This window comes from Collinsella sp. AM09-41 (assembly GCF_003473245.1).
In the GTDB taxonomy this organism is placed as follows: domain Bacteria; phylum Actinomycetota; class Coriobacteriia; order Coriobacteriales; family Coriobacteriaceae; genus Collinsella.
Window position 1 is genome coordinate 166,983 of the sequence record NZ_QRMJ01000004.1, and the last position, 57,671, is coordinate 224,653.

41 protein-coding genes and 1 tRNA gene (2 of these 42 cut by a window edge) are annotated in these 57,671 nt (G+C 60.0%); 10 read left to right on the forward strand and 32 right to left on the reverse strand.

The features are described 5' to 3' along the window. Both DW112_RS06525 and DW112_RS06530 read right to left on the reverse strand, forming a co-directional pair. Positions 1 to 1,111: the 5' portion of an ABC transporter permease gene (locus tag DW112_RS06525; protein WP_118328603.1), read on the reverse strand. It extends 77 nt beyond the left edge of the window; 1,111 of the gene's 1,188 nt are visible here — the first part of the coding sequence; the start codon lies at positions 1,109 to 1,111; its stop codon lies off the left edge, out of view. Positions 1,112 to 1,120: 9 nt separating this feature from the next. After that, positions 1,121 to 2,059 (reverse strand): ABC transporter ATP-binding protein, encoded by a 939-nt coding sequence (locus tag DW112_RS06530; RefSeq protein WP_118328604.1) that lies wholly within the window; start codon positions 2,057 to 2,059, stop codon positions 1,121 to 1,123. Between the two features lie 211 nt (positions 2,060 to 2,270). On the opposite strand from DW112_RS06530, the gene DW112_RS06535 reads away from it, so the two are divergent. Both DW112_RS06535 and DW112_RS06540 read left to right on the forward strand, forming a co-directional pair. Then, positions 2,271 to 3,416 (forward strand): sensor histidine kinase, encoded by a 1,146-nt coding sequence (locus DW112_RS06535; RefSeq protein ID WP_158567545.1) that lies wholly within the window; start codon positions 2,271 to 2,273, stop codon positions 3,414 to 3,416. Continuing rightward, positions 3,413 to 4,042 carry a response regulator transcription factor gene (locus tag DW112_RS06540; protein WP_117803505.1) on the forward strand — a complete coding sequence of 210 codons (630 nt, stop codon included), beginning with the start codon at positions 3,413 to 3,415 and terminating at the stop codon, positions 4,040 to 4,042. The genes DW112_RS06535 and DW112_RS06540 overlap by 4 nt, the downstream gene beginning before the upstream one ends. Positions 4,043 to 4,827: 785 nt before the next feature. Here the strand turns inward: DW112_RS06540 and DW112_RS06545 are convergent. The 12 genes from DW112_RS06545 to DW112_RS06600 form a co-directional block, all read right to left on the reverse strand. Beyond that, positions 4,828 to 5,169 carry a 4Fe-4S dicluster domain-containing protein gene (locus DW112_RS06545; protein WP_117637166.1) on the reverse strand — a complete coding sequence of 114 codons (342 nt, stop codon included), beginning with the start codon at positions 5,167 to 5,169 and terminating at the stop codon, positions 4,828 to 4,830. Between the two features lie 7 nt (positions 5,170 to 5,176). Next, the gene (locus DW112_RS06550; protein WP_117637165.1) at positions 5,177 to 6,265 is read right to left on the reverse strand and encodes a nickel-dependent hydrogenase large subunit; all 1,089 of its coding nucleotides are present in this window, start codon (positions 6,263 to 6,265) and stop codon (positions 5,177 to 5,179) included. Between the two features lie 5 nt (positions 6,266 to 6,270). After that, complete coding sequence (locus tag DW112_RS06555; RefSeq protein ID WP_117637164.1) at positions 6,271 to 6,987, reverse strand: NADH-quinone oxidoreductase subunit C; 717 nt, start codon at positions 6,985 to 6,987, stop codon at positions 6,271 to 6,273. Next, positions 6,987 to 7,604: an NADH-quinone oxidoreductase subunit B family protein gene (locus DW112_RS06560; RefSeq protein WP_117637163.1), complete on the reverse strand. Its 618-nt coding sequence runs from the start codon at positions 7,602 to 7,604 to the stop codon at positions 6,987 to 6,989. The genes DW112_RS06555 and DW112_RS06560 overlap by 1 nt, the downstream gene beginning before the upstream one ends. A gap of 12 nt (positions 7,605 to 7,616) precedes the next feature. Continuing rightward, positions 7,617 to 10,499 carry a proton-conducting transporter membrane subunit gene (locus DW112_RS06565; RefSeq protein ID WP_118328606.1) on the reverse strand — a complete coding sequence of 961 codons (2,883 nt, stop codon included), beginning with the start codon at positions 10,497 to 10,499 and terminating at the stop codon, positions 7,617 to 7,619. Positions 10,500 to 10,786: 287 nt separating this feature from the next. Next, the gene (locus DW112_RS06570) at positions 10,787 to 11,182 is read right to left on the reverse strand and encodes a helix-turn-helix domain-containing protein (RefSeq protein ID WP_118328607.1); all 396 of its coding nucleotides are present in this window, start codon (positions 11,180 to 11,182) and stop codon (positions 10,787 to 10,789) included. A 729-nt stretch (positions 11,183 to 11,911) separates the two neighbouring features. Next, positions 11,912 to 22,717: a hypothetical protein gene (locus DW112_RS06575; RefSeq protein ID WP_147351835.1), complete on the reverse strand. Its 10,806-nt coding sequence runs from the start codon at positions 22,715 to 22,717 to the stop codon at positions 11,912 to 11,914. A 121-nt stretch (positions 22,718 to 22,838) separates the two neighbouring features. Then, a complete protein-coding gene (locus tag DW112_RS06580) occupies positions 22,839 to 23,783 on the reverse strand; it encodes a hypothetical protein (protein WP_117637160.1) in 945 nt (314 codons plus the stop codon). A gap of 14 nt (positions 23,784 to 23,797) precedes the next feature. Continuing rightward, the gene (locus DW112_RS06585; protein ID WP_117803498.1) at positions 23,798 to 24,637 is read right to left on the reverse strand and encodes a hypothetical protein; all 840 of its coding nucleotides are present in this window, start codon (positions 24,635 to 24,637) and stop codon (positions 23,798 to 23,800) included. Further along, complete coding sequence (locus DW112_RS06590) at positions 24,638 to 25,687, reverse strand: hypothetical protein (protein ID WP_117637158.1); 1,050 nt, start codon at positions 25,685 to 25,687, stop codon at positions 24,638 to 24,640. It abuts the gene before it with no gap. Positions 25,688 to 26,049: 362 nt separating this feature from the next. Beyond that, positions 26,050 to 28,080, reverse strand: a complete 2,031-nt coding sequence (bilR, locus tag DW112_RS06595) for a bilirubin reductase, long form (RefSeq protein WP_118328608.1) — start codon at positions 28,078 to 28,080, stop codon at positions 26,050 to 26,052. Between the two features lie 689 nt (positions 28,081 to 28,769). Further along, positions 28,770 to 28,846 (reverse strand) — tRNA-Met (locus DW112_RS06600). Positions 28,847 to 29,042: 196 nt separating this feature from the next. Here DW112_RS06600 and DW112_RS06605 point away from each other — a divergent pair. Next, on the forward strand, positions 29,043 to 29,816 hold the full coding sequence (locus DW112_RS06605; protein ID WP_117637156.1) for a type III pantothenate kinase: 774 nt from the start codon (positions 29,043 to 29,045) through the stop codon (positions 29,814 to 29,816). An 85-nt stretch (positions 29,817 to 29,901) separates the two neighbouring features. Here DW112_RS06605 and DW112_RS06610 read toward each other — a convergent pair whose 3' ends face one another. The 4 genes from DW112_RS06610 to DW112_RS06625 form a co-directional block, all read right to left on the reverse strand. Continuing rightward, complete coding sequence (locus tag DW112_RS06610; RefSeq protein WP_117637155.1) at positions 29,902 to 31,098, reverse strand: ATP-binding protein; 1,197 nt, start codon at positions 31,096 to 31,098, stop codon at positions 29,902 to 29,904. A 251-nt stretch (positions 31,099 to 31,349) separates the two neighbouring features. After that, positions 31,350 to 32,051 (reverse strand): hypothetical protein, encoded by a 702-nt coding sequence (locus tag DW112_RS06615; RefSeq protein WP_117637154.1) that lies wholly within the window; start codon positions 32,049 to 32,051, stop codon positions 31,350 to 31,352. Next, positions 32,052 to 33,785: a 2-amino-4-hydroxy-6-hydroxymethyldihydropteridine diphosphokinase gene (folK, locus tag DW112_RS06620; protein ID WP_117640976.1), complete on the reverse strand. Its 1,734-nt coding sequence runs from the start codon at positions 33,783 to 33,785 to the stop codon at positions 32,052 to 32,054. It abuts the gene before it with no gap. Between the two features lie 94 nt (positions 33,786 to 33,879). Further along, a complete protein-coding gene (locus tag DW112_RS06625) occupies positions 33,880 to 34,632 on the reverse strand; it encodes an NAD-dependent protein deacylase (protein ID WP_117637152.1) in 753 nt (250 codons plus the stop codon). 114 nt (positions 34,633 to 34,746) lie between these two features. Between DW112_RS06625 and DW112_RS06630 the strand changes: the two genes are divergently transcribed. Then, the gene (locus DW112_RS06630) at positions 34,747 to 35,565 is read left to right on the forward strand and encodes an exodeoxyribonuclease III (protein WP_117637151.1); all 819 of its coding nucleotides are present in this window, start codon (positions 34,747 to 34,749) and stop codon (positions 35,563 to 35,565) included. Positions 35,566 to 36,101: 536 nt separating this feature from the next. On the opposite strand, the gene DW112_RS06635 is transcribed toward DW112_RS06630, so the two are convergent. From DW112_RS06635 to DW112_RS06645, 3 genes are read right to left on the reverse strand one after another with little or no spacing between them, the layout of a single operon-like run. Beyond that, on the reverse strand, positions 36,102 to 36,815 hold the full coding sequence (locus DW112_RS06635) for a DUF6580 family putative transport protein (protein ID WP_117637150.1): 714 nt from the start codon (positions 36,813 to 36,815) through the stop codon (positions 36,102 to 36,104). Positions 36,816 to 36,819: 4 nt separating this feature from the next. Next, entirely contained in the window at positions 36,820 to 38,463 is a 1,644-nt protein-coding gene (locus DW112_RS06640; protein WP_118065912.1) for an ABC transporter ATP-binding protein, read from the reverse strand. Next, a complete protein-coding gene (locus tag DW112_RS06645) occupies positions 38,463 to 39,350 on the reverse strand; it encodes an energy-coupling factor transporter transmembrane component T (RefSeq protein WP_233503128.1) in 888 nt (295 codons plus the stop codon). The genes DW112_RS06640 and DW112_RS06645 overlap by 1 nt, the downstream gene beginning before the upstream one ends. A 199-nt stretch (positions 39,351 to 39,549) precedes the next feature. On the opposite strand from DW112_RS06645, the gene glmU reads away from it, so the two are divergent. The 6 genes from glmU to gltA all read left to right on the forward strand — a co-directional run bounded on the left by glmU (position 39,550) and on the right by gltA (position 47,314). Continuing rightward, positions 39,550 to 40,962, forward strand: coding sequence for a bifunctional UDP-N-acetylglucosamine diphosphorylase/glucosamine-1-phosphate N-acetyltransferase GlmU (glmU, locus tag DW112_RS06650; protein WP_117637148.1), 1,413 nt, complete (start codon positions 39,550 to 39,552; stop codon positions 40,960 to 40,962). A 192-nt stretch (positions 40,963 to 41,154) separates the two neighbouring features. Next, entirely contained in the window at positions 41,155 to 42,141 is a 987-nt protein-coding gene (locus DW112_RS06655; protein WP_089573682.1) for a ribose-phosphate pyrophosphokinase, read from the forward strand. 563 nt (positions 42,142 to 42,704) lie between these two features. Beyond that, complete coding sequence (locus DW112_RS06665; RefSeq protein WP_233545878.1) at positions 42,705 to 43,721, forward strand: endonuclease domain-containing protein; 1,017 nt, start codon at positions 42,705 to 42,707, stop codon at positions 43,719 to 43,721. A gap of 351 nt (positions 43,722 to 44,072) precedes the next feature. After that, the gene (pth, locus tag DW112_RS06670; RefSeq protein WP_197032170.1) at positions 44,073 to 44,702 is read left to right on the forward strand and encodes an aminoacyl-tRNA hydrolase; all 630 of its coding nucleotides are present in this window, start codon (positions 44,073 to 44,075) and stop codon (positions 44,700 to 44,702) included. Between the two features lie 372 nt (positions 44,703 to 45,074). Continuing rightward, positions 45,075 to 45,914, forward strand: a complete 840-nt coding sequence (locus DW112_RS06675; protein ID WP_006235793.1) for a sulfide/dihydroorotate dehydrogenase-like FAD/NAD-binding protein — start codon at positions 45,075 to 45,077, stop codon at positions 45,912 to 45,914. Continuing rightward, entirely contained in the window at positions 45,905 to 47,314 is a 1,410-nt protein-coding gene (gltA, locus tag DW112_RS06680) for an NADPH-dependent glutamate synthase (protein ID WP_117734771.1), read from the forward strand. The genes DW112_RS06675 and gltA overlap by 10 nt, the downstream gene beginning before the upstream one ends. 460 nt (positions 47,315 to 47,774) lie before the next feature. Here the strand turns inward: gltA and DW112_RS06685 are convergent, their stop codons facing one another. From DW112_RS06685 to purF, 11 genes are all read right to left on the reverse strand, one after another. After that, positions 47,775 to 48,398, reverse strand: coding sequence for an AAA family ATPase (locus DW112_RS06685; RefSeq protein WP_055285378.1), 624 nt, complete (start codon positions 48,396 to 48,398; stop codon positions 47,775 to 47,777). A gap of 170 nt (positions 48,399 to 48,568) precedes the next feature. Further along, positions 48,569 to 49,207: an amino acid ABC transporter permease gene (locus DW112_RS06690; protein WP_055285379.1), complete on the reverse strand. Its 639-nt coding sequence runs from the start codon at positions 49,205 to 49,207 to the stop codon at positions 48,569 to 48,571. A 3-nt stretch (positions 49,208 to 49,210) separates the two neighbouring features. Continuing rightward, positions 49,211 to 49,957 carry an amino acid ABC transporter permease gene (locus DW112_RS06695; RefSeq protein ID WP_035136546.1) on the reverse strand — a complete coding sequence of 249 codons (747 nt, stop codon included), beginning with the start codon at positions 49,955 to 49,957 and terminating at the stop codon, positions 49,211 to 49,213. A gap of 25 nt (positions 49,958 to 49,982) precedes the next feature. Beyond that, entirely contained in the window at positions 49,983 to 50,852 is an 870-nt protein-coding gene (locus DW112_RS06700) for a transporter substrate-binding domain-containing protein (protein WP_233545879.1), read from the reverse strand. A 14-nt stretch (positions 50,853 to 50,866) separates the two neighbouring features. Continuing rightward, positions 50,867 to 51,598 (reverse strand): amino acid ABC transporter ATP-binding protein, encoded by a 732-nt coding sequence (locus tag DW112_RS06705; protein WP_055251548.1) that lies wholly within the window; start codon positions 51,596 to 51,598, stop codon positions 50,867 to 50,869. Positions 51,599 to 51,863: 265 nt separating this feature from the next. After that, the gene (locus tag DW112_RS06710; RefSeq protein WP_117756938.1) at positions 51,864 to 52,307 is read right to left on the reverse strand and encodes a GatB/YqeY domain-containing protein; all 444 of its coding nucleotides are present in this window, start codon (positions 52,305 to 52,307) and stop codon (positions 51,864 to 51,866) included. Positions 52,308 to 52,361: 54 nt separating this feature from the next. Next, positions 52,362 to 53,585, reverse strand: coding sequence for a peptidylprolyl isomerase (locus DW112_RS06715; protein WP_118328610.1), 1,224 nt, complete (start codon positions 53,583 to 53,585; stop codon positions 52,362 to 52,364). A gap of 135 nt (positions 53,586 to 53,720) precedes the next feature. Then, on the reverse strand, positions 53,721 to 54,185 hold the full coding sequence (locus DW112_RS06720; RefSeq protein ID WP_118328611.1) for a PTS sugar transporter subunit IIA: 465 nt from the start codon (positions 54,183 to 54,185) through the stop codon (positions 53,721 to 53,723). 152 nt (positions 54,186 to 54,337) lie between these two features. Beyond that, on the reverse strand, positions 54,338 to 55,039 hold the full coding sequence (gene purN, locus DW112_RS06725; protein WP_118328612.1) for a phosphoribosylglycinamide formyltransferase: 702 nt from the start codon (positions 55,037 to 55,039) through the stop codon (positions 54,338 to 54,340). Then, complete coding sequence (purM, locus tag DW112_RS06730; protein WP_055251557.1) at positions 55,029 to 56,132, reverse strand: phosphoribosylformylglycinamidine cyclo-ligase; 1,104 nt, start codon at positions 56,130 to 56,132, stop codon at positions 55,029 to 55,031. The genes purN and purM overlap by 11 nt, the downstream gene beginning before the upstream one ends. 157 nt (positions 56,133 to 56,289) lie before the next feature. Beyond that, positions 56,290 to 57,671: the 3' portion of an amidophosphoribosyltransferase gene (purF, locus tag DW112_RS06735; RefSeq protein WP_055251559.1), read on the reverse strand. The gene runs 289 nt beyond the window's last position; the window shows 1,382 of its 1,671 coding nt (coding positions 290-1,671); its start codon lies off the right edge, out of view; its stop codon occupies positions 56,290 to 56,292.

Here is a 57,671-nt window from a genome sequence, read left to right on the forward strand (position 1 = left end):
CGCCGGCGCGAACAGCGAAGGGCCCCAGGTCCTCAAAGAAATACAGGCGATTGAACATGTCGCAGATGAGCTTGACGGGGTTGAGCCAGCACTCGGCCGGGCAGGCGCGGGCGACATCGTCGGCAAGCGCCATCGCCGGCTCGCCGTAGAGTCCGGCGAACAGGGCGCACGTGGTAGCGAAGCCCGTGAGGATACCGGACTTGGACGCCTTGCCGCCCTTAACGGGAAGCGTGCCCACAAAGAGCCCCAGGCCCGTGGCGGCAAGCGCGGATGCAGCACCGCCCACCAGACACAGCCCCTCGCGCCCGCCAAAGTCGACGCCAACGACTAGGCGCACGTAGCCAATCGCGACCGCCATCGAGGCAAATGAGACCAGCCACGAGCCGACAAAGATGCCGGCCAGCGACGCTGTCTTGGAAAGGCCGCCCACGCAGCGGCGCGCACCAAGGCCCGACAGATTGGGCTGCAAATCGACGACGCTCAAGGCGGCAAACTCGGCAGACATCATCGCGACCAGACCAAAGAGCGCGTAGTAGTAAATGGTCGTGCCGTCGGGCGTGGTGCGCGTCAGGCTCACGCGGCGGGTTCCGCCCTCGAGCGACAGGGCGCGCGCAACCGCCTCCGGGTCGGCGAGCGCCGCCGGGTTGTCCTGGGCAATCTGGGACATGAGCTCGGCATTTTGTGTATACGAGCTTGCCACCGTCTCAAGGATGCTGCGGTCGGTGAGCACCGACGAGGCGCGCGAGCCGTCATAGCTCGAGAGCAGCGTGAGCTTGGGCGTGCCCGCAGCGTCGACCGTATAGATGCCCGCGACCTCGCCGGACTTGAGCGCACGGTTCGCGGCGTCCACATCCTCGCACTCGTGGATCTCGAGCAGCTGATCGTTGTCTTCCTTGGCAAGCGACGTCGCCACGCCCTTAAAGGTCGAAGCGTCCCAAGCCTCGTCCGCCACGACGGCAACCGGCACCGGGTCGATCTTGCCGCCGGAGCTGAGGTTAGCAAACATAAACATGAACATCGTGGAAAGTGCGACGGGAAAGAGAGCACCCCAGACCCACGTGCTCGGCCGGCGCAGCAGCGTCTTGACCGTAGTGATGATGGTGTTGAACATGGCTGCCCCCTAGTCGCGCAGCTCGCGGCCGGTGATCTCGAGGAACACGTCGTTGAGGGTCGGCGGTTCGGAATAAATGCGGCCGAGCGCCACGTCATGCGAACGCAGCACATCGAGAATGTCCGTCAGGTTATGCGGGCTCGCCTCGCACGAAAACGTGAGCTGGCCCGCCGTCGCCGACAGGTCCAGGACATGCGGCAGGCTCGCGACGGCACCGAGCGCCGCGCTCGGCACCTCGCCGACCTCGATCACGATCTTCTCGCCCATCTGAATCATGCGCTTGAGCTCGTCGTTGGTGCCCTGCGCCAGCACGCGCCCGCCGTCCATGATCATGATGCGGCTGCAGATCTGCTCGACTTCCTCCATGTAATGGCTGGTGTACACCACCGTGGCGCCCTCGTCGCGCAGGCGGCAGATGCCCTCCAGGATGGCGTTGCGGCTCTGCGGATCGACTGCCACCGTGGGCTCGTCAAAGAAGATGAGCTCGGGCTTGTGCGCGATGCCACAGGCAATGTTGAGGCGGCGTGCCAAGCCGCCCGAGAGCTTTCCGGGACGAAACTTGGTAAAGTCGCCCAGGCCGACAAAGTCGATCGCCTCGTCCACCAGCGCGCGGCGGCGCTTGCGGTCGTTGACGTAGAGGCTGCAGAAATAGTCGATGTTTTCGCGCACGGTGAGCTCGTCGAACACCGCCACCTGCTGTGGCACCACGCCGACGCGACGCTTAAGGTCGTAGCGGGTGGGCGTCATGGGCTCGCCGAACAGCTCAATGGTGCCTTTGTCGTAGGCAAGCAGCTGCAAGATACAGTTGATGGACGTGGTTTTGCCCGAGCCGTTGGGGCCCAGCAGGCCAAAGATCTCGCCGGGGGCGATGCTCAGGTTAAAGTGGTCGAGCGCAATAAGGTCATCGTAGCGCTTGACGAGGTTTTCGACGTGGACGATGTCTGTCATGAGGCGGCCCTTCTGTTGGTCGTGGCCCGGTACGATTGCATCATCGCAGGAGCGGACGGCGCGCACCAGTGAGCTTTGTCACGAGTGCGAGGGGGCGGAGGCGAAACCCCCGCTCGCGCGAGCGATCGACGCCGCTTTGCCGCGCGGGAGGAATGTCACGGTTGCCCCGGGCGGCGCCTCCCCCGCGCGCGGCTTCGCGTACAATACCCGTATGAACAGGCTTTTCGACAAATCGATCGTGCTGGCGTGCTGCATTGCGGCCGCCACGGGCCTTGCTGTGGACGCTCGCCTGGTCGCGGCGTTTTGCCTTGGCGTTATTGCCACCTCGCTGGCCGAGCTCGCACAGAAGGAACGCACGAGCCGCACAAGCGAGGCCGCGAGCTACGCTTACATCATCGCGGCTGTCTTCGTGCCGCCGTTTGTGCCGTTTGCGCCCCTCGCCCTCTATGACATCGCGCGGCGCGTGCGCCGTGAACGCGTTTGGGTCGCGCTGGGCATTGGCGTCGCCTTTGTCTTTGCACTCGTCGCGGACCTTCGCGCCGACGCGCTTGCCGCTCGAACGCTCCTGCTGACCGCCATCCTTTCAGTCGCCGCCACCCTACTGTCACTGCGTACCGCCCAGTTGGAGCGCGAGCAGCAGCGCATGCGCCGCATCCGCGACGAGCTGCAGGAACGAGCCCTCGCGCTCGAAGCGCGCAACCGTGACCTTGCCGACCGCCAGGACTACGAAGTCGAGCTCGCGACACTCGCCGAACGCGCCCGCATCGCGCGCGAGATCCACGATAGCGTTGGCCACCAACTTACACGTGCCTCGCTGCAGACCGAGGCCCTGCGCGTCGTGCACGCCGACGAGCCCAGGGTTGCCGCCGATTTCGCCGACGTCAAGCACACCGTTGACGAGGCGCTCCAACTTGTGCGCGCCAGCGTCCACGCGCTCAATGACACTGCCGCCGACCTCTCCGTACAGCTCGAGTGCATCGTGGAAGGCGCGTGCTCAGATGGCGGCCCGCAGATTGAGCTTGAGGTTTTGGCCGAGCATGCGCCCGCCAACATCACCAACTGCTTTGCGGCGGTCCTGCGCGAGGCGCTCTCCAACACCATGCGCCACGCCCGCGCGCAAAACGTTGTTGTGCGATGCTTGGAGCATCCATCGTTTTACCAGCTCATCGTTACCGACGATGGCACGGGCGGGACCCAGACGGGCGGTCGCGGCATCGCCGAGGGCATGGGGCTCGGCTCCATGCGCGAGCGCGTCGAGGCGCTTGGCGGCACCTTCACCGCCGGCCCGCGCGCCGGCGCCGGCGGCTGGCGTGTGTTTGCCACCGTTCCCAAACAGCAAGGAGATGAGGCCCGATGAGGCTCATAGTTGTCGACGACGACCGTTTGGTGGTCGATTCGCTCAAGATTATCCTGGGCGCACAGCCGCAGATCGAGGTGGTGGGTACCGGCGCCAATGGCGACGACGCGGTCGCGCTCTACGCCGAGCACGCGCCCGATATCGCGCTACTCGACATCCAGATGCCGGGGCGCGACGGCCTTTCGGCGGCACGCGAGATCCTCGAGCGCGACCCTGCGGCGCGCGTGGTGTTTCTGACAACATTCTCGGATGACGAGTACATTGTGTCGGCGCTCAAACTGGGCGCCCGCGGCTACCTGATCAAAACCGATGTCGCCGCCATTCCACCGGCACTGGCGCAGGTCATGGACGGCAAACGCGTGCTCGAGGGCAAGGCGATCGAGGACATCGATTTTGACGGGACAGGCGCCGATGCCAGCACGCCTCGCCGACCCGCCGCCTTTGCCAGCCTGACCGACCGTGAGTTCGAAGTCGCCGAGCTCATCGCCCGCGGCCTCGATAACAAGGAGATTGCCGCCGCCGCTTACATGGGCGAAGGCACCGTACGCAACCACATCAGCTCGATCCTTGCCAAAATGGGCCTACGCAACCGCACGCAGATCGCCATCGCCTACCTGCGAGGGTAATTGCCCAACAACCGACCACCCCGGCATAGCAAAATGGCTGCTATCGATTTAATGCCATTTCAAAACTATGCCGGTTTACTACGATGAATCGCCCACCTTCGACCACGGCAAATTGCACGCTTCCAAAACCGCAGGTAGAACGCTTGCGATATTTAGAAAAATGCAGTCATGGTCGGGAATGTCGAGTTCATCGTAGTAAACCGGCATAGTTTTGTTCGGGCGGCCCTGCGCGAGTGCCTCCGCAAGCCTTGCGAGACCAAAATGATCTGCTTTCTTCCGCCCGCGGAGATCGGCTGACGGCGCCCGCCACGAAATGGGCCCATCTACTACGTTTGACCCGATACCCCTGACCATAGCCGCGTTTCATGAAAAACCGCAGGCGTTCTACCTGCGGTTTTCATTTCGCATTGCTTGCCGTGGTCGAGGGCTGCCGCCTAAACATAGTAGATGGGCCCATTTCGTGGCAGACGGATCACGCGGCAGCCTTCGCAAGGCAAAAATGATCCGCTTTCCTCCGTCCATGGGAGATCAAGAGCTGTCACGGATATGGTGCCATTTCAAAACTATGCCGGATTACGGAGCTAAAGTCGGGGCCCTCATCCATACCTTCATTTTTTGAAAAACGGCAGGCTATCTACCTGCGGTTTTGTTTTTGCGATTTTCTATATGGTCGGAGGTTCGCCATCCAGCCCCGTAATCCGGCATGGTTTTGTTAGCGGCGGCCCAGCCGCGCGTTCAAGCGCGGGGCCGGCGGGGCAATTTTGCCCCGCCGGCCCGTCTACGCGTTATTCCGGCTTAGTTTCTACCGTGGGAGTCTTGTCCGCCGCAACCGGAGTACGGGCGGTGTCCATAGTCAGGCAGTGCTTGGGGCAGCTCTCGATGCACTCGCCGCACACCACGCAGGCGTACGGATCAATCGACCACGTTCCGCCCTTGCGATCGACCGCAAGCGCACCCGCCGGGCAGCGGCGAGCACACATGCCGCAGCAAATGCACACGTCCATGTCGTTGACGATGTGCCCGCGCAAGCGCTCGGGCGCCGTCAGCCCCTCCTGCGGATAGCACACCGTGACCGGCTGCTTGACCATAGAGCCCAAGGCCGTCTTGGCAAATGTCAGCAAACTCATGCCGCGCCTACCTTTCCGTGCAGCTAATGCAGGGGTCGATGGTCAGGATGATCATGGGCACGTTGGCAAGGAGCACGCCCTGCAGCGCATGCGTCAGACCCGCCAGGTTCTGCGACGTCGGCGTGCGCACGCGGAAGCGGTCCAGGTTCTTGGTGCCGTTGCCGCGCACATAGTAGTACGCCTCGCCGCGCGGCTGCTCAATCACAACCTCGCCGCGCGCGCCGTCGGCCGGCGTAAGCTTGGTGCGCCCACCGATACCGTCGTGCGGAATCTTGCCCGCAAGCTCCTTAATGATGTCCATGGCCTGCGTGACCTCGGCACAACGCACTTGGCAGCGGGCATAGCAGTCGCCATCGGTAGCGACGATCGGCTCAAACGCGGCCAGATCTGCATAGGCGCCGTCGCCGAACATGCGCACGTCGTAGTCCACGCCCGAGGCGCGGCCGAACGGGCCGACCATCGACAGATCCAGCGCGTCCTTCTTGCTGATCGCGCCCACGCCATGCAGGCGCTCGCCGCAGCTGTCGTCGTCCAAAAACGTATGCACCAGGGCCTCGTAGTCGGGACGCATGGCATCGAGCGTCTGGACAATGCCCGCTAGCTCGGAGTCCTCAATGTCGTGCTTAAGGCCGCCGATCTCGTTAATCGAAAGGATCACGCGGCCACCGCAAGTGCTCTCGAAGATCTTGAGAATCTGCTCGCGCAGCGTCCACGAACGATAGAACAGCGCCTCGAAGCCAAAGGCATCGGCGAGCAGGCCCAGCCACAGCAGGTGCGAGTGAATGCGCGAAAGCTCGTGCAAAATGGTGCGGATATACTGCACGCGGCCGGGCACCTCGATGCCGAGCATGCGCTCGCAGGCGCTGGCATAGCCGCAGCTGTGGCCCACGGCGCAGATGCCGCAAATGCGCTCGGCGATGTAGCCAAACTGATGCATGTCGCGCTTTTCGGTGAGCTTCTCGAGCCCGCGGTGCACAAAGCCGATCTGCGGAATTGCCTCGATGACGCGGTCGTCCTCGATCACCAGGTCCAGATGAAGCGGCTCGGGCAGCACCGGGTGCTGCGGGCCAAACGGAATAACGGAGCGATGTGCCATGGACCTTACGCCTCCTTTTTCTGCTTGTCACGGGCGGCCTTGGCGGCAAGCGCCGCGCGGACCTTGGCCGCTTTCTCGGGATCCATGGCGGCGAGCTTTGCCTCCAGCTCGGCAGCCTTAAGTGCGGCCTTGGCAGCAGCTTCATCGTGCTGAGCATCGGAGCCGGTAGCCGCAGCGGACTGGGCGACGGCAGTGCCCGCAGCATCGCCGGCACCCGCAGCGCCCTCCCCCGCAGCAGCAGCGGCAGCGGCCTTCTCGGCTGCGGCCTTGCGCGCCTTGGCCTCGGCGGCGGCACGGACCTTCATGGCCTTCTCGCGCGCGGCCTTCACCTCGGGCGTGATGACGCTCATGGGTTCGGCAGTCGAAACCTGGTAGAAAAAACCCTTAAAGTCGATCTGCATGTCGGTGATGGCAAGACCAAACAGGTCGTGGGCCTCATTTTCAAACGGGAACACCGCGGGGTAATACGAGCTGATGGACGGAATCTCCTGGTACTGGTCGATGCCCTCGACCACCAGGTTCTCGATCGCATAGCTGCCGTCCTGCGCAATATGCTCCTGAGCAGCACGGACGTTGATAAACGTATAGACCAAGCGATACGAGCCGTCGTCGACGTTGCGCTCGGCATGCATTTGCACAAAGCGCGCGCCGACGCCCTTGAGCGCCTGGACATGCGGCAGGAGCTTGTCGATCCCGACGGTGATATAGATAGCCTTTTGCATTACTCGACCTCCTTTGCAGCGGCGGGCGTCTCAGCAGGTGCGTCGCCAGCGGCGGGCGCAGCAGGCTTCCCGGCAGGCGCGTCACCGGCACCGTCAGTCCCGGCCCCCGCAGCCACAAACCCGTCCTCGCCCAGCTCAACGCCACCATCCCAAGTAGCAGCGCCGCCCACGGTGAGCGGATCGCCGCCGGCGCGCATCACGGCCTCCTTCTGGTCCAAGATGCCGCACGCCTCCACAATGGCATCGATCACGGTCTCGGGGCGAATGGCGCACCCGGGCGCGTACACGTCCACGGGAATCGCGCGGCCCACGCCGCCGATCACGTTATAGGCATCGCGGAACACGCCGCCCGAACACGCGCAGATGCCGCACGCCACCACGCACTTGGGCTCGAGCATCTGGTTGTAGATCTGGCGCACGACGGGCAGGTTCTGGGCATTGACCGACCCCGTCACCAAAAAGATATCCGCATGCTTGGGGTTGCCGGTGTTGACCACGCCAAAGCGCTCCGCATCGAACAGCGGCGTGAGCGAGGCCAGCACCTCGATATCGCATCCGTTGCAGCTCGAGCCGTCGTAATGAATAACCCACGGCGAGCGCGACATTTTATGATCCATGGATGCCGCCTCCTAAATAAACACGTCGACGAGGATGGGCATAAGGTTGAGCAGGCCAAACACCAGCGCCACGCCCCAGCCGAGCTTAAAGCAGCTGCGCCAGGTGCTGCGCGCGAAGGTGTTGTCGATCAGCACCTCGACAAAGTACGTCGCGGCCATCACGACCAGGGCAACCACCCAGCTCACCGGGTTGTCCCAAACAAAGAACATGCCCACCCACATCAAAAACAGCACGGTCTCGCACCAGTGCATAAGGGTCATCTTGGCCAGCGTGCCGCCGCTCATCTCGGTGGCGACGCCTTGGACAATCTCCTGATGCGCGTGATGCGAGTACGAAAGGTCAAACGGCGACTTGCGCAGCTTGATGGTAAGTACCGCGAGCAGCGCGAGGAAAATGGGCGCGCTGTACACGATGATGGGGGCCGACTGCCCCGTCACGGCGATGGAATCAAAGCTGTCGGTGGCAAGGTACAGGCCCACGCTCATCAGCAGAACGGCGGGCTCGTAGCTCATAACCTGCAGCAACTCGCGGTCGGCGCCAACCTGGGCAAACGGGCTTTGCGTCGAGGCGGACGCCAACACCACAAAGATCGCGGCGAGCGTAACCATAAAGGCGCACAACAGCGTGTTGGAACCCGACACAAAGATACCGCCGCCCACCACGGTAAAGATGAGCGCGCACGCCATGTAGGTATCGTCCATGGTGTTTACGCTGGCGGGGGCCTTGCGCAGCAGCTTGGCAACGTCGTAGAAGGGCTGCAGCAGGCGCGGGCCCACGCGGCCCTGCATGCGGGCGGACAGCTTGCGGTCAACGCCGTCGATCAGGCCGCCCACAAGCGGCGCCAGCAGGGCAAACACCACGGTGCCAATAAATATGCCCACGACGCCCGCACCTTCAAAATACTTGCCGCGCAGCACCGAGGGCGCGCTCATGGCAAGCCGCTCGGGCCCAATCCATGCGCAGCATAGCAGCGCGAACAGGATGATACTGCAGCACACGACGCTGCCCGCGGGGCCAATGCGCTTCTCGCCAAGGGCGTCCTCCGAGTACCAATTGCGCTTTTCGGCCTTCACCTCGCGTCCCATCGAGCCGCGGAAATGGCGATATTTGTCGGTTCCCACGCCCGAAAGATATACGTTTACGTGCGGTTTGTTGCTCACGCGGAATGAAGTCAGCAGCACCACGGCGATAAACGCCACGATAACGACCATCAGATACATGGAGTCCTTGCCAATAACGTACGGCACGCGGCCAAACACCATAGCCAAGTAAGGCGACACCAGACCGCTCGAGATAACCGGAAACGCCACGCAGCACAGAATCAGCAGCGCGGCGATGGTGTTGAGGGCCATCCATTCGGTCTTATGGACATTGACCTCAACGTTTTGAGCCGTGGGGTCGACGCCCGAAAGCTTGGCAAGCCACTTGCCCCAGAAGTAAAACGTCGCGGCCGAGCCAAAGGCAAGCACCATGATCATGAGCACGTTGCCGGTCTGCGCAAACGCCACCAGGGCGCCCCACTTGGACACGAGCATGCCAAACGGCGCCACAAACATGCCCATAATGCCCAGCATCATCAGACGCGTCAGGTGCGGCATGCGGCTGAACATGCCGTCCATGTCCTCGATATTGCGGCTGCCGATATGATGCTCGGCCGTGCCCACGCACAGGAACAGCAGCGACTTGGCCACCGTGTGGAACAAGATCAGGAAGATGGCCGCCCATACGGCCTCGGGCGCGCCGACACCCAAGCAGGCACTGATGAGGCCCAAGTTGGAAATGGTGGAGTACGCGAGCACGCGTTTGGCGTTGCTCTGCGAGATGGCCATGAGTGCAGCGAGCAAAAACGTGATGGCACCCACACTCGTGACCATAAAGCCGGTCACGGGGTAGATGGCATAGAGTGGGCTCAGCTTGACCATCAGGAACACGCCGGCTTTGACCATGGTTGACGAGTGCAGCAGGGCGCTCGTGGGAGTGGGTGCAACCATGGCACCCAACAGCCAAGTGTGGAACGGCATCTGTGCGGCCTTGGTGAGCGCGGCGAGCGACAACAGGATGACCGGCATCACCAGCAGCGCGGACTGCGCGGTTCCGGTGCCGGAAAGCTCGATCATGCCCGAGATGGTCAGCGGCATGCCGTTAACGTGCAGATACATAAGTCCGGCCAAAAACGCGATGCCGCCCAGCATGTTGAGGATGATTTGGGTAAAGGCGTTCTTGATGGCCTCGGGCGTACGCGTGTAGCCAATCATAAGGAACGAACACACGGTGGTGATTTCCCAGCCGCAGAACAGCCACTCAAGGTTGTCGCTCGTCACGATGACGAACATGGCCGAGAGGAACAGGAACATGAGCGCCAGGAACTGCGGGCGACGGTCGGGCGCGGTCTGCCCGCGCAGCGCGGCCTCGTGCTCGTCATGGGCCTGGAAGTCCTTCATGTAGCCCAGGGCGTACACGCAGATAAGGCTGCCGACAATGCCGACGGCAAGCACCATGATCACGCTCATGTAGTCAAGGTAGAGTGGCGTTGCCGTGACGGCTTCGGTCGCGGGCAGCGTCATAGCTGCAAAGGTGAGCGAGCCCACCAGCTGCACCACGCCGAGCACCGTGGTGAGCGTGCTCTTATATTTACGCGCGTTGTACAGGATGACGGCGCACAGGATCACGTCGATGACGGAGCTGATGATCGAGAGCACATGCGAGGTGCCGGGGGCAACCTCGAAGCTCTGCGGGCCCGTGCCAAAAAACATGACGGCGACTACAACCGTCACCGCCATAATAATGCCGGAGCCTACAAGCCCTACCGCATCGCGGGCGCGGGCACCGCGCGCGAGCAGCATGCCCAGCGCCGGTACCAGCGGAAACAGGGTAAGGAAATACAGTAGCGTCATACCATCACTCCCCCATGCAAAAACGCTGCAATTGTTTAACGTTATAGCTCAGTTGAGGAGTAGCGGCGGCGGGTTTTCGGTCAACTGGGGAGTTTTAGGCGTACGGGGTAACGAGTCTGTCCGCTTTGGAGCAGAGAGGCGACGCTCCCCCTATCGCGGCGGCGGGCGCACGGGCCACTGCGCGCGGTTTATTAACCACTTTGGAGGATGTTCCAGTAGGCTCACGACGGTCCAAAAAGTTGGCGCGGCAAGAAAAATGCGCCCCTGTGGGCGCACCATCCCGTTCGCTATTCCGCCTTTTTAACGCGCGGCTTGCGACCGCGCGGCTTATCAACCAGCGCGGACTCACCGCTCTCGCGATACTGGCGGCACCAAGCCTTGACCGAAGACTCGCTGGGAATCTTGTGCTTGATCATGGCCTCGCGAACCGTTAAGCCGTTTTCCAAGCGGTCCTTGACCACGGCGAGCTTAACTTCGTACGAATAGGTGTGATGATGCGAACCGGCGTTGAGAACGGCGTCGGCACCGCCTACGGCATACGCGCGGGCCCACTGACGAGCCGTGGCCTGGGGAATGCCAAACTCCGCGGCGAGGGCGCGATGACCGACCCCCTCTTGGAGGATCTCGACGGCGCGCTGCCTAACCTCGGGCGCATGCGTGCGAGTCCTAGTTGCTTCCGACATACCTGCCACTTCTTAGCCTTAACCGTTAATCTGCTTTCTTACGTGCAAGTTAGATAGTAGCATTTTACTGTTTGCTCAAAGCAGTTAATTAAAATAGACGCGGCGTTATCTGGGCATTTGCCATTTATTTGCGACAGTTCTTTACATTTAATTTACGCAGCTAGTTAGCTCGCAGCTCATTGAGCGTGTTTTACCAACCAGATTGGTATCTTTTTGTTTCGCTTGGTATGGTCTTCATAATTATTAACCCCTCTAGCCTCTGGGCTAGCATGTCAGTCTTCCGCGTACTTTCCAGCTTTCCACTTAACATTCCAGCTTTCCACTTAACTTTCCAGCTTTCTACCCAGCTTTCCACCTTAAGTGTTAAGTTAAGTGGGAAGTTGGAAAGCCTGGTGGAGGGGTCGGGAGAGCTAAAACACCTTTCTCCAACGGCGGCTGGACAGTTAGTTCAGATACGTATTTTTCTATGCTGATAAAGCTGCGCTATGGTCCCCGGAGAGGGTTCTTTGGCGACTCATTGCACGCAAATCGAGCCCAGATAGCTACCGAATCCTAGTTTTGAGCCCCTTTCTTCCCCAAAACGAGCGCCGGATGCGCCTGCTGCGGTCTGGAATTATACGTATCTGAACTAACTGTCCAGCGGAGTCCAAGACTGGGATCGCGCAGACTAGAAAGGGGGCGGCAACCGGGTGGTTGCCGCCCCCTTTGCGAAGCCAGTTGGCTTCGGAACTAGTGGTCGATGCCGTTGAGGTTCACCCTCGTGAGCGTGTAGGTCACATAGTCGGGCGATTGAGGCTTTGCGCTCGCCACGTCACCCTTGACCAAGCTCGCTGTCATCACCAGACGATAGTTCGCGTAGAACTGCTCACGCTGTTCAACCTGCGTGTTGACCTTAACGGTAAAGGGCAGGCTAAACGTCGTATTACCGTTCTTCGTTTTGAACTTGCCGTTCTCCTTCGAGTCAGTGAAGGTGATCGTGCTACCGGAGGGAGCGACCGCGGCAAGCTTACTCTCCGTCACTGTTACGTAGTTGGAGATATCATCCGTTACGCTCTCATACGTGCCGTCGGTTCCGCGGCGCTGAAGCGCGAGCGTGTACACAACAGAGTCTGCGTTCGCAATTGCCTCGGCGGCGTTGCTGAGTCCACCCAGTTCATACGTGGCACCCAGACCAATCGTGCCATTCGCGATCGGACGCAGGTCGTCCACGTTAATACCAAGCTGCGACTTATCTGGCGCAGAAAGCGTAATGGTCGTATCACCCGTGTCCATGCGATAGTACCCGACGTTACCGCGCTTCGTCTGCGTCAGGCTCGAGGTATTAAGGCCTTCCTTACGCGTCGAAAGCTTGGCGGTATAGGACATCTTGGTACAGGCGTCCTCGCCAGACTGCTTGGACAGGGAGATGACCTTGTTGCAGCCGTCCGGCGTAAGGCGAATCTCTTCCACAGCCGTGCGCACGGTAAAGGATCCGCCCGTTGCACGCTTGCGGATTCTGGCGAGGTCACAATCGAGCTTGAGCTTCAGCGAGTCATCGCCCGTATCCGTCACGGTCTGCGTGAACGCAGGCGTCGAAGAATCACACTTCGCCCAATCTTCGCCATCCCACTTATAGTTCTGATTGTCGATGGCAACATAGAATTTAGCGATCGCCGAGGTTCCGCTCGGGAAACTACTCACCCCCGTCAGGGTATTGTTGGCGCCATACTTGCACAGTGACGTATCGAGCTGATAGAACAAAGAGTCCGAGTCAGCATAGCTCTGACTTGGGTTAAACGTAATCGTGTCGGTAACGTCAAGAGAAAGAACGTAGGCGGCGCCGTCCGTCGACTTCGAAACCGGAGTGCGCGCCTCCGGCTTCCCGTCGTTAACTTCCTGCCCGTAATTGGACAAGATGCTGTATGTCGATGCCGTACCGTTTTGATTATCGTCGCCACCGGTGCGCAAGACGTGATGCAGATTCCAAGATATGCGGCCACCCGAAGAATTCGAGTCAATAGACGAAGCCGTAAAACCGTTGATACTAGCTTGCGTCACGCCGTCGCCCGACTTGGGCACGTTGACAACTAGGTAGACGCTCTCCGATGCACGCTTCTCTCTGCCGGTATCCTTCTCCTTAGGTACCTTTAGCGTATAGCGGCTGTTGCTGGGAACGTCAGCACCCGCAACCTTAAACAGCGTCCACTTGCCATCGAGTTTCGCTTTAGCGGTCGCCTCTGCCTCGTTATCACACACGGTCCATGTGCCGGCGCCATCCTGTGTGGCCGACACATCCAAAATCTCGCTCAGCCATCGCTCCTGATATGGATTGCCCGCAGAATCCTTAAAGCCGTCGTTTCCGCTCAGGGAAACGCTCGTTGCTCCGCCTTCGCCCACCGTATAGTGATACTCTCTGCCACCGGCCCGGCCGTCAACGTTCGCATCGATGAGCGTAAGCTGGGTGCCCTGGGGCAACCTTCCGTCGGCACCATTGAAGAGGATGCTCTTACCGAGCCCCTTCATCGAGCCGCCAGCAGCCATATAGCTGTCCCAGCCAAAGTCGACTTCCTTCCCATTGGCAGAATTGTATGTCCAGGTAAGCAGACCCGTCATCGGCTCGCCAAAGCTCGTAAGCACGTGTGCATCTTTTCCAAGGTTAGCGTAGTCTTTTTCTTTAAATTTGATGCCGTAATCATACGTTGCAGCGAAATCAATCTCGAGCTTGCGCTTAACGACGATCGGCACCTGAACGTTGTAGCTCTGACCCGCCTCGGTAAAGGTAACGGTCAGGAGCGTAAAGCGGCCCTTGCCGTTGTCCCAATCGGAGCTTGGGCTAAACGACATATTGTTCTTGCCGTTGTTCACTACGCGAAGCGTGGGATTGTTCGACGCGTCATCGTCCTTAACGAACACACCATCCTTGAGTTGGAAAACATCTGCTTTGGCCGTCACGTGCGGATTGGTGCCATTCTCGTTATTCAATCTGCAAGCGTCAGAGAAGCCGCCGTTCGTGATGATGTTTAGATAGCTCTTGGCCGTCGTATTATCGGTACCCGAGATCACCAAAACGGGAAAATCCGTTGCAACCTTGCTGTCGCTTGCATCGTTATTCGCATTGAACATGCTCGCCACGGATTTGGCGTTATAGCTCGACGTATTTTGATAGGCGCCATCGTCATTGATGCCGCCGATGTTGGTGTAGGTATAACGGTTGGCAACGCCGGGGCTCGACGGATTCTGGATGGCCGTGGCAAGGCCAACGTTCATGCCGTCGCCGAACAGATAACGGCCGGCCGTGTCAGCATCGGAGGCGCGCACAACAAGGCCACTCGTCGGACTCGTCGTGACGTAGGGCGAAACGGCCACCGTCACATTGCCGTTCGCAGCATCGTTGCCATACAGTGTCGCGCCCTTGGCATCGGAAAGCTTGTCTTCATAGGCAGCAAATGCGATGTATGACTTTTTGTTCACTTTTTTAAGGTCGTCGGTGCCGGAAGAATTGCGCATCAGCTTGAGCGATTCACTCGCACTGTTTGGTCTAATGGCAATTCCTGCGACAAAAACGTTGACGAGATCAGCGGATGAACTATTTCCGAACAAATAGCCCTGGCTAGTTTGCGCCCCAAAGATATTGCGATCCATGAGCACATTTACGAGCCTAAATGAGCCACGGCCATCGCCAGACACGCCACCAGAACAACTTCCCAGCGATGAGTTCCATGCAGCGTTCTTGCTACCGGTAAAGTTATTCTCGCCAATGGTCGAGTTCAAAAGCGTGACAGAGTTCGCCGTGTTACCGATCGAGCCAACAACACCACCAGAATACGAACCATCGACGACCAGTCCAGTGATAGTTGAATTCTTGACCTCGAGGGCACACCCACCTTTCAGATCACCGATTAAACCGGCAGAGCACTCACGAGCACCAAGATAGATGTCTTTTATTACACAGCTATCGAACTTAAATGCACCGCCCGAAGCTGCTTCGCCGACTGCACCAGCAACGTACTTAAGATTATTCGATCCTCTAACACCAAATACCGTTTTATTCTGCACGTCGCCATGGATGCACAGATTGTAGACAGACACGATTCCATTTTCGGACCTTCCGATAAGGCCGCCGGTCCCCTCGGTCGCGCTCGATGCTGCCGGCTGAAGCGTGACATTGCTGATCTCCGCCTTTCCGGCACCCTGCGAAGGCGTTCCAGCGTCATCGGTGTTCACCAGGAAACCACCTCCGGCAAGACCCACGATACCGCCGGTCCTTGCGCTGGCAGCAGTTGACATAATTGTGGAACTCTCGGCAATAGGCATATTCGTTTTTGCCCAAACGCCACCAGCGGAATTTTGGTTCAGCTTGCCGACGAAGCCGCCGACGTTTTGCACGCCAGAAATGTCCATGTTGCTATAAGAGCAATCGTAAAGCTTGACCGGAGAATAGCGCGTGTTCGAATTTGAGGTGTCGTTACGATTCACCAGCAAAGTTGTATCTTTATCAGTCCTGCGGCTACCATAGCCGGATGCGCCGAGCAATCCGCCAACGTTATTGGGGCCATTCACCCTGCAGCTATTCGTGGTAATTCCTGCATATTTGCCGTAATCTGCCAGCGAGCTCGCGTTCGCCGTAGTACCCGCAAGCAGACCGACGCCAACCTGCTCATTACCCGCACCACTGGAGGCGCCGGCTGCATTGATATACGTAAGAGAAATATTGCAGTCATCGAACTTTAGGTTCTGGACGGTATAGCCGCCGTTGCCCGTAGCAGCAGCGCCGTCCGTTGCCGGAGTGCCGATGCTATCCAACACGTTGGTCGAGGTATACGTTACGGTACCAAAGAGAGCGCCCACTCCGGTGAGTTTGTAATTATCATCGGCGTACTCCGTGACCCCATATACCTTGCTGGCCTCTTTGCTACCGACCTTAATTGTTGCACCGTTACCGTTGATGCACGCAACAAGCGGCACGATGCGATCGCGGTCGGCGCCCTTACCGGATGCGCATGCGTTTGAGTAGTAGCGGCCCGAAAGACCCGTGTAACCCGTGCCATAAGTAGTCATGTCGTAGGTTTCACCCGCTTTGAACTGCAAATCCATTCCCGAGACCTGCGCGGCGCAGATGTTACCCGTCTGCCACGTTGCGTATTTCTTTACTAGGTAGGGGGAGTTAACGCCCGAGCCATCGCCTGCGTAGCCAAGCGCGTTACCCTCTAACTGGATACCGGGGCTTTTCATGTCATCGCTTATCGCATTAGCAAAGTCTTCAGCGGCACTCGCCGGCCTTCCAACATGTGTATAGCTCGCGTTGCGAACTTTGCCGTATTGCTTGTTGCCGAATTGGTACACTCCCTTTGCGTTGTTGCCGCCCATGTAGGCACGCGAGCCCGCATACGTTCCATACGCATCGTTCGTGGTATTCGTATTCGCCGAACCGCCGGCCGCACCGCTGCTGATGATGGCCGAGAGTACGAGCAGTCCCTGCGAGTCATTGACGGTTGTGGTTATCGCAGAGCTATTGGCGTCGTCTCCCCTATAGCGGCCCTGCGTCGCATCCGTCTTGATGCACCCCGTCTTCGAAGTATCCAGATTGTTCACCTTGTAGTTACGATCAGTGTTGTCGAGACTCTTATCATCGGTAAGCTCGCTGAACGCATAGCCGTCGATCACGCGGCCAACATATGGGTTGTCGTAGAGAGAAGCGCCAGCGCTATGCCAGTCGTTAAGGGCACCGTCGCCGCGGGAAGAGTTGCGGAAGATGACGCCGCCACCCGCAACAGCACCAACGTAGCCGCCAACGGGCACAAGGTGCGCGCCGCCATTATCGCCTGCTGCCCCAGCAACGCTAAAGCCGCCAGACGCTTTCACCGACACGCCATCGATGATATTGTCACCGCCCATGATGCAACCGATCACGCCGCCAAAAAACGCGCCCGGCACGCCAGAGGCGTCTTTATTCTTATGTGCAATAGAGGCCGCCTTGCCCGAGTATTCAATGTTCAGATTACTCACAACGCTACCGTAGCTATACGGGATCAACCCAGAAAGCGCACCTGTGTCCTTGGAGTTGTGGATCTTGATAGTCGCCTGCGTAGCTGCCTGCGACGAGCCCCTCAGATTACCAACGATAACGCCACGGAACGGGTAATCTTTATTACCCAAGCCCTGAAAAACGGCAGCGTCCAGCTCAAGCGTGTCAGTGCTTTCCCCCTTGTCGTTCTCCGGCTCGATGCTGTAGTAGGCACTCTGGAGATAGCTGTGCATCGTCGTATCGTCAAGCGTGTCATTGGGGTCGATGTCGTTCCCGATCATTCTCACCCATGTTTTGCTCGCCTGCTTGTAGACGTACGTCACTTCATTACTAGCATCCTTGCTGGACGAGCGGCGCTGGCATAGCGTTTCCTGATCGGCCGCAATCGTAACTTCCCAGCCGTCGCTTGGATTCTGAGTATTGATGTACTCAGCAACCGTGTTGAGCTCCGTTGCCTTGGTTATGGTATAGGGATCACCATAGGTGCCGCAGCCTGTCGTAAGCTTGGGCACGCGCTGGTTAACTTTGATTTCATGGTATTGGACTTTGTTTTCGTTGACATTGCCCTTTTTCACATACGGGAGATAACCACCGAATTGCGGAGTATCCGCATTTGCCTCTTTGTTGTCAACGGTGACGAGGCCAGCGCGGGTCCCATAGGTGCTCTCGTTGTAGTACCAGAGTTGCTTACCAGAGTATTCGCCCTTCGAGTCGATCTCGCTGCCGAATGTGACCTTATCGTTTGTCTGGTCATCCTTTATAAAGGTATACACCGCCGAGCCGGTCTTCCCCTCGCCGTAGCCAAAGCTCTCAAGCAAGCTTGCACGGGTAAAGATGGCGTTGTTCGTAGCACTCGGCACGTTGATGGTACCAAACGTCGCCGTAACCTGGTCGGCACTCGAACCCACGCCCAGTCTTCCAAAAAGTGAGGTTGCCACCTTGGTGTTGCGGCCGTATCCCGTAGCCGTGATGTTCTTCGCGCTCAGGTTCACGTACGTCTGCATCTCGTTTATAAGCAGAGGCATATAAGCATCAGCGCCCGTGGCCTCACTAGCGCCATCGACGGTCAAATTGTTGAGCGTAAGGCCATCAATCGAGATTTTTCTAATAGTGGTGGTCGTGCCATTGTTAGACCCATACACGTAGCGACACACCAGCGCGCCCGAAGAGCTTCCACCCGCGGCGGCAATATCATTCTTGCTTCTCCCGTCGTTGACAACGGGCCCAACAGTGCCACCCAAAGTGACGGCATTCACCGTAAGATCGCCATTTGCCACCGTTCGGAAAAGACCGCAGTGCATGTTCTCGTGCTGGGTAGCAGCAGAGTTCAGCTTGTTGCTTTTCTGCTCGGCCTTGATGTCGGAGTAATGGAAGGTGATGGTCGCATTACCAACCGTCACCTTTCCGTTCGGCTGGGTGGGATAGTAACTATAGCCCGTCAAATCAATTTCGACGCTTCTGCCGCTTTCGCCGCCGATGGCCACGGCGTCGTTGAACGCTTGCGGCACAATCATCGAGCGAATTGCGGCTGGAGCATAGCGATAAGCAGACCATAAGAGCAGCTTTTCCGCCGTATCGATTTTGCTAATTTTGGAGCTGCCTTGCCCAAGTGCCGCATAGGCTTTGTCGAGGTTGTAGTAATACCTCGTCCAGGCATTCGTGTTGTGGTTCTTGCCGAAATCGGAACGGTTGCGATAGCTGTTGTCGTTTCCCGGCTCTCCGCTCATGTCGAGCTTGCCGTCATTAACGCCGTCTTTGGTATGAAGCGAAACGACGACATTCCATTCGCCGTCCATGAGTTTGCTGGCGTCTTTATTTCCATAGGCAGGCCTCGTGCTGTTGCCGACCCATTCATCAAACGAAGTAGCATTGTCGTTGCTTTTGATTGCCGTGTTGTTGATTTTCACGCCATTGCCCGCAGCAACACCATTGACCTTATATGCAGTGTCCCAACCCGCCTTGTTCTCCAGATACAAGCCGCTATAAGTTTCCACTCCATATGTTGTGGAATTCTCCGTCCTACCGCCTCGACCGATGAGCAGACCAAGCGTTGTAGCGCTCTCGGCATTGATGGTTGCACCAGAAAGATCGATGGCATAGTTGTTGATAACCCAGTGACCGCTGGCTGCATATACGAGCCCGCCGAGTTCACCTGAGCTGTTTGCTGTTATGGAAGCGTTGTTCGTCTTGAGAGCATACGTGCTGTCGCTGGTGTTTGCGCCATCCCCGATGGTGACAACCGTATTGCCCCAGCTGTAGCCCAAAAGACCGCCAGCGCCGTTCTTCGCGTCACCGTTCTTGCCAACGGTCATGCTGAACGAATTGAACGTAAGTCCTGTGATGTTGACGTTGGTCGTATTCGCCGCGGTGCCCTGAGTGATGCAGCCGATAAGGCCGCCAATCTGGGATTTCTTATTGCTCGCGCTGTCGCCCGCGGTAATCGCATTTTCGCTCGCGGTCGCGTCACCGACCTCGAGACTCGTCACGTTGACGATAGCGACAACGTCCGCCACATAACCGATAGCGCCGCCAATGCGCGTGTTGCCGTTGAGGGTAGCGCCCGTTTTGACGGTCGCTTGCGCCTTCGTGCTGCCACTTATGTTGCTGCTGCCGAAAGTAACGGTTCCACCACCCCTCACGCTACCAGCAATGCCGCCAATGTTGACATCGTTGCCGAACGTATCATCGCAGGTGATTTTCGGCTTGCACGTAACGCCGCTGAGCGTTGTCTTGCCAGTGATAGTTGCCGCAAGCGAGCCAGCGTCGACGCCTAAGCCGTTATCGAACTTCATAACGCCATCGACGGTGAGGTTATTCACCGTCGCGCCACCGCCGATAGCGGCAAAGAGGCCCAGACGGCTGTGCCGGTAAATCTTGCCGTTGCCTTCAGTCGAATCGTTTGCGCCAAGCGCATTGCCGTTGCGCGTACCGTAAGGTTCGCCAATCGCCAAGGTAACGGTATGATGGTTGCCCTCGACAGCCCCTACGAAGGCATTAACTTGCCCGGACCCATCACATGCAAGACCTTCAAGGCCTGTACCTCGCAGGTCAATGTCGGAAGTAATTGAGATAGCATTCCCACTATTACCATACCAGCTCGTAATATTAGCCGTGCCGATGCCGAATACACCGCCAAAGTAGCCGTTCGTTTGGACCGTCATGGCAATGCATGCGAATGTATCCGCATCATTAATGAGGTATGTACCCGACTTCCCGTCACCATTTTGGGACCGTAGCTGATAACCCCAAGAGTAGCCAGCACTGCTGCCAGCATCTGGAGCACCACTCAGATTGCACAACGGCTGATAAAAGGTGCTTTCATCAAGTTTAATAAGATCCTTGCTGAGCTTGCCCTCCTCTCCGGTCAGGCGGATAACCTGGTTATAGGTCAGGTCATCGATCCTCGCCGCAGCAGGACGTTTGTAAAGCCAATAATTATCGTTCGTTGCCTCAGCATCCGAGCCTGAACCTAGAGCAAACACCAATGGGGCGCATCCATCCAAGGATCTAAGAATTTGGCTGGTATTACCGTTGGCCTCGAGCTTGCAATCGGATAAATCGGTAGTCCCACGCAAGCGCAAGACGCCGTTCCATGCCGAACCCACAATTCCGGCACCACATGCGATTGATTCGTTTTTATCAGTTTCAACGCGAACGTCCCCGCAGTCCAGAATTCCAAAACGCGAACGCCCGCCCACGCTATAGCCGCTATCCAAGGCGCCAACAACACCGCCAAACCCGCAGTTCTTTCCATTGGCTTTTGGAGAATGGCACGTGACGTCCGCGCCGTCAACGATTACAACGCCTCCAGTATTGTTGCTCTTTGCCACCCAGCCGACCAGGCCTCCTGCCAGTCGCGGCGCGACGCTGCATGTAGTATCAACCGAACAGCGGTTGCCCGCGGCACCCGTCTTTATATGAAGGGTGTTGTTCGACTTCTCTGTGTTGGTCACATCCTGAACTCTACCGACCAGACCGCCATAGATGGAGCTGGAGCCCGTCACCAGTTTGCTAGTATACGAGCCACCTGATATTGCGACATCGCCGTTCGTTGTGTCCAGGAGACCGAACACGCCGCCCGCGCCCGTGTCCCCACTTTGGCCAAGATTCACGCCCTCGCCCGTATCGATTTGGTCGTTGTTGGCAAACTCGACCGGGCCGGCAAAACTAACGTCGCCGATGAAGCCGCCGGAACTTTTGCTGTTCGCATCGCCGACGTTGGCGGGACAGGTGAACTTCTTGTTGTCCGCGCCCAGCGCGAGCCTGGTCGCCTTACCGATGAAGCCGCCACTGGCGGTGGTGCCCTTGACGGTGAGCATGTGCAGGTCGAGAGCCTCCGTGACGTTGACTGTGGCGCCTGTGTTCGAACCGACGAGACCTGCGACACCACCGGCGGAACCGCTTGCAGACTGAACGGTAGCAGCGGGAACATTAAGGGTGCCGACGTTCAAAGTCGCGCCATCCTCGACCGTGCCTACGAGCAGACCGGCATTACCGGAGCTCGTCTCGACGACACCGCCCGCGGCAAGGCTAGCGGGAAACTTAACAGACCCCACCGTAAAGGTTCCGCTCTTGACTGTATTCGCTAAAAGACCGATGTTTCCCGCTGCATTTACGTTGAGCTTCTCGAGAGAACCGGCAGGGCCATAGGTGACCTCTGTAGTAAGGTCACCCATCGCCTCACCCAAAAGGGGCGCCGTCAGAGCGGAAGTCGTATCCGTCCCGCCGGTACCTACGGGATCTGCGATGTTGACCACAGCGTTGAGCGTCTTGCCCCCACCGCTGACCTTCGTAGCGACCATCGGCGCGCTATAGGTAGTTGCGCCTATCCACTTTATCTTGACCGTATTGTTTTGGTCAGTCAGTTTGAAGTTATTGAAAACCGTCCGGTTAGACGTAAGCTCAACAGGGCTATCAACGCCATTCAACGACCTATAGATTTTGCCTTCAAACGGATGCTCATCACTGCCAAGGCCCTGGAAAGACATGCCGTTCTTAGCCGACTCGGTGAGCTTCGCATCGCCCGTGATGATAACCTTGATCTGCGCATCATAGTAAAGCGAAGCGTCGGCGTTAGACAGGACGGCGAACGCCTCCGACGACTTGACATCAAGGCTTCGGATTCCGCTCCTGTCGTCTTTGCGTACGATGTTTTCCGCGCCGTTCGCCTCGAGCAGCTCGACAAGCTCATCGAGATTTGTAATCGTCGCACCCGCCTGGTCCTCAGCGTCCTCCGAAGTCGCATCATCGGCATCTTGCTCGGCGTCGTCAGCGGCGGCATCGTCAGCGGCATCGTCGCCTTCCGTCTGGTCGCCCGTGGAATCGGAACCCGTAGCGTTATCGGTGGTATCGCCTGCTGCAGCGTCATCCTTCGCCGCGTCATCCCCAGCACTGTCGCTTTCGGCGCCGGTATCACTCGACCCAGACCCGGTCGTGACATCGCTCTTGGTCTCGCCGCTCTCGGCTGCGTCCGATGCCTCCGCAGCCGCGGTGGCAATCTCGCTCGAGATGTTCTGCCAGCCTGCCGCCACGGCGGCGACCGTGGGCGAACATGCCTGGAGCACCATGACCACCGTCATGAACTCTGCGAGTATGCGCTTTGCCGTTCTCATCGATTCCGTACCTCTTATCCTAAAAACTCTGCTTCCAGAGTTATTGAGTCTCCGTCGTGCCCGTCAGGGTAGTTCCGCTCACCCTAATGCCCAGGTCACCCCAGTCACCGGGCGTCTTGCCGTCCGCTCGGTAAAAGTTGACGATCATCGAGCCAGGCTCCATGGTGAACGTAACCGTGTGATTTGTTTTATCCGCCGTCACACCATGGTTGGTCTCGAAGAACGGATCGATCTCCACGTTCTCCCCCCACGTGAGCGTGACGTTTGCCGGTGCGCCCGTAACCGTCACACGGTAGTTGTACGCAGCGTAATCAGCAAACTTGCCAGCCTCATCAACCAGCGCGCCCTCAACCGCAGCGGTTTTGACCTCGGCCTTCTTTGACGGCACGACTTTCGCCGCCAGACAGGTGAGCTCGGTGCCGGGGCTCTCCTTCGAAACAACCATGGCCTTAATCACAAAGTAGGCATGTCCCAACTTGTCCTCAGGAAAGGTCACGGTGTAATCGTTCTTGGTAGGCTGATTCTCCGGAAGCTTGACGTTTCCGGCGGGTTGGGGCGCATAGCTCCACGTGGCACCATCGAGCCCATACCCCTCGACCGTCAAGGTATACGTCACGTTTTTATCGTTGCAGAAGTTGCTGTTGCTCAGCAAATAGTTATAGATGCTAAAGGTGAAGCTGCACTGCTTGTTGTTGGGATATACCGTAACGGAGCGCTGGGCGCGGTCGAGCTCGTCGTTGCCAGGCGCACTCATATAGCCCGTGAGCAGGTCGCTCGCAAACAGGCTCTGCGCGGTGCCCGTTGCGGCGACGGACTTTAGAAATCCGTTGGCGGTGTAGGCGGAATAGGTAAAGTAACCACCCGTCACGAGCGCCACGGCGCAAGCAAGTGCGATTGCTGCCACAACCAGCTTATTCTTGGCTAGGCTCTTGCTTTTTGCCAGCTGCTCGCGCTCGGCATCCTGCTGCTTCTCTCGCTTCTCCATGTGCGCCCCCTCTCCTACTTACCGCTCGTGTTGCGCGCGATCAGGTAGATCACATCGGTCTCTTTGGCGCTCTCGTCCCACGAAAGCTTGATGATAAAGTTGAGCGTGTCATTGTCAGTCGAGCCGTCGAGCGTCTTAGCGTTGAGTTCGCTCTTGCCGAATTTCTTGTATCGGTAGAGCGGGCGCGCGTTGCGCTGGACGTTTTGATAGTCCTTGAACGTAGGGTCGCTTGCGCCCTCGCCCGGCACGGCTGCCAGACCGTCGTTCTCCTTGTTGATATATTCGAAGCTCGTAAGCAGGTTCTCTCCGGTTGCTTTCCAGCTATAAGATTTGCCGTCTGCGGTACCGCTCACGTCGGGCGTCTGGAGCGCAGACGTGTTCTCGGCTCTGTACAGCTCAATAGTGAGACCTGTAATGTTGGTCGTATTCGCGAGTTGCAGCTCAAAACCGTCACCGCCCGTTTGCACGCAAAACGCGCGCTTGAGCGTCACCGTGTTGCCAGTCTTGGTATCGCCGTATTCGGGGTTGTAGCTCAGGTCGATCTGCTCTGTTGCCGTAGCGTTGGGGCCCAGCACTTTGAGCTCTGCCGGCTCCTTGATCTTGCCGACGGTGGAGCCGCGATTGGCATCGACGAACCATCCGAGCGTCAATCCCAGCAACACGAGAAGCACGGTAAGCAAGCCCATGATGGCAAGGGATTCGCGACGGTGGCCGCTCACCCAAGCCTTGATACGCTCGATGCGGCCAGCCGGACGCGCTTCGCCGTGCGAGCCGAACCCGTTGCCGCCGGGGTTTGCCGCTCCTTCGTTGTGTTTGATATCGCCCTGCTCGCGGGCATTAAGCTGCTCGTCCATTTATTTATCCGCCTCCTTGGCGGTAAAGCGCACGCGAATGTACTTGACGTTCTTGCCGATAATCTCGTCGGCGTTGTTGTAATAATTGGCGCAGGTTTCCACATCCGCAGAGGACATGCCGGCTCCGACAGGCGGAACCGCGCTAGGCGCCTGACCTGGCACGCTCGTGCTATCGGCGCGGAAATAGCACGCGTGGTTATTGTTGATGTCGCCGACGAGGGTCGTGTATCCCCCCTCGTCGCCTGTGTTAGCGAAAAGGTTGCCACCGTAGCCGGCGTTGCCCGTGCGAACATAGCTCTTGAACTGCTCCGGCCAAATCCAGTAGAGGGTTTTGGTGACGGTTTCGGTCGTATTGTTTGAGCCCTCAGCACGAAAGCTCTTCGCCGGAATGGTAAAGCTCTGTGTGATGACGGTGACGCTCGCTCCGTCCTGGGTCACCGTGGTTGTCGTGGGAACCAGCGGATTGGAGTAAAAGCCAGAGGTGTCTTTGCCCTGGAAAACCAAGATATGGCCGCGCACCAGATTTTTAAGCGAGTTGATGATCTCTTCATTTTTCGATGCGTCCGTAGCAGTGCCGTCCGTGCCCGCAACGCTCGTCTGGACAGAAATCTCCCAGGTCATCTCCACCGTAATATCGTGCAGGTCGTTGCAGAGCGGCTTGACGTTGAGCTGAAGCTGGCCCGCCGACCCCGGAGAAAGACTGCCATCGGCACTCATGTTATTGAGGTTGAAAAGATTGTTCACGGCAAGGCTTGTACTGTCCGACGCGTAGTTGTCCTGGGCGTCGTACTTACCTGCCGTGCCGCCCTGCGTTCCCGAGAGCACAAACCGTGGGCCCTTCGCCCCGATCGTACTCCCCGTGGCACTCACTCGGTTATTCGCGGCAAACCAGGCCAGGCATGCAAAGATGGCAACGATGGCGGCCAGCACAAACAGACCGCTCACCAGGAAATCCTTCCAGAAATCCTTGAGGGTCCGCACATGCTCGTCGGCAGCTTGGCGGTACTCGGCCGCCGTCTTGTGCTGCTGGAGCTCGCTATGTCGGTCCATGCCACTCATCGTTTGCGTTTGCCCTGCTAGCGGGCGTGCCATCCTTTCCGCTCGGTCGCGTTTATCCGTTGTTCGCAGGTAGAGAATTCAGGCAGAATACAACACCGTACGATAAGGTAAAAGAATAGCATTGACCTGCGGCTTGCTCCACAACGCAAGCCTTAATGATGTCTTAAAGATTACGAACAGCAGCCACGCCCATATGCCAAGGACTTGGTGCAAACTAGTCTGCCCCCTGCACCAAAACCGGGGTGGGGCCCGCTGTTCTTGCAGGCCCCACCCCGGTTGATGGTCTATGTGCGCAGGGACACAGCCGGGCGAGGCGGATCCGTGCTACCGCCCTGCCTGACCGCGATGTTCAACTACAGCTCGTTGGCCGCGTGATATGCCGTGCGAATGGCGCTCGCGATGTCGGCGGTGCGCTCGCCCGAGCAGTCGCCCACGCAGGTCACGGGCACCGTCACGCCGTCCAGGTCAAATGCGTTGGCCTTGGAGCCCACGGCCATCACCACGTAATCGCAGGCGATCTTCACCGGCTCCTCGGCGCCATCCTCGGTGGTACGCACGGCCTCCACGCCCTCGTCGGTAATGGCGGTCAGGCGGGTCTTCACGTGCTGCTCCACGTTGTGCTCGGCAAAATCGCTCATGATCAGTGGCAGAATGGTCTCGGACTCGCCCGCGGCAATCTTGTCGAGCATCTCCACGATCGCCACCTCGCAGCCGTGTTGCAGCAGGTACTCGGCAGTCTCGGTGCCCACCAGGCCACCGCCAATGACGGCGACGCGGCCCGTAAGCTCCACCTTGCCGGCCAGCACGTCCCAACTCGAGACGACCTTCTCCGAATCGGCGCCGGATACGGGAATGACCACGTCGTGCGCGCCCACGGCCACAATCGCGGCGTCGGCGGCGTTGAGGTCCGCGGGGCTAGCGGCATAGTTGAGCTCAACCTTCACGCCCAGGCCGGGCAGAATCTTCTCGTAGTACTCGACCGAGCGCATGATCTCGTCCTTGCGCGGGGGCGCGGCCGCCAGCACAATCTGACCGCCCAGATGATCGCTCGCCTCGTAGACGGTCACGTCGTAGCCGCGCTTGGCCGCCACGCGCGCGGCCTCCAGGCCGGCAATACCGCCGCCCACCACGGCAATCTTCTTGTCGCCCTCGCCCGGCTTAATAGCGATGGTCGCCTCGTCGCCGTTCTCGGCATTGAGCACGCACGAGATGTACTGGCGGTTTTGAATCGCATCGACGCAACCCTTGTTGCAGTTGAGGCACTCGCGGATGGGCTCACCCGTGGCGGCCTTGAGCGCAATGTCGGGGTCGCACATGAGCGAGCGGCCGTACGCGACGATGTCGGCCGAACCGTCCTCCAGGATCTTCTCGCCGGCCTCGACCGAGACCACGCGGCCGACGGTTGCCACCGGCACAGAGACCAGGGCCTTGACGCGCTCGGCCACGGGCAGCGTCCAGTTGTAGGGCATGGCGCCCATGGGCGGAATGGTGTCGCCCATGTTACCGGTGTGGTTGGCCTGCGCGACCTGGATCATGTCGATGCCGGCGCCCTCGAGCAGCTTGGCAAACTCGCAGGCCTCGTCGGGCTGCAGACCGCCCTTGCCGCGCGGCGTGCCGTCGGGGTTCTCCATGATCACGGGGAGCTTGTACTCCACCATCAGCTGCGGCGCGGCCTCCTTAATGGCGGCGACGACCTCGAGCGCATAGCGAACGCGGTTCTCGAACGAGCCACCGTACTCGTCGGTACGCTTGTTGAGGATGGCAGAGCACAGCGAACCCACCAGGCGGTCGCCGTGGACCTCGATGGCATCGATCCCAGCCTGCTGTGCGCGGGCGGCCGAGGCGGCGATGGCCTCCTTGATCTGGGTGAGTTGCTCCACGGTGGCCTCGTTCACAAAGTGCTGCATGTCGTGGTGCAGCTTGGCGTAGGCCTGCTTGCGGATCTCGTTGGACTCGGCCATTTTGGCGGCAAAGGTCTCCTCGTCGCCGGCGGCCTTGGCCTCCTGCGCAGCTTTCGCAGCGGCCATGGAGCCCATGACCATGCGGCCGACGCCGGGCACGTCATACTCGGGGTGGAACAGCTGCAGCGCGACCTTGGCGCCGTGTTTGTGAACGGTGTCGGCCAGCGCCTTAAACGTGGGGATCTGGGCGTCGGTCGCCAGCTTGGGCGTGGGGCTCGCGGTCATAACGGGAGCGACGTCGCCGATGACGATGTAGCTCACGCCGCCACGGGCCAGGCGCTCGTAAAAAGCCAGGCTGCGCTCGCCGATGGAACCGTCGCGCTCCTCGTAGCCGGTGGTCAGCGGCGGGAACATAATGCGGTTCTTGAGCTCAAGGGGGCCAACCGTAATGGGCTGGAGCAGCTTGGATGCAGGTGCGGTCATGGATATTCCTCTCTTGTAGGCGCGGCGGCGATGGTGCCGCGTAGTTGTCTAGAGGATATGACATGGGAGCACAGTGGCGCAACGGAAATCGGCAGACAGCAGGTAGCGGCAGGTGGATGGGGCGGGGCCGGCTGCCGGTTTGTCTCGATCTGTAACAGTAAGACCCTATTTTGCCGAGCAACTGTTACAGATCGAGACAAACCGAAACCGTCCCGGCGGAAAATCTCAATCTGTAACATCTACAGGCCAAAAACGACCCTAGATGTTACAGATCGAGACATTCCTCTCGACCCATCCTCAACAATCTAGATCTGTAACATCTGGACCCACTTTTGCCCCTTTACTGTTACAGATCGAGACAAACCAATCTAGCCTGCCGAAAGATCTAGATCTGTAACGGTTACTCGGCAAAATGGGCCCCAGATGTTACAAATCAAGACAAACGGGACCCGCCTGCAAGAAAATCTCAATCTGTAACAACAACTCGGCAAAATCCGTCCCTCATGTTACAGATTTAGACAAACCGTCCAGGCGGGGACTCAACATCTCAATCTGTAACACCTAGCCGCCCAAATCGGGTCTAGATGTTACAGATCGAGATTTTGTTTGAGAGGCCGAGAATTGGACCGAAAATACGGTCCCGGAATAACAAAAAAGCTCGCCGGCTAGGCCGACGAGCTGCAATTTCTTGGTCGCGGGGGCAGGATTTGAACCTACGACCTCCGGGTTATGAGCCCGGCGAGCTACCAGACTGCTCCACCCCGCAATGTCTGGGCGCCTCATGTGCGCAAGAAAGAATCTTACGCGGGAGTTCGGTAAACGGCAAGGAAAATCTCGTAGAGCATAATTCCTTCATATTTAAATTCCTCAGCCCATATCACCGTCAACGAATCGCAGTCGAGCGCCGTCGGCGACGCGTATACAATGGTGCGCGTCCTTTTACGCCGACACCTGGAGTAGACATGCTGCTCGCTATCGATATGGGAAACACGCAGACGGCCATGGGCCTGTTTGACGGAGACGAGCTGGTGCAGTCATGGCGCATGCCCACCGACCGCTCCTATACCGCCGACGAGATCCACGTGCGCCTGATGGGCTTCTTTAAGATGTACGACCTCTCGCTCAACGCGGTCGATGCGATTGCCTTTGCCGGCGTGGTGCCGCAGCTCTCGCGCGAGTGGCACGCCGTGGCCGACCGCATCGCGGCAGACGCCATCGTCATTGGGCCACAGACGGCCGCGGTGACCAAGCTGCGGGCGGCGCGTCCCCAGGCCGTTGGTGCCGACCGCATCGCCAACGCCGTCGCTGCCGAGACCTTCTACGGCGCCCCGGCGATCGTGGTGGACTTTGGCACCGCAACCAATATCGACGTCATCGACGAGGACGGCTATTACATTGGCGGAGCGATTGCGCCGGGCATCCGCATTTCGATGGACGCGCTCGCCGCCCGAGCCGCCAAGCTCGCCAGCGTTCCGCTTGAGGCACCCGAGCACGTCATCGGCCGCGATACCGAGGAGTGCATCAAAGTCGGCGCCGTAACGGGCGCCGCAGCCATGGCCGAGGGCCTGGTCGCCCGCATGAAGCGCGAGCTGGGGCGCGAGGACGCCACCGTTATCGCCACAGGCGGTCTCGCCAGCATTGTCGCCGATTCGACCGATGCCTTCGACGTGGTCGACGGGCAACTCACCATCAAGGGCATCTGCGAAATCTACCGCCGCATGCAGGAGCTGGGATAGAGTAAACGCCAGGTCGCAGCAACCAGCCTCCAATCCTATTCCTCAAAATCGAAAATTTTTCAGTTTTGAGGAATAGGATTTTTTGCTAAGCCTCGCCGCACAACCACCTCGCCAGGTCCACGATCTGCACCCCATCGCGATCCGTGGCCTCGTGATGTGTGCGGGCAAGAATCATCTTGGGATACGCATCGCCAATGCTCAGCAGTGGCGAAATCTCGCGTTCAAACGTCTTATCCGAGCTGATGTCGTCGCTCACCTGAATGTAGAGCTTCTCGCTTCGCTTGATTGCTACAAAGTCTATTTCCTTTTTATAGAGCACACCGACGTATACCTCGTATCCGCGGCGCAGCAGCTCGATGGCCGCCATGTTCTCGTATACGCGTCCCCAATCCATATCACGTGTACCAAGCAGTGCGTATTTGAACGCGTGGTCTGCCAGGTAATACTTCTCGCCGCTCTTAAGGTATTTTTTGCCGCGAATGTCGTACCGACGAACTTTATAGAAGGCAAACGCATCGCACAGGTACCCCATGTACGTGCCGACCGTCTTGTTCGTAATCTTTAGCCCATCCGCATTCAAAACATCTGTAATGTTGCGTGCCGACGTTATGTTGGAGACGTTGTCCATCATGTAATCGGCAATGCGCAGCAGTGCCGATTCGTTTCTCACGTTATGCCGCTGCACGATATCCCTCACGATGAGCGTTTTGAAGACATTGGAGAGATATTGGTAGCGCTGCTCCTGCAGTGGATAAGGGTAAGAGCCGGACATACCGCCGGTTCTCGCGTACTCATCGAAGTCGCGATCGACCTCGCCCTCGTCACTATAAAAGCGATACTCCTCAAACGAGAATGGGAAAACCTCGATCTCGAACGTGCGCCCCGTAAAGAGCGTCGACAGATCGCTCGACAGCAAAAAGGCGTTCGATCCGGTGATGAAGATGTCGTACTGCTCGGATGCATGGAGGCTGTTGATCGCGCGTTCAAAGCCGTCGCACATCTGAACCTCGTCGATAAGCAGGAAGTTTTGCTTGTCGGACACTCGATGCTCTTTCACATAGGCGAGCAGGGCATGATATTCGAGCAGGCCCTCGAACTCGTCGAGGTTGTAATTGATATGGATGACATTCGAATTGGACAGATTTGCCTCCACGTAATCGCGGAGGGCCTCGAGCAATTTTGACTTACCGCTACGGCGAATGCCCGTTATGACCTTGATGTCCGGTACGCCAATAAGGCTCGTCAACGTGTCCATATATGACGTTCTATTGATGAGTTTCATTGGTGCCTCCCTGCGGTCTTCTATCGCTATTCCTCAAAAACGAAAATTATTCAGTTTTGAGGAATAGACTCTGCAACGAATATACCTCGTTAAAGGCCGAGCTGGCTTAATTCTATTCCTCAAAATCGAAAGATTTTCAGTTTTGAGGAATAGGGTGCTGACAACCCATTCCCCAGACAACAAGACCCTCCCCAGCACAGGCCGAAGAGGGCTTCGTTGTCATCGCTATCTTTGAGCGCGGGCACCTCGCGTTACAGTCCGCGAATCCGTACGGCCTCGGGCGGAAACTCCTGCTCGCCGGCATCGGTCTTGATGGTCGCGCGGCCCCAGATGTCCAGGCCCGCAAACACACCGACCGCAAGCGGCAAGCCGTTGGGCGACACCGCCGCGACCTGACGACCCAACAGTGGCACCATGTCAAAGTACTCGCCCAGCACCGGAGCCAGCGGGCCGGCAGCGCCCTGTGGTGTGTTGGCGGCAACCGCCCAGGTGTCCACGCGGACCAGCACGGCGGCGGCCAATGCCTCGATCAGCGCCTCATCTGCCATATCCACACCAAGCTCACCCAGTGCCGAACGCTCAATATCCACCGTCACCGCGGCAAACATGCCCGCGGCACCGGCACCGCCGTTGACGGCGACGCGCGCGAGCGACGTCTCAAACGCAGGCGCGCCGCACACGATGCCACTCGGCCACTGGATGCCCACCTTGCCGGCAAGCCCCAGGCCCGGCGTTGCGGCCGTGCCCGCGAGCGCGTCCATCATGCCCATTGCGGCCACAAACGGCAGACCGTGGAAGGCGTGCATGTTCACATCGGGGCGCACGACCAGCGAAAACGTCAGCGATGCATCGCCCGCGCTCCACGCGCACCGGCCCGCGGACGCACCCTCGCGGCCCGCGTCACGCGCCGCGTCGAGCTCGGTACCGGCGGCAACAGCATTCATCTCAATCATCTACATACGCCCCAATTCGCCCACGATATGGCCCACGCGGTCCTCGGGCTCCTTGACCTCGACACCGTTGTAGCGGAAGAACCGCGCCGGGTCGTGCATCAGGTCCTCGAGCGGCACCAGCACAAAGTCGCGCTCGCCGATCAGCGGATGCGGCAGGCGCAGCTTCTTGCCGCCGTGGGTCTCGCCGTCCATCCACAGCAGGTCCAGGTCGATGGTGCGCGGGCCGTTTGCCTTGGCCTTTTTGGAGCGGTCGCGGCCCAGCTCGGCCTCGATCTTCATGAGCTCGTCGAGCAGCACCAGCGGCGCCAACTCGGTCTTGATCTCGATGACGGCGTTGGCAAACGCGTCCTGGCGCGTCTCGTAGGCCGGCTCGCTCTCGTAGATCTTGGAGGAGTTGGACACGCAGGTAAGTGGAATCTCGGCGATCATGTCGCGTGCGGCGCGGATGTTGTCGCAGCGATGCCCCAGGTTGGAACCCACGGCCACAAACGCGCGGCGCGGCTGCGGCTTGGCGACAGCCCAGTACCCGTTCAGGAACTGCGCAAAGCCCGCAACGTCATGCACGCGCACGATGTTGGCGCCGGCCTGGATGGCGCCCAGGCACACACCAAACGTGGCGGCATCGCGCGCGGCGGCATCGGTCACGCCCGAGACGGCGCCCACAAAGCGCTTGCGCGACACGGCGCACATGAGCGGATAGCCCAGCGACGCCATCTTAGCGGTCTCGCGCTGGATGACGATATCCTCGTTGGCCGTCTTGCCAAAGCCCGGACCGGGATCGATGCAGATGCGGTCGCGCGACACGCCGGCATGGATGAGCGCGCGGGCCTGGTCGGACAGAAAGCCCATGACGCGGCGCATGATGGGCGCCGAATCGGGCAGGGTAAAGCGGCGGAGCTGCGAGGTGGGCACATAGGCTTCCTCACGGCGGGCACTGCGGCGCATCATGGCGGCCAGGTGGTCGCTGGGCTCTGGTGCGACTTCGGTAGCTGCGGGCACGGCCTCGGGCGCAACGGCAGCAGGGGCAGCCTGCTCGGTAGCCGGCGTCTCTGACTCGGCAACAGGCTCGGGCGTGGGCTCTGATTCGCCAAACGGCAGCGAGGGCTGTACCACACCGCCCGGAAGCTTGGTCTCAACCTTGGACTCGCCCAGCAACTTGCCGCGACGGCGACGGGCTGGCTTCTCGGCCTCGCGCGCGGCCTCGGCGGCCGCTTCGCGTGCCTTCTCGGCAACAAACGCCGCAGCCGAGGTATCAAGCTGCACCGTCGCGTGCGTACGAGCAGGGGCGGCGACCTCGCCGGCGTGCATCACGATAACGCCGCAGGCGCTCGTCTTAACAAACTCGACCATCTTGGGGTCGGTGAAGCCCGTCACGTCGTTGACAATAGAGGCGCCGCAGCGCACGGCCGCCTTGGCAACCGCCACGTGGCGCGTGTCAATCGAGACGATGGCACCCTCTTTGGCCAGCGCGCGCACCACGGGCAGCACGCGGCGAGCCTCCTCGTCGGGGTTGACCGGGGTAAAACCAGGGCGCGTGGACTCGCCGCCCACGTCGATGATGTCGGCGCCGGCGTCGAGTATCGCCAGGCCGTACTCGATTGCGGCATCCGGGTCGAAGTGCTCCCCGCCGTCGCTAAACGAATCGGGCGTCACGTTGAGGACGCCCATGATGCGCGGACGGTCAAAGCTGAGCTCGTACTTTCCGCACCGCCATGTCTTGCTATCGTTCGCCATGAACATCCTCCTCAAATGCCCGCGCCGCCGCGCTCGGGCGCAGGCGGCGGGGTCGCTTTGCAATCAGTCTTTCTATTGTATCCGCGCACACGGGCTAGAACGCAAACGCGGCCGCGATGTCGCAAGAAATCAGCAGGTCGGCATTTGCATCTTGATCGGTGGGAGCAAGATTGCAAATGGCCAGCGTATCGCCGGTAAAGTAGCGCGTAAGGCCCGCCGCCGGATACACCACGAGCGAGGTCCCGCCCACAATGAGGGCATCGGCCGCGGCGATGGCGGCAACGGCGCCGGTCAGCACATGCTCGTCGAGCGGCTCTTCGTATAGCACCACATCGGGCTTGATGCGACCACCGCACGCGGGGCACACGGGCACGCCCGCGGCGTCCTCGTGCTCGCGCGAGCAAATCCACTCGGCGCTATAGACCGCTCCGCACGACTGGCAAATGTTGCGATGGACCGATCCGTGCAACTCAAACACGCGCTGCGAGCCCGCCATCTGATGCAAGCCGTCGATGTTTTGCGTCACCACGGCATCAAGCTTGCCGACGCGCTCCAGCTCGGCCAGCTTGGTGTGGCAGCGGTTGGGCTTAGCGTTAAGCGCGATCATCTTGGTTCGGTAAAAGTCGAAGAACTCCGCCGGATGTGTCTCGTAAAAGCTGTGCGACAGCATGGTCTCGGGCGGATAGGCAAACTGCTGGTGATACAGGCCGTCCACGCTGCGAAAATCGGGAATGCCGCTTGCCGTGGAAACACCCGCGCCGCCAAAGAAGACCACGCGCTTGTGGGTATCAAAAAGCTCCGCCAGCGCGGCGGAGGCCTGCTTGGGATCCGATATTGCCTGCGTCATATGAGCCCTCCGTCCTTGTTGATCGGGGCGACTGCGATTGCGCCGTCGTCCGCGGGGCCCGCCCCGCCCCTGTTGCGCTAATCTTAAGCCTGCCAACCCCGTCGAAAGGACACCATGCCTCAGACTTACACTTTCGCCTCGTGGAACGTCAACGGCCTGCGCGCCGTGCTCAAAAAGGACCCGAGCTTTATCCAGATCGCGCAAGAACTCGACGTCGATATCCTGGCGCTGCAAGAGACCAAGCTGCAAGAAGGCCAGGTCGATATTGACCTGCCCGGCTATCACCAAACCTGGAGCTACGCCGAGCGTAAAGGCTATTCGGGCACTGCGGTCTTTAGCCGCCAGGAACCGCTGCGCGTGCTGCACGCCGACGCGCTGCTACCCTACGCCGACGAAGGCGAGGCTGCCGAGCTCGTTGCCCAAGCCGCGACCGAGGGCCGCGTCTGCGCGCTGGAGTTCGACAAATTCTGGTTTGTCGACGTCTATACGCCCAACGCCCAAAATGAGCTCGCGCGCATCGATGTGCGCATGGCCTGGGACGATGCCTACCGCGGCTTTTTGAACGCACTCGAGCGCGAGACCGGCAAACCCGTCGTGACCTGCGGCGACTTTAACGTGGCGCACGAGGAAATCGACCTTAAGAACCCCAAGTCCAACCGCGGCAACGCCGGCTTTTCGGACGAAGAACGCGGCAAGTTTACCGAGCTGCTCAACGCCGGCTTTACCGATACCTGGCGCACGGCAAACCCCGACGTCGAGGGCGTCTACAGCTGGTGGAGCTATCGCTTTAATGCCCGCAAGAACAACGCAGGCTGGCGCATCGACTACTTCCTGGTAAGCGACGCAATCGCCGACAACGTACGCGACACCGGCATCCGCAGCGACATCTTTGGCAGCGACCACTGCCCCGTCACCCTCACGCTAGAGCTCTAGCCCCAACTGATCCCCTGGGGACGGAGGAAAACGGATCATTTTGGGCCTCGTGAGGGTATCCGTGTGACCCATCCGCCACGAAACACGCCCATCTACTACGTTTAAGCCACCACCCTCAACCACAGCGAACAACGCCAAAAGAAAACCGCAGGTAGAAAGCCTGCGGTTTTTCATAAAACGCGAACATTGTCGGGGGCATCAAGCTAAACGTAGTAGATGGGCCAGTTTCGTGGCAAGCGCCGTCAACTGATTCCCTGGGGACATCTGGGGACGGAAGAAAATGGATCAATTTGGCTCTCTGAGGGCCACGATGCCCGTCATATCAGCCGGCCATTCCAAAACTTTGCCGGTTTACGGGGCTGAATCGCGAACCCCTAACCATACGCAATTCCGAGATAATAAAATCGCAGGTAGACGGTGTGCCCTATTTCGAAAAATGCTGGTATGGTCGGCCCGCGCTAATCTAGCCCCGTAAACCGGCATAGTTTTGAAATGGCACTTCGGCAGTATTGATTCCCGCCCCGGCGTAACCAACCCTACAGCCCGTATTTCACGACGACTCGGTTGATGCGGCGACACCAAGGCTTGTACAGGGCGACCAAAAACACGCAGGTCGCAAGGCCGTGCGTGATATCGAACGGTACGGCGGTGGCAAGACGCGCCATGGCACCCGCCCACGTGAGCGGCTGTACAAACCCAATGATGTCATACGCGTTGATCACAACGCCGTACAGCAAACCCGAAGCAAAGCCGTAGATCAACAGCGCCGGCATACGCACGGTGCCATCGGCGCGATCAAAAGCGCCGGCATGCGCCAACGCACCGCCAACGTATCCCACGAGCCCCCAGGCATACATCTGCCACGGCGTCCACATGCCCTGTCCAAAAAAGAAATTGCTGGTCAGCGCCGCCAGCGCGCCAACCATAAAACCATTGCGGCAACCAAGCGTCGCCCCCGCGATAATGGCGATGGCGCTCACCGGTTTAAAGTCGGGAATGGGGCCAAACAGAATGCGCCCCGCCGCAGCCAACGCCGCCAGAACCAGCGTTGGCACAATCTGGCGTAAGCCCGGGCGCGACGCCTCGTAGCCCGCAAAGAACAGCGCGAGCACCAGCGCCACCACGACAAGCATGGCAAGCGCCGCCTGTTCAACGCCCGCCAGCAACGCCGCAGCCATCACGGCTGGCACCGCCAGCAGCAGCGGTATCTCCAGTTTTGCGAGCAGGCGCGCGACGCGATAATCCGTCATCCCATCACGCCCTATAAAACACGTTGTCGGCAAAGAAGTCGGTCGGCGGCTCCATGCAGGCGATCTCGCCATCAAACATCATGGAAATGTCATCGGCAACCTGCTCGGCAAAGTCTAGGTCGTGCGTCGCCATGACGACGGTGCCGCCAGCCTGCGCATGGTCGCGCAGGGCGCGGGCGATGATGCGGCGGCTGGCCAGGTCCAAACCCTTGGTGGGCTCATCGAGCAATAGCAGTTCGGGGCCGATCAACAGCAGCTTTGCCAACGCAAGCAGCTGACGCTGTCCGCCCGAAAGGTCATAGGGGTGGCGCTCCCCCAAGTCCGCGAGCCCCAGACTCGCCGCGCGCTCCCGCGCCATAGCCTCGTCGTACCCGCAGGCCGAAGCCCATTCCATCAGCTCGTCGCGCACCGTCTCGGCAACCAGCAGGGCCTTGGGGTTCTGCGGCAGCAGCGCAGCCGAGGCCGCCCCGCGCACCATACGACCACGTTGCAGCTTGGCAGTCTTGGCCAGCACCGAAAGCATCGTCGACTTACCGCATCCGTTGCCGCCCACGATCGCATGCACCGCACCGGCCGAAAACGCCACGTCGAGCCCGCGCAGCACCCAACCGCCCGCGCGATCGTAGCGAAACCAGCTCCCTGCCAGGGTGGTAGCCGACCCGCCGTACATTTTTTGGAGTATTCTGCTCCCATCCGTGCGCGGGAAGGCTTCCGAGCCGTTCTCGAGCGACGTTTGCGCCACAAATTCGGACGATTTGTCCAATTTCGAACTTTTTTTCGCGCTCGATACGTCCCCGGGCGGCTCCAGAGAGCCCAAATTGTCCTCACGCCTGCTGAATACTCCGTTTTTTGCACATCGGACGGCACCCCACCCCAACATGTCGTCGGAAAACAGCGATTCTCGGCGTCCCAAAGAAGCCATATCCGCCACCTCGCGCACGCGACCGTCCTCAATCCGGTACGCACACGTCGCGTATTCGAGCATCGGGCGCGGCTGGTGCGTTGCCACAACAACCGTGCAACCCAACTCGCGGTTCACGCGAAACAGCGCGTGCAGAAAATTTTTCTCGGCAACAGGATCGAGCTGGGACGTGGGCTCGTCGAGCAGCAGCACGCGCGGGCGCAAGGCCAGCACGGCCGCCAACGACAGCAGCTGCTTGCGTCCGCCCGAAAGCGCATCGGTATCGCGGTGAAGCCAATCTTCCAGTCCAAAGAAATAGCTGGTCTCAGCTACGCGACGGCGCATCTCGTCGCGCGACACACCCAGATTCTCTAGGCCAAACGCCATCTCGTGCCACACGGTTTCGCACACGATCTGGTTCTCGGGATCCTGGAACACATAACCCACGCGCTCCGCCGATGCCCGCACGTCCATGTCGGCGACGGGCTCGCCCAGCACGCGCAGCTCGCCGGAGCGCGTACCCGCCGGAGCGATCTCGGGCTTGAGCAGCGACAGCAGCGTCGATTTGCCCGACCCGGTACCGCCAACAAGCAGCGCAAACGCACCTTGGGAAACACGCCAATCAAGTCCCTCGAGCACCGGTGCCTCGGCCCCGGGATAGGCAAAACTAAGGCCTCGCACCTCAATCGCCGGCGCGGCCGAGCCATATGCCACACCCGCCGCCGAGCTCCTATCAAACCGAGCCATCAGCCAAACCTCTTCTCATCAATCGCATGAAACGCGCAAGGCAGCACCATCCAGGCAGCGTACACGACATAGCCCGGCCACGGCGCCGGCACCGAGAGCTGCGGATAAAACGAATACTGCGTCGTCGCGGTCCACGCCACTGCCACCGCGGCAGCACCAAACAGTGCGAGCCCGGCCAGCGCGGCAACGTCGCTGCGCCCCAGTCGATACCGCGCATACGTCGTACGACGCGTCGCGGCACCCCACCCGCGCGAGCGCATCGCGTCCGCACGCTCCAGCGAATCTTCCATGCCCCAGCCCATCAACACGCTCGACGCCCGCAGGCGCGAGCGCACGGGGTCGGCCGGCGCGCGGCCCGGCACGTCAATCGCATCTTGCACCGCCAGTACCGTGCGGCCGCGGCGCAAAAACTGCGGGATAAGCCGCATGCACATCGAGATCATGAGCGCAATCACCGGTGCGGCATTGCCCAGCAGCGCGAGCACCTTGTCGTATTCGAGCATCGACGCCGCGGCCTCAAACCACAGCACGCTCGCCACAAACAGCCCGCCCATGCACAGGCCGTATACCATGCTCTCCAGATACACCGCGCGCATGCCAATACGGAACAGCTCCGTCGAGCCCGAGGCGCTAAACAGCGGATTGAGCACCGCGACGATCAAAATCACCGGCAGCTGCCAGCGGAGCGCGCCCAGCGTGCGGGCAGCCCCACGCGCCGCAAATCCATACGCCAGCCCGCCCGCAAGTGACAGCGCAATCAGTACCGGCTGCATCGAGAACATAGTGAGCCCCAGCGTCAGCACTATATAGAGTGCCGGCACAGCCGGATGCGACATCGAGAATGCCGCGACGGGCTCGCCGCCAAACTCCTCTCGTATGTTGTCCACGGGCACCCCCGTCCCCTCGCTCAAACAACAGCTCCGCAGCACCGCCAACGCCGCACGCAAGCAGTGCAAACGCCACGCCGGCGGCGCAAGCCTCAACCGCCGCAAACCAATCGTTACGCGCTCGTCATATGCCTGCGGTATCATATTGCGCCGTGTATCGTTTCCAAACACACGTCTCTATAACGTAACAGGAGATCACATGGACGCAACCGCAATTATCCTCGCTGCCGGCGAGGGCACCCGCATGAAGTCGAACCACTGCAAGGTTTCGCACAAGATCCTGGGTAAGCCCATGGTCCAGTGGATCGTCGACGCTACCATCAAGGCCGGCTGCAGCCGCGTCGTGGTTGTCATCGGCAGCCACGCCGACGAGATGCGCGCCCTCATCGACGGCGCCTACGCCAACAGCGCCACCAAGGTCGAGTGCGTCGAGCAGACCGAGCGTCTGGGCACCGGTCACGCCGTGAAGGTCGCACTCGAGGCCTGTGGCATCACGCAAGGCCCCGTCGTGGTGCTCAACGGCGACCTGCCGCTCATCACCGCCGACACCGTCGCCAAGTTCGCGCAAACCGTCGCCACCGGCGAGCTCGCCTGCACCGTCATGACCATGACCCCGCCCGATCCTTTCGGCTACGGCCGCATCAAGCTGGGCGCCGATGGTCAGATCGAGCGCATCATCGAGCAGAAGGACTGCACGCCCGAGCAGGCCGCCACGCTGCTGGAGTGCAACGCCGGCTGCTACGCCTTTGACGGCGCGCAGCTCGCCGCCCACATTAACGAGATCGGCAACGACAACGCGCAGTCCGAGTACTATCTGCCCGACATGCTCGAGATCCTCAAGGGCCACGGCCAGGCTGTCTCCATCTTCCACTGCGACGACTACCGCGACGGCCTGGGCGTCAACAGCCGCATCCAGCTCGCACAGCTCACCGCCATCGCGCGCGACCGCATCAACGAGCACTGGATGGCCGAGGGCGTTACCTTCATCGACCCCACGCAGGCCTGGATCGGCCCCGATGCCGTTATCGGCCGCGATACCGTCGTGTGGCCGCAGACGCACCTGATCGGCCACGTCACCGTGGGCGAGGAGTGCCAGCTCGGCCCCAACAGCCGCCTCACCGACACCACCGTCGGCAGCGGCTGCGTCATCGACGAGACCATCGCCATCGAGGCCGTCATCGAGAACGGCGTCGACTGCGGCCCGCGCGCCTACCTGCGCCCGGGCACCCACATGCTCGACGGATCCAAGGCCGGCACGCACGTGGAGATCAAGAAGTCCACGATCGGCGAGGGCTCAAAGGTGCCGCACCTGTCCTACATCGGCGACACCACCATGGGCTCCGGCGTCAACGTGGGCGCGGGCTCCATCACCTGCAACTACGATGGCGTGCACAAGCACAAGACCGTCATCGGCAAGGACGCCTTCATTGGCTCCGACACCATGATGGTCGCGCCCGCCCAGATCGGCGACGGCGCGCTCGTGGCCGCTGGCTCCGTCATCACCGAGCCGGTCCCGGCAGACGCGCTCGGTCTGGGCCGCGCCCGTCAGGTAAATATTGAGGGCTGGGCCGCCGATTACCGCCGCCGCCTGCACGAGGACGACGAGGTATAACGTTTTACCAAGCACAAAAGGAGCTGCTCCATGGGGGCGGCTCCTTTTTCTATCGTGACCTGCGCAACCGGATGAGTGGTCGGTTCGTGTCCGTTGGCGGTAAAGACGTTATCAGGACCCGATAAACCCCGCCGCGCGGTTACAATGCAACAAGGCATCTATATGGCATTCGATGTATAAAGGAGAAGGGTAATGCCGATTAATGATCCCGAGAAGTCGGAGAATATGCGCAAGTCCATCCGCGTGTATTCCGGTTCCTCCAACCGTCCCCTCGCTCAGAAGATTGCTGAGTACCTTGGGGTCGAGCTTTCGGGCCTTACGCTAAAGCAGTTCGCCAATGGTGAGATTTACGCCCGCTACGACGAGACCGTCCGCGGCGCCGACGTCTTCCTGATTCAGTCCGTGGCCGGCGGCAACGTCAACGACATGCTCATGGAGCTGCTCATCGCCACCGACGCTGCCAAGCGCGCATCCGCCCGCTCCATCACCGCCGTTATCACCCACTACGGCTATGCCCGCCAGGACCGCAAGGCCGGCCCGCGCGAGCCCATCACCGCCCGCCTCGTCGCCAACCTGCTCGAGCGCGCCGGCGTCAACCGCATCATCACCCTCGACCTGCACCAAGGCCAGATCCAGGGCTTCTTCGATATCCCGGTTAACCACCTGTCCGCACTGCCGCTGTTTGGCCAGTACTACAACGACATGCACTTCGACACCGACAACCTGGTTGTCGTCTCCCCCGACGTGGGTCGCGCCAAGGCCGCCAAGAAGCTGTCCGACATGCTCGGCTGCGACCTGGCCATCGCCCACAAGGGCCGTCCGCGCCACAACGCCGCCGAGGTCATGGGCATCATCGGTGACATCAAGGGCAAGACCTGCATCATCAACGACGACATGATCGACACCGCTGGCACCCTGTGCGCCAACGTCAAGGAGCTCAAGGCTATGGGCGCCGGCGACATCTACGTCTGCGCCACCCACGGCATCTTCTCCGGTCCTGCCATCGAGCGTCTGAACGACGCCCCCATCGTCGAGTGCGTCGTCACCGACGCCATTCCCGTCGAGGTCGGCGGCAAGATCAAGACCATCTCGGTCGCCGAGGAGTTCGCCCAGGCCATTTCCGCCGTTTACCACGAGGAGCCCGTCTCCACGCTCGTCGGCGGCGACTTCGCGCTGTAGTCTGCCGCGCATCGCATCATCTTTGATGCTTTTAAAGGGTCGGAAGCTCGCTTCCGACCCTTTTTCTATCCCTCGCCAACCTTCCCTGGACAATTAGTTCAGATACGTATTTTTTTAAAGCCCCAAAGGGCCGTTCGGAGCCTTCTGAGCTCCCCGGCGGATGCCATGCCGCCCAAAGCTCATCGTTTTCGAGTACAACCTCCGCATATTTACCCTCAAATCGCCCTCAAAGGCCCTTAGAAACACCTCGAACGCCCGCCGCCTTATACGTATCTGAACTAACTGTCCAGTAGCCATCGTCAACCTTCTCGGCAGAGCTCAATTTCCTGCAATCCCCTCAACCGATTCCACCGATTTCCTAACACCCGGCCGTTCATGGCGCCCAGCACCCCGCTGAGCGAAAAGAACGGTATGGCGGTCGCATTCTGCCGCCAACTTAGTACGTTATAGCTATGACGACCGTGATTTCACATTTCTCCGCCCTCCGCGCAATTCGTCGCGCACGACGGGCGTACTCTGCCCTACCCTGGAGCTCCATTGATAGTGAACAGCAAGCACAGGCCTTGGCTAGCTGCATTCCCAATAATGACGCGATAGACTTTGGCGCACTTTCGATACTCGACGCCTGGAATGAAGATGATTCCGAGCTGCTCGATCTTCTCGTTTCAAACGAAGGCAACCGACGCCCCGACAAGCGACTTCTTCAGCATATTCTCTCCGCTCCGCTTCCTGAAGGTGCAATTATGCACGTCGAGGCCGACATCTACGCAACGTCTCCTGCCATGACAGCCATGCTTTGTTCTAAAAATGAATCAGTCGCCAAAACCTTGATGCTTCTCATGGAACTGGTCGGAACTTACTCCCTTCCTCCCGGGGCAACATACCCCATTGCCCATGACGACATCTGGCCCAAGGGCGATGGCTACGAAGCGACGGGCGATCTTGATTGCCTGGGCAACCAGTCAGCGGCCGAACAACAGAACGAAACCCGCTATGAACAGGCGCACTACAAATGCAAGCCCGCCACGACCATCGAAGAGCTCGAGGCGGTCGCACGGTTCGCCAAAAGTAGCTCATACGCCTCGTTTCGCACGGCAGTCAAACTCGCCCGGGCTGGATCCGCATCCCCAGCCGAATCCCTAATGTTTGCCGTTCTCGGAGCGCCCATGCGCTTTGGCGGATTCGGATGTTGCAGCCTGCCCATGGGAGGCCTGCAACTCAACCATCGAATCGACTTCGATACTCTTGCGGTCAACATGTCCTCGGGCATCCCCTATGCCATCTGCGACCTATATTGCCCGGCAGCCGGAGTCGACAACGAATACAACGGAATTGGGCATGAGCTTCAAAACGCTCGCATCCACGATGGCAATCGAAATAATGGCCTCAAGGCCATGGGCATCCACGTCCTGGTTATCAATCGCGACCAAATGAAAGACCTTGTTGCACTCGAAGCCTTCGCCCAAACGATGCATCGACTCGCAGGAGTCCGATTCCGGTACCGTATCAAGGGCTATCGCAAGCGACAGGCCGCTTGGCTCAACGCTCTGCGGGCCGGAACCGGCCTCGCGCCGGTCTAAACGGCGAATCACCCGTGCGCCGTCGAGCAGGGCTGGGCAGTTAGTTCAAATACGTATAAATGGACGCATTGAATTAGACTGTTTTGCAGCTATCTCTATACCATTCGCCCTATTTGAAGGCAGGGTAGACTTCAAAACAGCGCCATATGGACTAACTAAAGCTCCAAAACAACGTATCGGCATTGAATTGAGTAATTCGAGTCCTCAGAACTTATACGTATCTGAACTAACTGTCCACCTCGGATTTCGACGGCCGTCCAAACGCCCCCAAACGCCCTCAATTACCCTCCATTTGACAGCGGCAACAGGGTCGCTCACCATAGCAGGCGACAAATCAACGAAAGGATGAACATGGCAGCTGCACAGCCGCTTAAGATTCGCATGGTTGCCGGGCTTGGCAACCCGGGCGAGGAATATGCCGAGACCCGCCACAACGCCGGCTTTAAGGCGATTGACGAGCTGGCCCGTCAGGCCGGCGTCACGTACTGGAAAAACCAGGCCGGCGCCGAGGTCGCACTCATCAACATCAACGATCCCGAGGAAGAGGGTGGCAAGCGCCAGATCGTGCTGGTCAAGCCGCAGTCGTATATGAATACCTCGGGTGGCCCCATCTCCAAGCTCTGCCGCGAGTACAAGATCAAGGCCGAGGAGCTGCTCGTCATCCACGACGAGCTCGACATCCCCGCCGGTGACGTGCGCGTCAAGGTGGGCGGTGGCCACGCCGGCCACAACGGCCTGCGCTCCATCATCGACAAGATGGGCAGCCGCGACTTTAGCCGTATCCGCACCGGCATCGGCAACCCTCCCGGCAAGATGGCCGTGGCAGACTATGTGCTCAAGCAGCTGCGCGCCCGCGAGGCCGAGGCCTTCCAGGACACCTGCGCCCGCGCCGCCGACGCCGCCGGTCTGGCCATCGTGCACGGCGTAATCTACGCCCGCGACCACGTCAACGGCGCCGCCTCCGCCAACGGCAAGCACTAAAACCTACCGTTTAGGGATGTTTATTTTGGCAGGTTTTATCTGCGGAAACGCCCCGGTGGCCGCATCGCAATAAACCCCGCGCCGCCATACACGCATAACACCCCAAAGGGGGCCGGCCTCATCACAACCCGAGGCCGGCCCCCTTTGCCGTTTTGCCTGATAAAACCGACCAAAATAAACCTATCCCTATTTGGTAGGTCGAAGTGGATAAACCCTTTTCCCAACCGCCGAAGACACACGTAAACAGCATGTCCATGAGGGTATAATTTGCACCGTATGTCTGCACAACGCCTGTGCGCGTACGGTTTTACTCGGGCTACCGTCCATTTCCGTGGAGGCACGGTTCGGCGGCCCTAACAAGAGAGGGGTTCTATGTATAAGATCCTGGAGAAGACGCAGTTCTCGGAGAAGGTGTTCAAGTTCCGCATCGAGGCGCCCGCAATCGCCAAGCATGCGCACGCTGGACAGTTCCTCATGGTTCGCGCCAACGAGACGGGCGAGCGTGTCCCGTTTACCCTGGCCGGTTGGAACGGTGACGAGGGCTGGGTCGAGTTCATCTTCATGGTGATCGGCAAGACCACCGAGATGCTTTCCACCTATGAGGCCGGCGAGTCACTGCGCGACGTCGTGGGCCCGCTGGGCGTTCCCACCGAGATGGCCGAGGGCCCCTGCGCCGTCATTGGCGGCGGCGTCGGCCTGGCAATTGCCTTCCCGGTCGCCAAGCACCTGGTCGAGACCGGCCACGAGGTGCATGCCATCATGGGCGCCCGCACCAAGGACCTCCTGCTCATGGAGGACCAGTTCCGCGAGCTCCTCGACGAGGACCACATCCACATCACCACTGACGACGGCTCCTACGGCGAGCAGGGCGTTGTCACCGCTCCGCTGGAGCGCCTGCTGCAGGACAAGGCCGTGAGCCAGGTCTTCTGCGTCGGCCCCGTTCCGATGATGAAGTTCTCGACCCTCACCGCCCAGAAGTACGACACCCCCATCACCGCGTCGCTCAACCCCATCATGGTTGACGGCACCGGCATGTGCGGCTGCTGCCGCGTCGAGGTGGGCGGCGTGACCAAGTTTGCTTGCGTCGACGGCCCCGACTTCGATGCCACCCTGGTCGACTGGGATGACCTTCGTGCCCGCCAGGCCGCTTACCGTTCCGAAGAGGGCGAGTCCCTCAAGGCCTATGAGGAAAAGAGCTGCGCATGCCACTAGTTAATGGTCGTTTCGTTGCCGATATGAAGTCGCCCCGCACCCCCGATAACGAGGAGCCGGCCGCCGAGCGCGCCTGCGACTTCCGCCCCGTCGACAAGGGCTTCACCGAGGAGATGGCGCTGGCCGAGGCCGAGCGCTGCCTCAACTGCAAGAAGCCGTTCTGTGTTGAGGGCTGCCCCGTCAACATCAACATCCCCCGCTTTATCGAGCAGATCCGCGAGAAGGACTTCGGCGGCGCCCTCGATACCATCCGCGAGGACTCCATGCTCCCCGCCATCTGCGGCCGCGTCTGCCCGCAGGAGAACCAGTGCGAGGGCAAGTGCATCCGTGGTAAGAAGTCCGAGCCCGTGGCCATCGGCCAGCTCGAGCGCTTCCTGGGTGACCGCCCCGAGCTCGCCTCCACGCCCAAGATGGCCCCCAAGAACGGCAAGAAGGTCGCCGTCGTCGGCTCCGGCCCGTCCGGCATCACCTGCGCCGGCGAGCTCGCCCGCAACGGCTTTGACGTCACCGTCTTCGAGGCCTTCTTCACCGGCGGCGGCGTGCTGGTCTACGGCATCCCCGAGTTCCGTCTGCCCAAGGCGGTCGTCAAGCGCGAGATTGACGGCCTGGAGGACATGGGCGTCAAGTTTGAGTACAACTCCGTCGTGGGCAACATGGCCACGGCCGAGGAGCTGTTCGAGCAGGGCTTCGACGCCATCTACGTGGCGACCGGCGCAGGTCTGCCCAAGTTCCTCAACGTCCCCGGCGAGAACCTGCCCAACGTCTTCTTCGCCAACGAGTACCTCACCCGCGTGAACCTGATGAAGGCCAACAAGTTCCCCGAGTACGACACCCCCACCAAGCACGGCAAGAACGTCGTCGTCTTTGGCGGTGGCAACGTGGCTATGGACGCCGTCCGTACCGCCAAGCGTCTGGGCGCCGAGCACGCCATTATCGCCTACCGTCGTACCGAGGACGAGATGCCCTGCCGTCGCGCCGAGCTGCACCATGCTAAGGCCGAGGGCGTCGAGGTTCTGCCGCTCGTCTCCCCGCTCGAGTTTGTCGCCGGCGAGGACGGCTCCGTGTGCGCCGTCAAGGTCCAGAAGATGGAGCTCGGCGAGCCCGACGAGTCCGGCCGCCGTCGTCCTGTTGCCATCGAGGGCGCCATCGAGGAGATCCCCTGCGACGTCGCTATTTCGGCTATCGGCACCAACGCCAACCCCTTCGCTGCCAAGATCGGCGGCAAGATGGAGCTCAACAAGTGGGGCTACATCGTTGCCGACGAGGAGACCGGCCAGACCACCGATCCCCGCATCTGGGCCGGCGGCGACATCGTCACCGGTGCCGCTACGGTCATTCTGGCGATGGGCGCCGGCAAGAAGGCCGCCGCTTCCATCACCAAGAGCCTGCTGGGCGAGTAATCACCCACAGCGCTAGCCATCAAACGGCAAAGTCCCCGTCGAGCACACGCCCGGCGGGGACTTTTTCTATGCCAGACCCCAGATCACCACAAAGGAGACAGGCACCTTTGTGGTGGTTTTGGACTTGCCTGATCGTTTTGTCTCAATCTGTAACAGTTGGAGTCCGTTGAGCCCTGCAGTTGTTACAGATCGAGATATTGTGCCGGCCGCCCACGCCGCATCTCAATCTGTAACAGTTAGAGACCAAATATGCCGCCTGGTGTTACAGATCAAGACGTTGGGCTGACGGCCGAACGGTTCATCTAAATCTGTAACAGTTAGAGCCATTTTCGCTGGCTTGGTGTTACAGATCGAGACTATGCAAAAGCCGAGGATAGGCACTGCCGCCAAGGCCTTCCCCTCGGCCTAAAACAAAAACCACCACAAAGGTGCCTGTCCCCTTTGTGGTGGTTTTGGTCGGTTAGTCTTCGAGCTGCGCTACTTTGTAGCGGTAGGCAGCGGCGATAACGTCTTTGCAGCCCTCGCGGCCCAGCTTGGCGCGGTTGACGACGATGTCCTTACCGCTCGTCATCTTCCACTTTCCGGCACTGTAGCGCTTATAGAACGCCTCGCGCGCCTTCTGCTGCTGCTTGACCAGCTTGGCGCCCTTCTTTTTATTAAGGCCACGCTTCTTGCGCACAATCTCGACGCGGTCCTCAAAAGGAGCGGTCACCAACACGGCAATGTGGTTGGGGTTGTTACGCAGCAGGTAATCGGACAGGCGGCCTTCGATAATGCAGCTCTCGGTCTCGCCCAGGTCCAAAATCACCTGGCTCATCTTCTGGAACAACTTGTCCGAGTACGAACGCGCGTCGTAGCGGTCGGGCAGGAACGCCATGTTCTCCACGGCCAGACGCTCGTCGTAGGCGGCCATCTTGTCGAGCGACTCGCCCGCGCGCAGCGACGCACGTACCAGCAGCTCGTTATCGTACAGCGGAATCCCCAACTCGTCGGCAAGCATGCGGCCAATCTCGTGGCCCTCGGCGCCAAAGTCGCGCGCGATGGTAATGACCACAGGATTCTTCTTGTTCTCCAGATCGCTCATCGCGATTCCTTTCTAACAAATGAGAAAAGGCAATTCCTGATTCCCATTTTGTCACTTACGACCGTCCTGGTTTCCCAAGTGCGGCAGATTGCCCCGAAAGAGGAGCGCCGCGTACTAAATGTACGCAAGCGACGATTGAGGGGCAAGGTGCCGTGCTTGGGGAAGCAGGACTATGCGGCCACGATGCGGCGTTGATATGCCCTCACCAGCAGCGAGATACCAAAGTTGAGCACGAAGTACATCGCAAACACCAGGCCGTAGAGCATAAGCACCTGCGACAGGTCGATCGCGTGGGCCATCACGACGTTTGCCGTGTACATGAGCTCGGCCACGTTAATGCCCGAAAGATACGAGCTGTCCTTGATGACGGTCGTGCACTGGCTAAACAGCGCCGGAATGATCGTCTTAAATGTCTGCGGCAGAATGATGTAGCGCATGGTGGCAAAGAAGCCAAAGCCCTGGCTCTGCGCTGCCTCAAACTGGCCGCGCGGAATCGAGTTGAGGCCGCCGCGCACAATCTCGGCCATAACAGCGCTGGTAAACAGCGTAAAGGCGATGGTCGAAATCACAATGTCCAAACCCTGCACCGTAAAGTAGATAAACAGGATCCACAGCAGGTTCGGCGTGCAACGGAACAGCTCGATGTAGGCACTCACCAAAATACGAAACGGGCGGGGCGCATAGCTTTTAACGAGCGCCAGCACCGTGCCAAAGATGAGCGAGAAAAAAATCGACAGCGCCGAGATCTCGATCGTCTTAACAAAGCCGCCCCAAATGTAGAGCAGGTTGGTCGCGTTGAAGATTTCCATGCGCTAGGCCTCCTCTACGTTGTCGAGCCCCAGCTCGGCGAGGCTCACGCCGCGCGGACGCTCCTTGGAGCGGCGCTCGAGCCACTGCACCAGCATGGCGAGCGGAAAGCAGATGATGAAGTACATAAGGCAGCAGACGATGTATCCCTGCAGGTAACCGTACAGGCTCACAAAGTTGTCTGAACGGTACATAAGGTCGCCGCCGGCCACAAGCGCCAGCACCGACGTGTTCTTGACTAGGTTGAGTGCCTGGTTACACAGCGGCGGCAGAATGATCTTGAATGTCTGGGGCAGCACGATGTACCAGTACGCCTGCGCACGGGTGAAGCCCTGGCTCTGCGCCGCCTCCATCTGACCGCGCGGAACCGCCTCGATACCGGTGCGGATAACCTCCGAGATGTAGGCCGCGTGATACAGGCCCACGCCCAAGAAGCCCAGCACGAACGGCGCGATGCGCACCGGCTGGTCGGCACCGGTTATGGCCTGCAAAAACTGCGGACCAGCCATGTACATAAAGAGCACCTGCACGGGCAACGGGGTGTTCTGGTAAAACTCCACGTACACGCGGCTTATGGCGCGCAGCACGCGCGAACGGGTGGTAGAGAACACACCCAGCAGCGTGCCCAGCACCAGCGACAGCAGCAGACCGGCAACGACCACCTGTAGCGTCACGCCAAAGCCCTCCCAGAAGGGCCCCATGTTTTGAAATGTCGTCGACCAACGGTCGGCGTCAAATAATCCTTCGAGCATTTGATTCCTTCCTTGGACGATGCGCCTATACAAGACCCCAGGTCTTGACCTCTTGGTCGAGCCAGCCATCGGCCAGGCGATCGCAAATCACCTGATCGACCACGGCCGAAAGGTCGCAGCCCTTCTTGGTCGCCACGCCGTAGCCCTGCTCGCCAAACTTGACCTCGGGCTGCAGCAGCTCAACGGTCTCGTTCATGTAACCGGCCAGCGTGGAGCGATCCATGGCAAAGACGTCGATATTGCCGGCGTCGAGCGAGCTCTTGATGATGGGGTAGCCGCTAAAGGCCCTAAACTCGGGCTTGCAGCTAAAGCCGTTGTCCTTGATCATCTGCTCGATCAGGCCCTGCGTGGTGGCACCCTGGCTCACACCAATGACCTTGCCGTCCAAGTTCTCAATCGAGGTAAAGCCCGAACGCTTCTTGACCATGAGTCCAACGTAGTCGGTGCGGTACGGCGTCGAGAAATCCCAGCTCTTCTTGCGCTCGTCGGTGATGGTGTAGGTCGCCGCGACCACGTCGAGTTGGCCGTTATCGATCAGCGGGCCGCGCGTCTTGGGCGTTACGTCGGTAAACTCGACAAGCTCCTGGGCGCGGGCCTCCTTGTAGCTCACGCCAAAGACGGCAGCGGCGATCTGGTAGCACAAATCGACTTCCATGCCCTCAAAGCGGCCCTTGGCGGTGTCGTAATAGCCATAGCCGGGAACGTCCTTCTTGACGCCGGCATTCAGATGTCCACGCGACTTAATGGCCGCAAGCTTGGACCCCTTGTCGGAGCCCTCGCCGCTGGTGGAGTTGCCGCAACCGGTAAGCGCGGTCCCCGTCAGCGCAAGCATGCCGGCACCCGCCAGCTGCAAAAAGTGACGGCGCGACACGGCCGCCCTCGTCATATCCGTCATGTCCATCACCGCGCCTAGTGCAGAATCTTGGACAGGAACTCGCGGCAGCGCGGGTTCTCGGGGTTATCGAAGAAGTGCTCGGGCGTGCCCTCCTCCAGAATGCGGCCGTCCTCCATAAAGATGACGCGGTCGGCCACCTGGCGCGCAAAGCCCATCTCGTGCGTCACGCAGATCATGGTGATGTCCTCCTGCGCGAGCTCAATCATAACGTCCAGAACCTCCTGGACCATCTCGGGGTCGAGCGCCGAAGTCGGCTCGTCAAACAGGATGATGGGCTGCTTGGTGCACAGGGCGCGGGCGATGGCGATGCGCTGCTGCTGACCACCCGAGAGATTCTGCGGATACTCGCCGGCCTTATGCGCCATGCCGACGCGCTTGAGTGCGGCGATGGCGATCTCGGTCGCCTCCTCCTTGCTCTTCTTTTGCAGCTTGATGGGCGCGAGCGTCAGGTTGCCGAGCACCGTCATGTTGGGATACAGGTTGAACTGCTGAAACACCATGGAACTATACTTGCGAGCCATCTCCAGGTGGTTCTTTTTGGTAAGCGGCGTACCGTCGATGATGACCTCGCCCGACGTGGGCTCCTCCAGATAATCGACGCAACGGATGAGCGTCGACTTACCCGAGCCGGAAGGCCCGATCATTACGAGCTTCTCGCCGCGCTTGACGGTGAGGTTGATATCTTTGAGCACATGCAGGTCGCCAAAGTACTTGTTGAGATGCTTGATCTCGATCATGTCTGCCATGAATGTCCCTTCCCTGCGTTTACACGAGTTGAACTATTGTACGGAAAGAACCACGTTTCCGCAGCCCACACTACATTCCCGTAAAGAACCCGCAATCTTCCACCCACTCATTAGGCACTCATTGGGGACAGACTTAAATGAGCACCCAATGAGCGGGCACTCATTTAAGTCTGTCCCCAATGAGTGCCCTTCAGCTGCCATCAAAAAAGGGGCGCGACCGCAATGGTCACGCCCCCCTCAACATCAACTATGTGTCGGCCGGCACTTACGCCAATTTCGCGCCAACGATCTTTGCTGCTGCCGGCTTGTCGAAGTTGCCACCGGTGGCCTTGCCCAGAGCGCCCATGACCTGGCCCATCTGCTTCTTGGACGTGGCGCCCAGCTCGGCAATAACCTGCTCGATCAGAGCCTCGAGCTCCTCGCCCGAAACCTGCGCGGGCAGCAGGCTCTCCAGAATCTTGACCTGCTCGCTCAGGTTATCGGTACGCTCTTGGTCGGTGCCGGCCTTGATGGACATCTCCAGCGTCTCGCTCGTCTGCTTAATCAGACGCTTGATCATGCTGTTGACGTCTTCCTCGGTCACATCGCGGCGCTCGTTGACCTCGATATTCTTCACCTCGGCCTTGACCTGGCGAATGATGGACAGGCGAACCTTGTCCTTAGCCTTCATGGCCGCGATCATTTCCTTCTGCAGCTCTTCGTTGGTCATCTGCAAATCCTCCTCAATAGCGTGGGCGGCACTCACGCGGGCGCCGCCCCATGATTACTCAGTCGTCGACGCGTCGTCGGTCGAACTCTTGGTGACGCCCTTCAGGCTCACGTTATAGGGCACGTCCTTAGGCATGGGGTTAACGGTGATGTCGGCGTCCTTCTTGTACTGCTCCAGCCACTCGCTGTACGCGGTGCTTGCCGTCTGCGTCTTCACCACGTTGGAGACGTACTTCTTGATGTCCTTGGGTACCTGCTTAATGTCATCGACCTGATTATCGACATGGAAGTAGTCGGTGCACTTGATGATGTGGTAACCATAGGTCGACTCGACGACGTCGCTCACATCGCCCTTGTTGAGCCCCTCGAGCGCCGCCTGGTAGCTGTCGACGAAGGTGGTGAGCTTGTCCCAGCCCACATCGCCCTTCTTATCCTTGGAGCCGGTATCGTCGGAGTACTGCTTTACGGCGTCCTCAAAGCTCAGCTCGCCGGAGTTGATCTTGTCCAGGCACTCCTGCGCCTTGGCCTTGGCGGCGGCCTTGTCCTCATCGGAAGCGTCGGAATCGACCTTGATCAGAATATTCGACGAACGGCGGGCGTCATTGTAGTTGGACAGGTTCTCGTTGATGTAATCGACAATCTCGCTGTCCTTGGGCTTGCTTGTGGGCGCTACCGCATCCTTGAGCTTTTGCTGCGCCAGGCTCTCCTTGAGCGAGTCCTTGTAGGTGTCCTCGGTGTAGCCGTAGGTCTTAAGCGTCTTCTTAAAGGCCTTGGCGCCGCCGGCGCTCTTGCAGGCGTCCTTCCAGGCCTTCTCGACCTCCTCGTCCGAGACGGTCACGCCGTTTTCCTTCTGCGCTTGCTGAAGCAGAATCTGCTGCGTGTAGGAGTCGATGAGCTGCTTGCGATACTTCTTGGGCGTGAGGTCGTTGTCGACCAGGTACTGCGCCCAGTCTTTGTCCTTGGTGTAGCCGTAGGACGTGCGCATGCTCATGATCTGCTTGGTCACGGTGTCCTCGGTGAGGTTGGTGCCATTGATGGTAGCAGCCACGCCGCCAGTGAGCTTATAGCCCGAGCTGGCGCTTTCGGTCTGCGACATCAGGCCGGAGCACGCCATGGCCGAGACGGAAAGCAGCATCGCTAGTACGCCGATGACCACTAGGATAATCTTGACGGTCTTGGACACATAGGTCTTGCGCTGCTTCTTACGAGAGCTGGAGGCGGCGCGAGCCTGTTGCTCGGGCGTCGGCGCGGCCTCGGGGTTCTTTTTCTTATTTGCCATGTTTGGCCTTTCGCATAACGAATCGAACAAACGCCATTGTGTCACAACGCAGCCCCCGCGGCACGCTTGGTGCATTGGGGACAGGTTAATCTGCACCATTTTGGTGCAAAGGGGACAGCTCTGGCAGCCGGCACCTTAGAAGTGACGGCGGATAGCGTCGGCCATGCCCTGCGGCGTGGTCTGGCCGAGCACGTCGGCTGCGGCATCGGCGTCCATAAAGATGTTCATGAGCGCCTGCAGGGCCTCGACCTGGCCGCCCGGCTCGGCGATGCCCAGATTGATGACGATCTGCGCCGGCACCGGAGCGCCCATGCCAGCCATAGCGTTAAATGTCACGGGCGCGGCGGGCTTCACCACCGCAATATAGGGCTTGGCCACAAACCCCGGATCGGTATGCGGAATGGCAATGTTTGCCGCCGGCATGGCAAGACCCGTGGGATAGGCATCCTCGCGCGTGCGAACGGCGTCGAGCCAACCGTCGGCAATGTAGCCGCGCGGAGCAAGCTCACTCTCGAGCTGCGCAAACACCTCACCCGGCATCGCACACTCCCAATCAAAAAACACCAGCTCAGGCGTAAACAGCGCTTCGTTATCCGCCATGCGCTCACCTCTCTCACCTAGTCACCTGCGACGTTCTTAAACGACTAGTCATTCAAGAACGTCGCGGGTGACTACCCAAAACAAAAGGTGGCCACGCGCGCCTTGGCGCCAATGACCACCCTGACTACTCGGCTAAATTGTACTGTGCGCCGCTAGCCGCGAGGCGCGTCAATTGCGACCTTGCCGCTCTCCAGCACGTGGACGCGGCCGTCAGCGAGCATTTGCACGACCTCGGGATACAGCACGTGCTCAATCGCGTGGATGTGCTCCTCGAGCGTATCGACATCCCAGCCCTCCTCAACAGCCAGCGCACGCTGAGCGATGATGGGGCCGTTGTCGTAGACCTCGTTGGCAAAATGCACGGTCACGCCGGTCACCTTGACGCCACGCGCAAAGGCATCGTCAATCGCATGCGCACCGGTAAAGCTCGGCAGCAGCGCCGGATGCAAGTTGACCACGCGGTTGGGAAACGCCGCCAGCAGCGGTGTGTGCACCATGCGCATGTAGCCGGCCATGACCACATACTCGCAGCCGCGCTCGAGAAGCTCGTGCGCGATGATCTCGTCGGCGGCGATGGGGTCGGCATAGACATCCTTGGACAGCGTGAGCGTCTGGATGCCCGCGCGCTCAGCGCGCTGCAAACCCTTAGCCGAAGGACGGCTCGACACCACAAGCTCAATCGAAGCATTGAGCTTGCCGGCGGCAATCAGATCGATCAGCGCTTGCAGATTGGTGCCGGAGCCGCTGATAAGCACGCCAATCTTAAGCGGCTCGGCCGTATCGGTGCCGGTCGGACGGGTGTAGGGCACAAAGCCCAGGCCCTCGGCAGCAGCCATCTGCTCGTTAGCGCTCATCGGAGTACACGACCTTACCGGAACCCTCGACGCACTCGCCCACGCGGAACGGCTTCTCGCCCAGCGCGACCAGTGCCTCGGTCACGGCGGCCTCGTCCTCGGGGGCGACGATCAGGCACAGGCCGACGCCCATGTTGAAGGTCTTGCATGCCTCGTTGGGCGCGAGCTCGGCCTGACGCGACACGTAAGTAATAACGGGCGGAACGTCCCAACCCATCTCGGCGCCGTTGCGGGTGACCACGGCGTCAACGTCGTCGGCGAGCGCGCGGTTGAGGTTCTCGGTAATACCGCCGCCGGTGATGTGGGCGATAGCATGCACGTTGGCGCCGCCGCGCAGCAGCTCAAGAATCGGCTTCACATAAATGCGCGTGGGAGCCAGCAGGGCGTCAGCCAGCGAAGCGCCGCCGAGCTCCTCGAGCGGACGGCTCAGCTCCTCGGCCTTAGCGGCGGCCTCGGGCGTGCCCGGCTTGATGCCGTCGACGCCGATGACCTTGCGCACGAGCGAGTAGCCGTTGGAGTGCACGCCGGTGGAAGGCAGGCCCAGGATCACGTCGCCGGGGCGGACGTTCGCGGGGTCGAGCATCTTGGGACGATCGACGACGCCCACGGTAAAGCCGGCGAGGTCGTAGTCGGCCGGAGCCATAACGCCCGGGTGCTCGGCCATCTCGCCGCCCACGAGCGCGCAGCCCGCGAGCTTGCAGCCGTCGGCCACGCCCTTGATGATCTTTGCCATGTGCTCGGCCTCGATGTGACCGATGGCAACGTAGTCCAGGAAGAACAGCGGCTCGGCGCCCGAAGCCAGAATATCGTTGACGCACATAGCGACCAGGTCCTGGCCCACCGTCTCGTGACGGTCCATGATCTGGGCGAGCACGAGCTTGGTGCCCACGCCGTCGGTACCGCTGATCAGGATCGGGTCTTCCATATCCTTAAGCGCGGCGGCCGAGAACAGGCCACCAAAGCCACCGATGCCGCCGATAACCTCGGGGCGATTGGTGTCCTTGACCATTTGCTTAATCGCGTCGACGGCGCGGCCGCCCTCGGCGGTATCGACGCCGGCGTCCTCGTACGTCACATGCTTGCTGTCGCTCATCTGAGCCTTCCTCTCCCACTACCGTCGCGCCGCGCGGGCGCCAAACGGTGCTCATAATTGCGTTCATTTCGGCGTGTGCCATAACAGCACCCGCCGTCATATCAACAAAACAGCAGGTAAAACCTACCAAAATATACCTGTCCCCATATGGCAGGTTTTAGGCCTCGCCGTGCTCCTCTTCCCAGCTGCGGTCGTCGTATTTCTCGACCACGGCGTCGTCGTCAAAGTACAGCGGCTTGTCCAGGTTGCGGGGCTTAAAGCCCTCCATAAACTTGTCGCGGCCAAAGCTCTCGGGAATCGCCACGGGATAGCGGCCGGTAAAGCACGCGTCGCAGTAGCCGCCCTTGGGCATGACCTTAAGCAGGCCCTCGACCGAAAGGAAGGCCAACGAATCGGCGCCGATATACTCGCAAATCTCGTCGACCGTCTTGTTGGCGCTGATAAGCTGCGACTGCACGTCGGTATCGATACCGTAGAAGCACGGCCAAATGACCTCGGGCGAGTTGATGCGGATGTGAATCTCCTTGGCGCCGGCGTTGCGCAGCATCTTGACGAGCTGCACCATGGTGGTGCCGCGCACGATGGAGTCGTCGATGACGACCAGGCGCTTGCCCTCGATGTTGTCGCGCAGCGGGTTGAGTTTCATACGCACGCCCATGGCACGCAACTCCTGCGTAGGCTCGATAAACGTACGGCCCACGTAGCGGTTCTTGATAAGGCCCTCGCCAAAGGGAATACCGCTCTCGTGCGAATACCCCTCCGCGGGCGGCAGGCCGGAGTCGGGCACGCCGATGACCAGGTCGGCCTCGACAGGCTCCTCATGTGCCAGCTGACGACCCATGTCGTAACGGCAGGCATAGACGCTCTTGCCGTTCATGATGGAGTCGGGGCGGGCAAAGTAGACCTGCTCAAAGATGCAGTTGGCGGGCTCTTCGGCCGCAGGCACGCCCTGCTCGGATACCAGACCCTCGGCGCTGATGCGCAAGATCTCGCCGGGACGGACGTCACGGACATACTCGGCACCCACGATGTCGAGTGCGCAGGTCTCGGAAGCAACGACCCAGCCGCCGGCGCGCGTGACACGGACGGCGGAGTCGACCGTTGCGGCGCCGTCCTGCGACGGCAGCTGCGAAACGGCTGCGGCATCGGCCTGGTCCAGACCCTCGTCCACCAGCTTGCCCAGCACGAGCGGGCGAATGCCGTGTGGATCGCGGAATGCGTAGAGCGCCTGCTCGTTGATGAGCGTCATGGCGTAGCCGCCGCGCACGAGCTCCATGGTCTTGCGAATGCCCTCGCGCAGATGGCCTGTACGCTGGGTAAAGTAGCCGATGAGTTTGGTCGCGACCTCGGAATCCGAATTGGAGAGGAACGGCACGCCCAGCTCGATCAGCTGACGGCGCAGCTCGTCGGTGTTGACGAGGGTGCCGTTGTGAGCAAGCGCGATAATGACGCTGTTGATGGTGGAAAGATGCGGCTGCGAGGCTTCCCAGCTCTTGGCGCCGGCGGTGCCATAGCGCACGTGGCCCACGGCCAGCTGGC

Bases quoted from the DNA above. Each gene is read 5' to 3' on its own strand.
- DW112_RS06715 (WP_118328610.1), bottom strand. From the start codon at position 53,585: ATGGCAAATAAGAAAAAGAACCCCGAGGCCGCGCCGACGCCCGAGCAA.
- DW112_RS06570 (WP_118328607.1), bottom strand. From the start codon at position 11,182: ATGTCGGAAGCAACTAGGACTCGCACGCATGCGCCCGAGGTTAGGCAG.
- DW112_RS06710 (WP_117756938.1), bottom strand. From the start codon at position 52,307: ATGACCAACGAAGAGCTGCAGAAGGAAATGATCGCGGCCATGAAGGCT.
- DW112_RS06720 (WP_118328611.1), bottom strand. From the start codon at position 54,185: ATGGCGGATAACGAAGCGCTGTTTACGCCTGAGCTGGTGTTTTTTGAT.
- DW112_RS06540 (WP_117803505.1), top strand. From the start codon at position 3,413: ATGAGGCTCATAGTTGTCGACGACGACCGTTTGGTGGTCGATTCGCTC.
- DW112_RS06565 (WP_118328606.1), bottom strand. From the start codon at position 10,499: ATGACGCTACTGTATTTCCTTACCCTGTTTCCGCTGGTACCGGCGCTG.
- DW112_RS06545 (WP_117637166.1), bottom strand. From the start codon at position 5,169: ATGAGTTTGCTGACATTTGCCAAGACGGCCTTGGGCTCTATGGTCAAG.
- DW112_RS06530 (WP_118328604.1), bottom strand. From the start codon at position 2,059: ATGACAGACATCGTCCACGTCGAAAACCTCGTCAAGCGCTACGATGAC.
- DW112_RS06580 (WP_117637160.1), bottom strand. From the start codon at position 23,783: ATGGAGAAGCGAGAGAAGCAGCAGGATGCCGAGCGCGAGCAGCTGGCA.
- purN (WP_118328612.1), bottom strand. From the start codon at position 55,039: ATGAGCGCTAACGAGCAGATGGCTGCTGCCGAGGGCCTGGGCTTTGTG.
- DW112_RS06550 (WP_117637165.1), bottom strand. From the start codon at position 6,265: ATGGCACATCGCTCCGTTATTCCGTTTGGCCCGCAGCACCCGGTGCTG.
- gltA (WP_117734771.1), top strand. From the start codon at position 45,905: ATGCCACTAGTTAATGGTCGTTTCGTTGCCGATATGAAGTCGCCCCGC.
- DW112_RS06675 (WP_006235793.1), top strand. From the start codon at position 45,075: ATGTATAAGATCCTGGAGAAGACGCAGTTCTCGGAGAAGGTGTTCAAG.
- DW112_RS06690 (WP_055285379.1), bottom strand. From the start codon at position 49,207: ATGGAAATCTTCAACGCGACCAACCTGCTCTACATTTGGGGCGGCTTT.
- DW112_RS06655 (WP_089573682.1), top strand. From the start codon at position 41,155: ATGCCGATTAATGATCCCGAGAAGTCGGAGAATATGCGCAAGTCCATC.
- DW112_RS06705 (WP_055251548.1), bottom strand. From the start codon at position 51,598: ATGGCAGACATGATCGAGATCAAGCATCTCAACAAGTACTTTGGCGAC.
- DW112_RS06610 (WP_117637155.1), bottom strand. From the start codon at position 31,098: ATGAAACTCATCAATAGAACGTCATATATGGACACGTTGACGAGCCTT.
- purM (WP_055251557.1), bottom strand. From the start codon at position 56,132: ATGAGCGACAGCAAGCATGTGACGTACGAGGACGCCGGCGTCGATACC.
- DW112_RS06625 (WP_117637152.1), bottom strand. From the start codon at position 34,632: ATGACGCAGGCAATATCGGATCCCAAGCAGGCCTCCGCCGCGCTGGCG.
- DW112_RS06615 (WP_117637154.1), bottom strand. From the start codon at position 32,051: ATGATTGAGATGAATGCTGTTGCCGCCGGTACCGAGCTCGACGCGGCG.
- DW112_RS06605 (WP_117637156.1), top strand. From the start codon at position 29,043: ATGCTGCTCGCTATCGATATGGGAAACACGCAGACGGCCATGGGCCTG.
- DW112_RS06585 (WP_117803498.1), bottom strand. From the start codon at position 24,637: ATGGACGAGCAGCTTAATGCCCGCGAGCAGGGCGATATCAAACACAAC.
- DW112_RS06700 (WP_233545879.1), bottom strand. From the start codon at position 50,852: ATGACGGATATGACGAGGGCGGCCGTGTCGCGCCGTCACTTTTTGCAG.
- DW112_RS06590 (WP_117637158.1), bottom strand. From the start codon at position 25,687: ATGGACCGACATAGCGAGCTCCAGCAGCACAAGACGGCGGCCGAGTAC.
- DW112_RS06535 (WP_158567545.1), top strand. From the start codon at position 2,271: ATGAACAGGCTTTTCGACAAATCGATCGTGCTGGCGTGCTGCATTGCG.
- DW112_RS06635 (WP_117637150.1), bottom strand. From the start codon at position 36,815: ATGACGGATTATCGCGTCGCGCGCCTGCTCGCAAAACTGGAGATACCG.
- bilR (WP_118328608.1), bottom strand. From the start codon at position 28,080: ATGACCGCACCTGCATCCAAGCTGCTCCAGCCCATTACGGTTGGCCCC.
- folK (WP_117640976.1), bottom strand. From the start codon at position 33,785: ATGGCGAACGATAGCAAGACATGGCGGTGCGGAAAGTACGAGCTCAGC.
- DW112_RS06560 (WP_117637163.1), bottom strand. From the start codon at position 7,604: ATGGATCATAAAATGTCGCGCTCGCCGTGGGTTATTCATTACGACGGC.
- DW112_RS06630 (WP_117637151.1), top strand. From the start codon at position 34,747: ATGCCTCAGACTTACACTTTCGCCTCGTGGAACGTCAACGGCCTGCGC.
- DW112_RS06555 (WP_117637164.1), bottom strand. From the start codon at position 6,987: ATGCAAAAGGCTATCTATATCACCGTCGGGATCGACAAGCTCCTGCCG.
- DW112_RS06685 (WP_055285378.1), bottom strand. From the start codon at position 48,398: ATGAGCGATCTGGAGAACAAGAAGAATCCTGTGGTCATTACCATCGCG.
- DW112_RS06640 (WP_118065912.1), bottom strand. From the start codon at position 38,463: ATGGCTCGGTTTGATAGGAGCTCGGCGGCGGGTGTGGCATATGGCTCG.
- pth (WP_197032170.1), top strand. From the start codon at position 44,073: ATGGCAGCTGCACAGCCGCTTAAGATTCGCATGGTTGCCGGGCTTGGC.
- DW112_RS06695 (WP_035136546.1), bottom strand. From the start codon at position 49,957: ATGCTCGAAGGATTATTTGACGCCGACCGTTGGTCGACGACATTTCAA.
- glmU (WP_117637148.1), top strand. From the start codon at position 39,550: ATGGACGCAACCGCAATTATCCTCGCTGCCGGCGAGGGCACCCGCATG.